Source organism: Psychrobacter phenylpyruvicus DSM 7000 = NBRC 102152, assembly GCF_000685805.1.
Taxonomy (GTDB): domain Bacteria; phylum Pseudomonadota; class Gammaproteobacteria; order Pseudomonadales; family Moraxellaceae; genus Psychrobacter; species Psychrobacter phenylpyruvicus.
The window spans coordinates 1-57,671 of the sequence record NZ_JMKP01000017.1; the positions used below are offsets into that span (position 1 = coordinate 1).

Sequence of the window (57,671 nt, forward strand, 5' to 3'; positions counted from 1 at the left end):
AAAAAATTCTGCCATAGCCCTTTTTTAGACCATCGATTAAAGCGGTTATAAGCGGTTTTCCATGAACCTAGTTCGGTAGGTATGTCTCGCCATGGAGCACCTGTTCTTAGTTTCCAAAGTATGGCTTCCATTACGGTGCGGTCATTCTTCCATTGATGGCAACCGTGAGCCTTCATTGTTGTTTGTAGTTGTTCCCATATGTTGTCAGTTATTACTGTTCTCGCCATGGCTTGAGTTTCCCTATATTTTGTTGATATATAGGATTAAAATAAGGCTTTACTGTATTTTTCAAATTAGGGACACGCCCTAGATTTATCGAACTATGTAGTTAGTATTTCAGATTCTAAAATCGCTGTCTCGCAGATTTTTGTTAAGAAATACAGAGGCTTGTAACGTGGTTAGAGGGAGAGTTAATTTTTGTTGCTCTGATGTTTGACGTGTTATTTATAAAGAGTTTTGGCTAGTCGTTAGGATTAGTTGAAAGGGCTTTTTTATAGACCTGTGTTAGTTGACTAAACTGTTCTGCCTGCTCAAGACTTGATAATGTAGTAAGGCTCATTGATGCCATAAATGAGTCTTTTGGTACACCTATGATGGGTGTTTTTAGAATTAAAGGTTTGTCAAGTTTAAATAGGTAGTATCGATCAGTCTTAGTGCTATTACTACCGGCTTGTTCATCAGAAATATCTTCTCTACGAACCAATGATACACTTATAATAGGCCAAAGCTTATTAATTTTCTTACTAGCCAATGACTGTTCGGAGCTAGAAGCTAGCGCTAAGTAGCGCAGCTCATTTACCACATGGCGTGCATATTTACGCAAGAAGGTTTTTTCTGGCAGGTGATACCATTGTGCTGTACCTTCCTCAAACTTGTTAAAATAAGAGTCCTTACGATCTGCTTTGTCACCTAAAGCAATGGTTAAAGTAAGGTCAGGGTATAATATTTGCTGCATACCATCGTACGGAATACGGGCAGGCTCTTGAATATAGAGACGCTCCGCTATCTCACTGGGACTATATTTAATATCCCTAGTAGCAGTACCAATTTGTTGAATCAAAAACTGGCTCAGCCAATAACTGCCCGAATTATAGTTATTAGTATTAAATAGAGGGTAATTATTATCGGCAGTGTCAGATTGCTGAGTACTGGGTAATAAAGCAAAAGCACCGATGCCCACTTCCTTAATTTCATGATGGTAAGGGTTTTCCATCTGAGTTTGATTGAAATAACCAGGGTATAAAGCAAACGCCCCAATTACTGGTCTACTCTTTGATAAGTTACTATTCTTTAATTGGAGTGCTGCTTTGTCTTCGGCAATACGAATTAGAGCATCTCGATAGCGGTGCATTTGGTTAATTGCATCGTCTGGGGCATAGTCTGTAATTTCGATATCAGATTCAAGGTCAGTACTATTACTGGCAGTCTTGATGCGATACTTGGCATCGAATACCCATATAAAGCGTTTTTCATTATTGCTTTCTTGAATAGGTAGAGTCACTTCTAGTACTATGTCAGGTTTTTGAGTTGTAAGATAAGAGCGTATTTTTGTTCCTTTCTTACCGAAAATGGGCTCGTGAGCCAATCTTGCAGTGATCCCGTCTGAACGTCTAAACTCTATTGCACCAGCAAAACCATCTTTCAGCCGATACTCGAAATAATCATTTAACTCAAGGGAAGGTCTATTAGTGGTGACTTGCTCAAATCCCAAGTCTTCAATCAAGATCTTTCTTAGTGCTAAAAAGCACCATATCTCATATATTTCTGCGACAGACTTCATTGAAATACTGGCTTGGTTATCAAACAAATCGAGATAGAACTTCAGTTCCTGCCATATACGGTAAACTAAACTATAGCCTACCTTTTGCTGAAGTACCAATGACTCATGACTAAGCCCACTAAATGCGCTTACTTCTTGCATAAAGCTTTGTTTCAGTATTTTTTGTAGTGGTTGTTGCCAACTGTGTAACTCATTTAAAAAAGCTTCAGAAAGACGTTGTTGGTCCGGTGCAGCATTGATGACTCTTAGTTTATTTTCAAAGCTAGTTAATCTTTTTAGCGTTGTACTCACTACCATCTTTATAAACTGGTTCTCAGGTGTGTTTACACTGAGTTGTTTTTTAGTAGTAGGATAGCGCCTATCAGATAAGCCGTTCTTGAAGTCTTCTTTAATCTTAGTGGCCAGTCGATGTGATACTCTACCTTTAAGTCGATTAGCTTTGTTATAAGCCGTATGAGATTGAAGACGACTATGAGGAGCTTGACTGATTACTTTAAGGCCATGCTCAAACTGCTGTCGTAATTCAGTAAAGCTTGCTAACCATAAGAGTGGGAAGAAGTTGCGCTGTTGACTGCTTGCAGCATCTTGTTCAGTGGGAGCAACAAGGCTAAATCGCCACAGTGGGAAAACCTCATCTATGGTCTGATACATCAGAGGTAAATCATCGTGTAAGCTCATTTTGGTGGGAAGAACTTCAAAAGCTAGCTTACTTTCAAAACTTTTTTCTGCTTTAACATACTGTAAAGGCAGTCGCATCCACCCTAAGTGATTAGACGTATTTATTGAACCTGTTAGCCTAGCAGGGATTGAGCGATTTGCAGGAGCAAATCTAAAGCTTTCATTAATTAAATGACTTCGATGGGCTAAGAAAGCATTATTTACCGGAATAACGGAATTAGATTCAGCGGTATTTGCCTCATTAGTTATGAATAACCATTCAAAATGATATTGTAAATTCTCAAAGAATATAGGATGTTCAATAGTAATTACAGTCTCTAAAGCACTATGGTTTAACTCTGTATCTAAATCTAGTTCATTCCCCATAAAAATAGCTTTGGTAACTGCTATCGCAGGGGATAAACGTATACTGATTGAGTTATCTTCCACAGAGGCTTTTCGTTTGGCTAGAGTATCTTTATAGGCAGACTGGCGCTTAGAGATGTCATTACACCATATATTTAATTCAAATTCCGGTGTTTGGATATATAGTAGTTCAGACATGACAATTTATTCCCTAAGCTGAATACAATTAAGTTTAAGGCCAAAAGCTCGTAAAGCCTGAGCGCTGTAAACGCAGTTGCATCCATTCAAGCTTATCTTTGCTACGACAATCAATATCTAGAGGGCTACCATCTATATTTTGACGATATAAATCAGGGCGAACTGGTTTTTTATCTGCTGATCCGACCCAAATTAGGTCAAGTTTTTCAGCCAAAACTTTTGATAGTTCATTTAATATGGTTTGCTCCGTAGTGCTATAGCTAGGACTTGAAGTGTCGTCTGAACTATTACCATTAATAAAAATTAATTTATCGTGGTCGCCATCAATACGAGGCAATACCTTACACATTAAGAAGTCGTCCCAAACGGCTTGTAACTCGATATCATTGTTTGGCCTAGAATTAATGACCGATAAAAGAAGCTCGTTGAGAGCTCGGAAAGCTAGTTTAAAAGGTGTATTGTCCAATATAGCGTTAATAGATTTCAAGAAAGCTATACTCTTTTGACCATCGCTATCTACTGTGGGTAAATATCTTTGCTCAGCTTGAGAGTAAAGAGGGTAGCTGAGGGCCTTATGATTTACTACTGGCTCAAAGAAATAATCGAAATCGTTGGGGAAGAAATCACCGAAGTCGAAGCTTAATGCTCTATCGATTACTTTACGTGAGAAGCCATGTGTTGTCTCATCCATATTAACAGTACCAGCAACTATGAGATTAAAGGGTAGGCTCATACCATAGTTACAAAATAAATCCCAAGCTTGATCGTATTGGCTACCACTTAAACCTAATTCTGTGCGGAACTGAGATTTATCAGCAACTTGAGTAAAAACAGATGGCTTTAATATAGCATCACAGCTATAGGAGAATTGATTTTCATCAGACCATCGCCATTCACGTGTTTCTAAAATAGATAAATAATCAGCAAAGTACTGTTCTACTGGTGCGAGATTCATCTCATCAAGACATAGCCAATAGGGAAGAATATTTTCTAAATCAGGTTTTTCACCGGTTACTTGTAACCTTCCATTTGTATCAGTTTGTATAACTAGGTTAGCGTCAATAATGGCGCGCCATGCTTTAGCGATAAACTGTAGTACATCAGTGGTGATATATTCAGCTTGTCCGCCCAAACGTGATATATAGCCTAAAAGGTCGCTAGGTTCATGCCAATCGGGACGAACAGATGTTAGGCAGTAGGTTTCACTAAGGCTGCCAGTTACTTTAGCTTGCTCACGAACAAAACGTGTTTTTCCTGTGCCGGATATGCCGGCTAGTAGTAGGAATGGTTTCGAAAGAGTGGTTAAGTCACTCACTTTTAATTTTTTAGGGTATCTTTCATTATCTTGCTTTTCAGCATGCAAGGACGATGCTTCCTGTTTAATTTCTTTCTCGCTTATTATTTTATAGTGGGTTTCTAATCTTCTATAAATATGAAGTAGTTCCAACAGATCGTTTTTTAACTGCTCATTATTAAGCTTAGAAGATGCATCGTAGTATTTTGCGACAATATTGTAAGTTTCATAAGATTTACCAAGATCCGTGCTAGCAAGCAAGTCTATTTCTGGCTTTCCCCAATTCATTAATTCAGGTAGCTGTTCTAGAATATAGCCCTTAATTGTTTCAGCTCTACTTTCTGCTTTGGTTTTTCCATATTTGTGAGTTGGTATAGTTGTACCTTGATTTAATGAAAGATAAAAGCCGGACCCATCCGCTTTAAATAAATAAACAGGATAAATCCCGTCTTGAGTGGTGGTAGTAATTTTGGGATTAAGAATAGACACCCAAGGAATGTTAGCCCAGTTACCAGAGCCTACACTTGCTTTAACGAGATAAGTGCTATCAAAACTATGAACTATTGACTTAACATTTGCTTCGACTTCATTCCTGAATAATTGTGCTAATGGATGTTCTTTAAAGGCCTCCTGCGTTGAGTTAACCCAGTTTGAGGTAAAGTATTCTAATTGTTGTGCGAGGTCATTCTTTTCCATCAATTATTTCCATTTAATATTCAATGATAAAGAGCTTATAATTGGGATGCATTATTACAGGCCTATTTAAGATATAACAGTCATCAACTAATGTACATGAGCATGACTTTAAAATATAGTGCAACGCTATTAAAGAAGTAATTTCACAGACACAAAAAAGCCGTAGGCATAACCCACGGCTTTTATAACAAATATAGCATCAAAAGTAACTGAAGCTATAAGCCTAAATCAGCTTAGGCATCAGCACCTTGCTTACCTGGACGACGCTCAGGGAGCATGCCTTTGTCTAAGATAAAGCTGATGATTTCTTCAACGCCGACACCATCATATAAGTTGGTGAAGATAAATGGACGCTCGCCGCGCATTTTTTTCGAATCACGCTCCATCACATCTAAAGAGGCATGCACTTGCTCTGCGATATCAATTTTGTTGATGATTAATAGATCTGATTTGGTGATACCAGGACCACCTTTACGAGGAATCTTATCACCAGCAGCCACGTCAATAACATATATAGTTAAATCAGACAGCTCTGGGCTAAAGGTTGCAGCTAAGTTATCACCGCCAGACTCAACCAATACCAGCTCTAAATCTGGATGACGGGTCTGTAAGTCATCAATAGCCGCTAAGTTCATTGATGCGTCTTCACGAATAGCAGTGTGTGGACAGCCGCCAGTTTCCACACCGATAATACGGTCGGCTGGCAGGGCATCATGCTTCAATAAGAAGTCGGCGTCTTCACGAGTGTAGATGTCATTAGTCACAACGGCAATGTTGTAATGGTCTTTTAAGGCGCTGCATAATTGGCGTAAAAGGGCAGTTTTACCTGATCCTACTGGGCCACCTACGCCAACTCGTAAACAATGTTTCATAAAATATTTTCCTTATTATTGTCACACATAGAAGTGCAAAATTAAAAAAAGTCACACAGGCTGTTTAAGCAAATATTAGCTTCTAAACAGTCGTGAGTATTGAGTCTCGTGCTGGGCACTGCCTAATGCCAGACCGGGCATAATAGGGCCCAAATCTTCATCAGCCAAGCTCAATGCAGTGTCTACGGCCGACACTAATTTGGGGCGTAGTTGCTCATTGAGACGCTGGGCTGCGGTATGTCCTAATGGCATGGCTTTACAGGCCGCCGCCAACTGGTTCTCAAGCCAAGCCCACGCAAAGCCAAGTAAGCTTTGACGTACCGGCACGTTACGGGTATGTGCAGTCCACGCAAAGACAGTCACATAACCAGGCTCTTCTGGCAGAGCGGCATCTCCTTGCTCAGGCTTGGGCTGAAGGTCTAAGCTGGTCAATAGCCGAGTGAGTGCAAGGCCTAAGCGAATATCTTCGTCGCTAAGCTCAGCACTTTCACGGTTGGCATGAATCCACTCGTTCCAGTAGGCCAAGCCTTGGCTGTCTTTATTGGCCCAGCAGTTCTGTAGCCTGGCAAGTACCGGCAACTCACAGCGGGTTAAACCATCATTTAACACGCCCTCAAGCCAGTGACACAGCTCTTGCTCAGTGGTTACCCAGCCCAATTCAAAGGCGCTTTCTAGGCCTTGCGACCAAGCAAAAGCACCAATGGGTAGGGCAGGGCTGATCAACTGCATCAGCCCAAGTAATGCCAAATCGCTAATGGCGCTGGTCGGCTCATTAGTGATCATGATGTCCACCGTGGTGTGAGTGGTCGTGTGAATGGTGGTCATGGCCATGATCGTGTGAGTGATGGTGACCGTGGCCGTGTCCATGACTGTGTGAATGGCTGTGGGCATGCTCACGGCCAGCTTGAGCATACGCTCCTGACTCAGGGTCAAATGGTGCTTTGTGATGAGTCAGCTCAGCGCCCAGCAGCTCTGCTAATTCTTCAAGCACATGGTCGGGCGGGAAGCGTACCCAGTAACGACCGTCTTCATCTGAGCCAATGGCCAGCGATACATGACGATTGCCCAAGTGATAGCATAGGCGTGCTAAAGGCAGGCCATTTTCAATATACGCAGTGGCCACCTCTTCATCAGCGGCCAATACTTGAATGATTTCACCGCTCTCGGCTTGTAGCAAGTCGCCATGACGTAATACAGGACCACGATCTAAAAATAGCCCTACCTCGCGGTCGTTATCAGTAGTCGCTTTTAGGCGACCCCGAATACGCAGCTCATAAGGCAAGGTTAGGGTGTCAAAAACTTCTGCAGTAGAGTTCTCACTGCTATCAAGTCTTTGGGTTAATTGCAACATGATATTATCCTTCAAAGTGGGTTAGAACAAGTGATAACGCTGAGCTAGAGGCACTTCGGCTAAAGGCTCACAAGTTAGCAGTTCACCATCTGAGCGCACTTCATAGGTTTCTGGATCTACCGTTAAGTACGGGCAGAAATCATTTAATTTCATGTCTTTTTTACGCATTTGGCGTACGTTTTTACAAGCAACTAATCGGCTTTTTAGCCCCAGTTTTTCTTCTATACCAGTATTCATAGCTGCTTGGCTAACGAAGGTCACACGGGTTGCAGAAACCGCACCGCCTAAGGCACCAAACATACGGCGATAGTGGACCGGCTGCGGTGTTGAAATAGCGGCGTTTGGATCACCCATAGCCGCGCCAGCAATCATGCCACCTTTTAGGATAATAGAAGGTTTAACCCCAAAGAATCCTGGTTTCCACAGCACTAAGTCTGCAAGTTTGCCCACTTCAATTGAGCCAATTTCATGAGATACACCATGGGTAATAGCGGGGTTGATGGTGTATTTGGCAATATAGCGCTTCACACGGAAGTTATCGGTACCACGCTCTTTATCTTCAGGAAGTAGACCACGCTGAACCCGCATCTTATGTGCAGTTTGCCAAGTACGACAGATTACCTCACCGATACGACCCATGGCTTGCGAGTCTGATGAAATCATCGAAATCGCACCGATATCGTGCAAGATATCTTCAGCAGCGATGGTTTCACGACGAATACGAGAGTCAGCGAAGGCCACATCTTCTGGAATGTTTGGATCTAAGTGGTGACATTCCATCAGCATGTCCAAATGCTCATCAACGGTGTTGATGGTGTAAGGACGAGTCGGGTTAGTTGAGGACGGCAATACGTTTGGCTCACCACAAGCGATGATAATATCAGGGGCGTGTCCACCGCCAGCACCTTCGGTGTGGTAGGAGTGAATACAGCGGTCCTTGAATGCCTCTAGGGTGTCTTTTACGAAGCCGGACTCGTTTAAGCTATCAGCATGTAGTGCAATTTGAATGTCATAACGGTCAGCGATATCTAGCGCGTTATTAATAGCAGCTGGGGTGGCTGCCCAGTCTTCATGAACCTTCAAGCTCATAGCCCCTGCTTTCACTTGCTCTTCAAGTGCTTCTGGGGAGCTACTACTTCCTTTACCCAGTAATCCGATGTTCATTGGTAACTGATCAACTGCTTGCATCATACGTGCGATATACCAAGGACCGGCAGTATTAGTGGTGGCAACCGATCCTGTAGCGGGTCCTGTACCTCCACCAATCATGGTGGTCATACCACTCATTAGAGCCTCATCAACCTGCTGAGGACAGATGTAGTGTACGTGAGTGTCAATAGCACCTGCTGTTAGGATTTGACCCTCACCAGCGATAATCTCGGTACCTGCACCAATATTCATGGTGACACCTGGCTGTGTGTCAGGGTTACCTGCTTTACCAATAGCTGCAATACGGCCATCTTTTAAGCCCACGTCAGCTTTTTCAATGCCCCACCAGTCAATAATGATGGCATTAGTAATGACAGTATCCATGACTTCATCAGAGCAAAGCTGACTTTGGCCCATACCATCACGAATCACTTTACCGCCGCCAAAGACAACTTCTTCACCATAATGAGTGTGATCTTTTTCAATCTCAATCCATAGCTCAGTGTCCCCTAGGCGGATGCGGTCACCGGTTGTCGGTCCATATAAGTTTGCATAAGCTTCGCGATTAATTTTCATTATTCTTCTCCTGAGCTTGATTCTGATCTATTGCACCCATCACCTCGCCTTTAAATCCATAGATACGGCGCAGTCCGCTATAAGGTATGAGAGATACCTCTCGTTTTTGACCAGGCTCAAAGCGTATAGCTGTGCCTGCAGGTATCGCCAAACGATGCCCATAAGCCTTCTTACGATCAAAGCTTAATGCACTATTTGTTTCGGCAAAATGATAATGAGAGCCCACTTGGATCGGGCGGTCGCCTAAATTTGCCACTTCAATTACGAAGCTTTCACGGCCGGCGCACAACTCAATGTCTTCGTCCTTTAACTGATATTCACCAGGAATCATGGCTTATCTCCTAAACAATCGGGTTGTGAACGGTAACCAACTTGGTGCCGTCCGGAAAAGTGGCTTCAACTTGGATGCTTTCAATCATCTCAGCCACACCGTCCATCACATCATCACGAGTCAGGATTTCGCGTCCTGCACCCATCATCTCAGCGACGGTACGACCTTCACGAGCGCCTTCCATAATGGCGCAGCTAATCAGTGCAATGGCTTCTGGGTAATTCAGCTTAAGCCCTTTTGCTTTGCGGCGTTCTGCTAATAATCCAGCCGTGAACAACATTAATTTATCTTTATCTCTTGGGGTAAGTTCCATTAGGTGCTCCGTTATTATGCTATTACTATTATTATTTAGGTCTTATACCGAGTAAGGTATAAGCAAATAGAGAGTTCATTGTTAACACAAAGTTTTTGCAATAAGTTTTATAAAAATCTAGCTTGTTAATTAGGTTAGCCAAATACGGGGGGTTACTGCATCAACGCCGATCAGTCTTGGGCGTAGAATCTCACGAGCTTGCTGCAATAAATCCCAAGCCTCGTTACGCTCCATACCCAAATAACGTAGTAGCAGTACACCGCGGCGATAGGTCACAGCCCAGTTATGATTGGGCGCAATCTTGTCGCGTAGTTCGCTGATGGTGGCTTCCGGGTCGCTTAGACCCACTGCCCATAAAGTGGCGTGCACTGTGGCGCCGCCTTGTCCCCATTTACCAGCAAATCTGGAATGAGTGGGGTCGATAACTTGGCGCTCTAGCCATAGCGGACGACCGTTTTGGGTTAATTGAAAGCGCTGTTCAATAATACCGCTGACATAGGGCAAGTCACTAGCTGGACGGCCCAAGCCGATGATCTCCCAACCGAGGCACTTGGCAGTCTCGGCTAAGTCAATAACAACCGTTTGTTGGCCCCGTGAGCCATCGAAAGCAAGGGTTTCTTGTGGCAACCATTCAAGTACCGCATCTTCGGCAACCTTCAAATGCGTATATTGAGTCCAAGCCACACCATTGCTGTCAGCTCGGTACAGCTTATTGGCTGCAGGGGTAGTAAGCAGAGTGTGGGCATTTTTATCGACAGTGACATCTATATTCAGTGAGTCACCACTGGCCAAACCGCCAGGCGGGTGCAATAAGTAGATATGGCAGCAGCCATCACGACCTTCAGGATAAAAGGCGCGCTGGACGCGAAGTGGGCCATAGTGACGGGCCACATTCATGCGAGTGATTGAAGTATCGCGCTCTGGATAAGCAGCAAACCCAAGAGTTAAAGAGGCTTCCCAGCGGCGATTGGCATCAAAGCGATGGCCATAATCGAGGGTTTCCTTTGGCGACAAAGGAGGTGTAGATAAAGTTGTCATGCTGTAAAAGACCCATTTATTATGAGCCTAGGTTAGTTTCAGCCTAAGCAAAAGTGTATAAAAAATAGACTTCAAAGGATTCAAAAATATTTACTTATAAGTTAAGCATGCAGCTTAGTATGGGTAATAGGACGTTACCAAATCAGAGAGGACAGTTCTTTTTTTGCCAAGACAGACAGTGGATACCAAGTATCAGCACAAGCTGGGCGCTAAAAAAGACGTGTGAAGTATATAAGTAAGAAAGCGATAAATAGCAGCGCTATTGCCACTATACCCTATCTGGCGCTTTTATACACCTTAACCTGATTTCAGTCAAGTCCTTTTTTCCATAAAAAACTTTCTTAAAAAACCTGTAAATTAACTTCAACAATAAATTGGAACAATATAGTTAAACAAGCGGTAAATCACTTTTTATTAAGGATCTCTTTAAAAGCCGGTGGCAGATAATTTTCTTTTTTGGCCTCAATTTTTGCTCTAATTTTATCTTCATTGGCCAATAGTTCTTTGGCATCCGCAACTTTTTGTTCAAAAGCTTTTAATTCTTCTTCAATTTCATCTAGCTTCTTTTGTACTATAGCAAAATACTCTGCGTCACTGGGCTCTAAATCAGACAAGCTAGCGTCTGAATTTTCTGCAGCTTGCTCTTGCTCGTCATGCTCTTCATGAGACTTGCGTAGGGCATCTAAGGTACCGGTATTAATGTTATGGTGCACCGCCAGCGCTTTTTTGGTCATGGTTAAGTTATAGCCTTGATCCAATAACTCATTAAATTGAGCAACGATTTTTTTTTCATCCTCTTTACTATACACACTCTTGCCGGACTCTGTAGTGCCTTGAGGGGTGAATTTGATGACATTTTTTAGCATGTCTTCGTTGGTTTTCGTGGCAGCCTTTGGGTTAATAGGTTCGACCTTAGCTGCTGAGTCAGCATTAGACGTTTCTGCTGCAGGGTTTGATACGTTTTTGGGATCAGTAGATATAGGGGATTTATTATTATTCATAAGAGATGTCCTTACTCTAAAAAAGAGAGTTTTTGCAGTAGTTTTCAAACAAGACTAGCTTGTAGCAGTGGGGTAGTCAATAAGGTTTACTAAAAGCAACCAAAAACAAAAAATCCCCTAAAATAATTTAGGAGATTAATCACATATGGCGCTACTCAAATAGAAAAATATATTTAATAATCAGGTGTTTATATTGAATATAGCTTCGTTTTCCTAATAGGTGAAAATATGTCGTAATGTTTCATTTGGTATCAAATAAGCAGCCAATACTTTGTGTCCAATAAATAAGCATAACTTATTTTTTTATATCAAGTTTAGGTCACATAGCTACCCTTAAAAACTACCCTGTAAAAAACAGTAGAAACCTTTTTAGGAAGTAAGAAATAGTAAGTATTGGCTTTATCTGCTCGAAGTTGTTGACAGGGAGAGCGGTTCTACTTCAGGATTAGAAATTGCCCGCCATAATATTTGAAACAGATCGTCGAAGTTATCGGTTAAAGGGGTAGTGGAGTTTCTAATCACCTGCATGGTGCCAATACGCATCACAAACCCCATAAACACATCAAATAACACGTATAGCGGTACCTTATTATTTAACACTCCGCGGCTTTGACCATCTGCTAGCACACTGGTAAATGCTGTAATGAGCTCTTCATTTTCATAAATGGATATTTTTCGAATGTCTGTCGCTGATACTGAGGTTAGCACTGTTACCGCATCAGGGTGGCTATCCACGAAATCAAACACCACCCACAATGTCTTTCTAAGTCTATCTTCTACGCTGTCGATGCCTTGCAAATGATCCATCATGCGCACTGCAAGCCTGCCGAGCACCCTGTCCATAATGGTATGAAACACCGTTTGTTTATTACCAAAGTATTTATATAAAGTTTGCAAAGACACGTTTGCAGTTTTTGCAATTTGAATCATGGTCACTTCTTGCGCATTTTCTCCAGCAAATAGTTGATGCACTGCCTTTTCGATATTGTCTAAAGTTGCTGGGCGCATGTTAGCTAAAGGGGCTAATCCCTCGTCATTAATAGCCTTAGCTTTAGATTTACTGCTCGTTAAGTGTTGACTCATAAACCCCTCATAATATTGGCAACCCACATAGTAACAACCTAGCTAATAGTAGCGGTAATAAATATTACCATTTATATTTAAATGATTGCTTAACAAAATCTACTTTTGTAGTATAAGTTCACCAATCAGCCAAAGACAAGGTTATATGACGGATTTTAAGTAGAATTTTGAGTTTAAGTATAGTTTTATCATGGATTTATAACGGTAATAATTATTACCGTATTTTATAAAAACACCCAACCACGTTAAGGAATGACGATATGAGTATTGATGCATTTAAAAGTAATTGGATGACTGAAGAGCATGAAATGGTGTATGAAAGCGCCTTAAAAATGTTCCAAAGTTGGGAAGATAAAGACGAGCAGTGGCGAAAAAACGGTAAGATTGACCGTGAGGCGTGGTTAGAGGCAGGCGAGATGGGTTTTTTGTGTGCTTCTATGCCTGAAGAATATGGTGGTGGTGGCGGTGATTTCGGTCACGAAGCCGCCATTCTTTTGGCGCAAGCACAAGCCAATCAGTCAGGCTTTGGCGGTATGGTTCACTCGGGTATCGTAGCGCCTTATATCTTAAAGCATGGTACAGAAGAGCAGAAAAAAGCCTGGATACCCAAGCTAGCAACTGGCGAATATGTGGGTGCCATTGCCATGACAGAACCTACCACAGGCTCTGACTTACAAGCCATTAAGACCTATGCGGTGAAAGACGGTGATGACTATATCATTAACGGCTCCAAAACTTTCATCACCAACGGTCAACATGCCAACCTAATCGTATTGGCTTGTAAAACTGACCGTGAAAAGGGCGCACAGGGCGTTTCATTAATCGTAGTTGAAACAGATGGTTTAGAAGGGTTTGAGCGTGGCCGCAACCTTGAGAAAACCGGTCTGTCCGCTCAAGATACCTCAGAATTATTCTTTAGTAATGTCCGTGTTCCGCAGTCGAATCTATTGGGCGGCGTTGAAGGGCTGGGCTTTATCCAAATGATGCAAGAGCTGCCTCAAGAGCGATTAATTATTGCGCTAAGTGGTTGTGGTGCTATAAAACTAGCATTAGAGCTTACCCTTGACTATGTCAAGCAGCGTGAAGCGTTTGGTCGTCCTATTTGGAAATTCCAAAACACCCGCTTTAAATTAGCAGAAGTACAAGCAGATTATTTAGCGGTACGTGCGCTATGTGACTCTGCCATTGAGGCCATGATTGAAGGTAAGCTTACTGCGCCACAAGCCTCATTAATCAAATACTGGGTCACTGAAAAGCAGTGTAAAGTAATCGATGAGTGCTTACAGCTATTCGGTGGTTATGGCTATATGAGCGAGTATCCAATCGCTCGTATGTACGCTGATGCCCGTGTACAGAAGATCTACGGTGGTACCAATGAGATTATGAAAGAGCTGGCTTCTCGCTTTATGTAGCCTCTCATCCTCTAATGCTTAGTTTACCTTATAGCGTCACCTTGACTTGCTTAAGGTGACTGCCAAACACTAAAGACAAAAGACAATTGCTAAGCATTCATACTGACCTCAGTGGCTTTAGCTTGGTTAATGAAATCGGGTCAGTGAGTGTCTGCTTAATATGCCATAATGAATCACAGAAAGTGCTGCTGTAAAAGCTAAGTAAGGCTTAACAGCAACAGCAGATTTTAAATCGATTGAAAACTATTTTAGGAAATTAAAAAAGGGATTTTTATGACTGAAGTTGCCTACATCTATGATGCCATTCGTACCCCCCGCGGCAAAGGGAAAAAGGACGGCTCTTTGCATCAAGCCTCTCCAATATGGCTAGTTCGCACGCTATTAAAAGAGATGCAACGACGTCACAACTTAGACACCAGTTTAGTAGATGATGTGGTCTTAGGCTGTGTCACCCCAGTGGGTGAGCAGGGCTCTGATATTGCACGAATCGCGGTTATTGACGCCGAGTGGCATCAGAGCGTGGCCGGGCTAACTCTGTCACGCTTTTGTGCCTCTGGATTAGAGTCAATCAATCTAGCCGCTACCAAAGTCATGTCGGGTATGGAAGACCTAGTGGTCGCCGGTGGTGTTGAGTCTATGAGCCGAGTGGCTATGGGCTCAGATGGTGGTGCGTGGTATATGGACCCGCGTGTCAATGATGCGGTTCAATTTGTGCCTCAAGGTGTCGGAGCGGATACTATCGCTACACTACGTGGCTTCAGTCGTGAAGATGTCGATGCTTTCGCTACTGAATCGCACCGAAGAGCTGCCGCCGCTTGGGAGAAAGGCTACTATGATAAATCTGTGGTGCCTGTTACCGACATTAATGGTCTTTTATTATTGGACAAAGATGAGACCATTCGCCCCAACACTTCGGTTGAAACTTTAGCCAAATTAAACCCTTCCTTTGCGATGCCCGGAAAAATGGGCTTCGATGGCGTTATCCTAGATAAATACACTACGATTGAAGAGGTCAATCACGTTCACCATGCAGGTAACTCATCAGGTATTGTTGATGGGTCTGCGCTGTGTCTCGTGGGCAGTAAGGCCGCTGGTGACAAAGCCGGCCTTAAGCCTCGCGCCAAGATTACCATGGCCTCTGTTATTGGTTCAGAGCCTACCATCATGTTAACCGGTCCAACCCCAGCTTGTCATAAAGCCCTAAACAAAGCAGGCATGAGTGCTGCTGATATTGATCTATGGGAGATTAACGAAGCCTTCGCTGCAGTGCCGATGAATACCGCTGCTGATTTGGGTATATCGCTAGATAAAGTGAATGTTAATGGGGGCGCTATTGCTATGGGTCATCCTTTAGGGGCGACAGGCGCTATGCTGGTGACTACTGTATTGGACGAGTTGGAACGCCGTGATTTGAATACCGCTATGATTACCCTGTGTGTGGGAGGGGGTATGGGGATTGCTACTATTATTGAGCGGGTTTAAGACGACTTGCCAATCATCTTAACCCTTTAAACTATATCCTCTCTGTTGCCTAGATACGGAAATAACATACGCCTACATTAAGTGTAGAAATAATAAGGACATAACATGAGCACCAATAGCGTAAATATCATTAACCAGTTGAACAATTTTTCTGCAGAAGCTGACAACGGCATCATCACCGTTACCATCGATCAAAGCGATCGTAAAATGAACGTCATTGGCGATGGTTTTAATGAATCATTTGCTACTTTAACCGACGCCTTTATCAATGATGATGCCGCTAAAGGGCTTATTCTAACCTCTGGTAAGTCAACCTTTGTGGTCGGTGCTGATATCGATCAATTGGCTAAGGTGGAAAGCGCAGAACAAGCATTTGAGTTAGTAGAAGATTTAAAAACAAGCTTACGTAAGCTAGAAACGTCAGGCAAACCAGTCGTAGCCGCCATTACCGGCACCGCTTTGGGTGGTGGATTAGAGCTGGCTTTGGCCTGTCATTACCGCATTGCTATTGATTCACCAAAGACCAAACTGGGTCTGCCAGAAGTGAAATTAGGTCTATTGCCAGGTGGTGGCGGTACTCAGCGTCTACCTCGTTTAGTAGGTATTCAAAAAGCACTTGAGTTAATGACTCAAGGCAAAGAGCTCCGTCCTCAGCAAGCTGTTGAAATTGGTGTTATTCATGATACCGCCAAAGACAATGAAGAGCTTATCAGCAAAGCTAAAGAATGGATTAATAACAATCCTAAAGCTAGCCAGCCTTGGGATGAAAGAGGTTTCAAAATTCCAGGAGGGGATAGTAAGCACCCTAAAGTGGTTCAGGTCTTCTCAATTGCCCCAGCCATGGCCAATCAAAAATCACATGGCAACTATCCTGCCATTACGCACATTCTATCGAGTGTGTTTGAGGGCTGTTTAACCGACATCGATAATGGCCTGAAAATTGAGTCGCGTTATTTCGTAGCCTGTGCCTTGTCTGATGTGTCGAAAAACATGATTAATACTCTTTGGACTCAGCTGAATAATATTAAGAAAGGTCAGTCACGTCCTGAAGGGTTTGAGCGCTCTAAAGTAAGCAAAGTGGGTATACTTGGTGCCGGCATGATGGGCGCTGGTATTGCTTATGTTTCTGCCAAAGCGGGCATGGAAGTTGTGCTGTTAGATACCTCTATCGAAGGCGCTGAAAAAGGTAAAAACTATTCTGCTAAATTGTTGGATAAGGCAATTAGTCGTGGTCGTTCAACGGCTGAGAAGAAACAAGCTTTACTGGATAAAATTAACACCACTACGGCTTATGAAGATTTAGAAGGCTGTGACTTAATTATCGAAGCCGTATTTGAGGACATCGACGTCAAAGCGGCTTGTACTCGCAATACTGAAGCGGTTATCCCAGAAACTGCGGTTTATGCTTCTAACACTTCGACGCTACCGATTACTGAATTGGCCAAAGCCAGCAAACGTCCGAATCAGTTTATTGGTCTACATTTCTTCTCTCCGGTAGATAAGATGCCGTTGGTTGAAATTATTGTTGGGGAGGAGACAGACGATGCCACCTTAGCCAAAGGCTTTGATTATGTGGGTCAAATCGCTAAGACTCCAATCGTAGTTAATGACAGTCGAGGCTTCTATACTTCTCGTGTGTTTGGTACGTATGTCTCAGAAGGTATTGCAATGTTGGCCGAAGGCGTCCACCCCCGTAGCATCGAAGTTGCCGGTCTAAAAGCGGGTATGCCAATGCCACCACTAGCGTTACAAGACGAAGTATCGTTAAGCCTATCACTGCATGTCATGCAGCAAACCAAGCGTGCTTTACAAGCTGAAGGCAAATCCTTTACCGCGCATCCAGCCATGCCAGTCGTTGAAAAAATGGTAAATGAGCTAGGACGTGAAGGTAAGAAGGTTGGCAAAGGTTTCTATGACTATCCAGGAAATGGTGAAAAACGCTTATGGCCTGAGCTGACCAATCTTTACCCAACTAAAGAGGAGCAGCCCTCACAACAAGACTTAGTTGACCGATTACTGTACGTTCAAGCCAATGAGACTGCCAAATGTTATGAGGAGAACGTGGTAAGAACAGTAGCCGATGCGAACATTGGCTCTATATTCGGTTGGGGCTTTGCACCAAACCAAGGCGGTACGCTGCAGTTTATCAACTCAGTAGGCGTTAAAAAGTTTGTTGAGCGTAGTCGTGAGCTTGCTGCTGCCTACGGTGAGCGTTTTGCACCGGCTAACATTCTAGTAGAAATGGCTGAAAAAGGTCAGGAGTTTAGCGATGAGTAGTGCATTACTGGATCAAATGGCGGACTGTCTTCAAGGCATTAAAGTAGTTGATTTAACCCGTAATCTGCCTGGTCCCTTTGCGACTAGGCTATTGGCAGACCTTGGCGCACAAGTTGTTAAGATTGAGCCGCCACAAGGCGATCCCGCTCGTGCGTTTGGTGAATTATTTACCGCTCTAAACCATGGTAAAGATACTCAAAAAGTAGATTTCCGTGATGAGGCTGGTATCGATGCCATTAAAGAGCAGATAAAAGATGCCGATGTTATGCTCGATAGCTTTCGCCCTGGGATATTGGAAGCTATGGGCTTAAGTTTCAGCGCACTCCAAGTGCTGAACCCTAAGTTGGTTATGGTGTCTATCACCGGCTATGGTCATGCTGATGGCGAGTCGATAACTCACCAATGGAGTCAAAAAGCCGGTCATGACATTAACTTTATGGCGATGAGTGGCGTACTCGATCAGTTAAAGACAGCGGATGGCGGGCAAGCCATGCCTAACATTCAGTTTGCTGATCTAGCAGGGGGTAGTGATACCGCCGTGATAGCACTATTGGCAGCAGTTATTGCTGCCAAATCCACGGGCAAAGGTCGTCATATTAATATCAGTATGACGCATAGCTTATACCATCATATGGTGATGCCGAAGTCTACCGGTAAGCTTATCGCGCAGATGACTGGTAATAAGCCACTACCTCAATATGACTTCTTAGGAGGACTGTTGCCTTGCTATCGTTTATACAAGACATCAGATGACCGTTACATGGCGGTAGGCTCGCTTGAGCTTAAGTTTTGGCAGGGGCTTTGTGAAACATTAGAGTTAGCAGATTTAAAAAATACGCATTGGCAACGTGGGGTGTTACCGAACATGCCAGACAGTCGTGCGGCCATGAAGGCCGTGGCTGAGAAATTTGCAAGCCAGCCCTTATCATATTGGCAACAAGTCTTTGCTGACACCGATGTTTGTGTGACCCCTGTGCTTACGCTTGCAGAAGCTCAAGCTCACCCTCTATTCTCACACCAAGATGAATATGGAGCAACCGCAGGCTGGCAAGTAGTCAGTTAATTGCCAAGTCAACTCTAAACAGCACATTAAGTATTTGTAGTGGTAAGTTACTGTGCTATTGTAGTTTATAGGGCCTAGGTTTTTGGCGACTGTCTACAGCTTGTTTTTACTTTCAAGCTATTGTTTTAAGTTAGTCAGATCATCTATGATGGCCCTAAAAATATATACTCCAAACTTTATCTTTTAAAAGATAATGTCTGATAAAAATTAGCTCGCTTTGCTAAGGATTGGGTTTAGCGGGTTAATTTGAACAAAGTTTGTAAGACAATTGTTTTTACAAAGCAGCAAAATCACTTCAAGGCCGAAGTGACATTTATAACTATGGAAGGTGACTATGAATAAGTTTTGGACCGAGTTTTACCCGGAAAGCGTGGCGAAAGACATCCCTTATCTTGATCAATCTCTTAATGACTACTTTGATACCACCCTTACTGAATTCGCCAACGAAAAGTTCATGACTAACATGGGGGTGTCGTACACTTATAAACAAGTCGATGACATGTCGACCGCTATTGCCGCTTGGATTCAAAGTCTGGGATTGCCCAAAGGCAGTACTGTTGGGGTAATGATGCCCAACGTCAATCAATACCTACCCACCATCATCGGTGCGTTGCGTGCAGGTATGGTACTGACCCTCATTAATCCGCTTTACACGCCACGAGAACTGAAACATCAACTTAATGACTCTGACGCCAAGTTATTGTTTATTTTAGAGCCATTTTGTACCACTTTAGAATCAATTATTGATAAGACACCTGTTGAAACAGTCGTGGTGAGCGCTATCGGTGATATGCTCGGTACAGCGAAAGGTACCCTTGTTAACTTTGCGGCTAAATATGTTAAGAAGGCAGTGCCGAAGTATGATTTATCTAGATGCTCTAAGTGTAAAGTTGTTAACTTTAAAAACGTCTTAAACAAAGGCCCAAGTTTAAAATATACCCGTCCTAATGTTGATCCAGATGACTTAGCGTTAATTCAATACACGGGAGGTACCACAGGGGTCGCTAAAGGTATCTTGATTAGTCATCATAATGTGGTCTATGGTACAAAACAGTATGACGAATGGTTCCAGCCATTAAACTATGATCGAGACAAAGAAGGGCAGTTGACCGCCGTAATTGCTTTACCGCTGTACCATATCTTTGCTTTTATCATCTCTTTGCTCGGCTTTCGGAGCGGACAACACTTCTTACTGGTTACCAACCCCCGTGATATTGACGCCTTTGTTAAGCTACTAAAAAAAGAACAATTTCATCTGCTGCCTGCAGTAAATACATTATTCCAAGCTCTGCTAAATCATAAAGACTTCAAAACTATTGATTTTTCAAATCTAAAACTATCATTGGCAGGCGGCATGGCAGCAACTCCTGAGATGGCTCGTAGATGGCTGGCAGCCACAGGTCTTCCTATTATTGAAGGTTGGGGGATGTCGGAAACCCTAGGGGTGGGCACTGCCAACCCATTAACCAACACCGAGTTCAATGGCACCATTGGTATGCCGGTTCCAGGTATAGATATTAAAATCTTTGATGATGAAGAAAATGAGTTGGGGGTTAATCAAGAAGGTGAAATTGGCATTAAAGGTATGAATGTTATCAAAGGCTATCACAACCTAGATAACAGCAAGTTCTTCACCAAAGATGGTTTCTTAAAGACCGGGGATGTGGGAATTCTCGATGAAAAAGGCTATGTAAAACTATTAGATAGAAAAAAAGACATGCTTATTGTGAGCGGCTTTAATGTCTATCCAAACGAGATTGAAAGCGTTATTGAAATGCACCCTAAGGTTAAAGAATGCTCAGTGGTAGGCGTTGATGATGAGCTGCAAGGTCAATCTGTAAAATTGTTTGTGGTATCCGATGATAAAAGCCTAACTAAAGAAGAGCTTATGGCATTTAGTAAGAAAAATCTTGCCGGCTATAAACGACCTCGTGAAATCGAATTTATTAATGAGCTGCCTAAGTCAACTGTTGGTAAGATATTGCGTCACAAGCTCAGAAAGTAAGCTGTTTAAGATTAATAGTACTTTCAATTGATAAGAAAAAACCCTTACAAGCTATCGTTTGTAAGGGTTTTAGTCTGTTTTAGGTATCTATTAATATCTTATAAGGTGCTTTTAGGTGGTTCTGCAAGGGTATATTGCTCCAGACGTGGATAGCATAATGGTGGAGCACGGAAAGCAGTATTTAGTTTAGTCGGTTTAATTAGCCTTACCACATCGTGTACGAGATCAGATAACTCAGGAGGGACTCTTATAATTAATAATAAAACATTTTCTGCTGTTTCGGATATCAACTTAATTTATAAGACTTCTAATAACACCTATGCTTCTAATATTATATTATCTAGCCAAACAAAGTCCAAAAAGTCATGAACCGCGCCGTTCCAGGTTATTCAGGAATGCCGCAAAACCTTCCTTGGCTCGAGCCTGCAACCGACTACTAGTAATGACACGCACCTTATTACTCCATAAAATATTACAACCTTGGGACTCAAACCTATTTACCAAGTCCACATCTTCATGACAAGGTAGGGGAGCGAACCCGCCGAGCTTAAGATAAACCTCACTGCTAAAGCTCAAATTTGCACCGTGGATATGGCGATGTCCCATCTTATCTTGATAATGAGCCAGATAGTCCTCTTTGGTTTTTGGGGTTAAATGGTCCCATTGATCGATACTCACCACCCCGCAAATCATATCTATCGACGGCTTAGCATCGATGTGTTGTAAAATATGGGTAACTTGCTGCACCAGCCAGTTTGTAGTTACGATAGAATCGGCATCGGTACAGGCAATCCATGTAGCCCCTTGATCAATCGCCTGACGAATACCGGCATCACGTACTCGGCCGACACAGCGATAGTCACAGTTAATAGGATCGATGCCTGCAGCTCTAACCTTATTGAGGGTGTCATCTGTACAGCTATCGAGTACCACGATTGCAAAGGCTTCGATAGAGTCAGGCAATTGCTTGATAGCGGTGTTAATCGACCCAAGACATTCTGCAATGGAGTCGCCTTCATTGTGAGCCGGAATGACAATGCCAATTTTAAAATCAGGATTCAGCTTACTGTTTATAGTGGACACCTCTCATCTCTTGCATTGCCTGTTATTTTAATCCTCTTCCTGACCTTATTATGCTATCGCTCTGCTCTCTATCTGAGGGTTAAACCCATTGACTACTAACTCGGTCATAAAGCTAGCCCTAGACCAAATTTTCGCTCATAGCGACTGTATTTGACGATTTTTGCCAAATATCTAGTAAAAAATCGCTATCGACAACTTTACTCTGATGGGTAAAAGTTAGAGCGTGAGTATTTGCTTGTTTTATTTGATTAAACGCTTGATATAAGCGCTGATGTACCTTCTCGCCATTCAGCTCAAAGCCCTCAATGTCATACCGCCAATGACAGCAGAGTACGGTGCCCCCAGTAGCAAGATTTTGTTCAATCCAAGCAATGACCGTATCTATATCGTCGGCTGCTAAATAATATAAAATCTCACTAATTACAATCAAATCAAAGGGTGCTTTTAAAGCAAGTGGGTTATCTGAGATAGGCTCATTGTCGATAGTGAGCAATACCTCTGGTATAACCCCTTGGATTACTCGTACATGAGGCAAGTCAGCCAAGCGTTGTTGGGCAAGTTGTACCGCTTGTTTATTGCCATCAATGCTCAATAAAGACTGACAGCGCTGAGCGAGTAGCTCGCTAAACACGCCATTCCCACACCCTAATTCAATAGCTCTGCCGTATTCGGCTTGGGGTAAGACCGCCAGACACATATCGCGTTTACGTCTTTCGTACCAACGGGTTTGATATTGCCAAGGGTCGGTATTGTCCTGATATAACGCATCAAAATAGGATTCTGAATAAGAATGACAGTCTGAATCAGTAGGGCTACTAGTCGGTAAACTGCCATTTGTAGGGTTAGTTTTATGCTTCATATAGGTATACCTCCCAAGGCTGACTAACTCGGGCAATAGTTTGGCTAGATAAAATAGGGGGATTGCCGGTACTGTCATCCGCGCTAACTTGACTCTTAAAACAATGAATGGCGTCCACTTTGCGCTGTAATTGCTCGGCAGTTAACTCAAGTCTGACCGCGTTTTGCCAAGGTATGCGATTATCAGCTGGTTTGGCCCAATGCCATGCCCATATTAGGGCTTGATAGCAAGCCAAATTATGCTGCTTAGCATAGGCAGTGATTACTTGGCCTGTGGCTTCGTGATCAGGATGTCCATCGTGCTCAAAAGGCGTGACTAGGATATCGTTTGGCTGAATAATAGCGTTAAGCTTTTGGTGTAATAGATGGCGGTGTTCAAATACTTGACCATCCTGCAAATTCAAAGCTACGCTTGCGACTTGATGCTTTATACCCAGTGCTTCTAAAGCGGCAAGACTTTCGTTAGGACGGATAACTGCCAGCTTATTGGGTGGATAAATTTCAGAGTCTGGATGACTTTGGGTGCCATTGGTGACATAGACCAATAATAAGGGATTGCCATTAGCAGCTAACTGTTGCAGTAATCCAGCACAGCCCAATATCTCATCGTCAGGGTGCGGCGCAAAGACACATACCCGAGGAGGCTGCCCCGCTGTTTTAGAGTTAGCAGAGGCTGAAGTGGCAGGGGAATCAGATGATACAGCGGATGGCTCAGATGAGGTCAGATCTGCAGCAAAATCTTTGCTAATATCTAGTCTGGGTAAGTCATGCAACCCTTGCCAATTCTGCCAAGCTTGTTGACTGGTTCCTTCCCCTTCAATGACACGGTCGCCAACGATAGGATGATTATGCTTTGTGTTTTTAGAGCCGTCTTTATTGTCTGAGTGACTAGATTGAGATTTTGGTACAGACATGTCAGTATCAGAGCTTATAGTTGCCATCTATTACTTCCTCCTTGCAGGCAGGTCAACTGCCCAATGCTTTGTAAATCAAAAGCGCCGTGACTTTGACGAATAAATACCGTTAGATCCGCTGACAAAGTAGCAAAATGCGCATTACCACAAAAAGGCGCAGCCCCTAAAGCTTGTCCAACAGTCTCTATCACTTGTCGTGCCAGCTGCTCAATATTTGTTCTTAACTGGCGAATGGCAAGCTCATGATTGTTTTCAGGTTGACTGTCTATCAAATAAGCAACTTGATGTAAATACTGGCGAGAGACGGCTAAATCACTACTTATTTGTCCCAAATACATGGCTTTATAGTCGTTAGGCTTTTGCTGATATGACTCGACCAGATACGATGCCAAGCTGGCACTGGCCCCATACCAACAAGCAGCCACTCCTGCGGCACCATGCCAAAAGCCGACACGGTCTAGATAAGCATTGGGCGTACCTACTTGTGTGGCTGAAACATTATCAAAGCTAACAGTTGCAGTGTCTGTGGCCTGCATGCCTACCGCTTGCCAAGCTCTATTATCAATGTCGATGCCTTTTTGTTGCATGTCAACGGTCACTAGCTGCGATTTACCCTCGTCATCACGGTAAGTCATTAGGGCATAATCCACGATATTGGCACCTGAGCACCAAGATTTACAGCCACTTATTTTGCCATCTTGATAACGAACCGGGTTCGGGTGTCCTTCAGCTGCCCATACCGCCCAAAGCCCTTGTTGCGTTTCACCATAACCTAACTCATATAAGATACTTAGGGCGTCTAGATGCGACTCAAACCACTTGGCAATGGTTAAGTCTATCCCTGAAACATAGGCCAATATTTGCCAGCGCAGTAAAGTAAGCGAGTCGTTATTGTTGCTTATACTGTCTATATTTATATTACTAGCTATACTGCCATTACTAACTATATTGCCATTACTAGTTGAGTTGGATTGAGCAGGATGAGGTATTTTGGCAGAAAAAGTTAGCAACACTTTTAACACCTTACGGCGGATGTCATCGGTCATATTAAAAGTATTACTAAGTTTCATGTCCTTATCGATAGGCAACAGGGCTTCAACACTGGCTTTAATATTGGACAATAAATCGTTTCTAGACTCTAAAATTAACATAGCAAATTCCTAAGCTGTCTATAATGGACAGATAATTATTAAACCACTTGATATAAGTCATCCAAAAAGTCTTGCTGCCAAGACTGTAAGTTATCTTGCTTTAACCCCTTTAATAGAGCTTGATGGCGCTCTTTTCGCTCATGCAGGGGCATGGTAAGTGAAGTACTTAGTCCTTCAATAATACTCTCCGGCTTCTGGGGATCAATAATAACCGCTGCCTGCATTTGTTCTGCAGCACCAGCATAGCGTGAGAGTAATAACACCCCAGGATTGTCTGGGTTTTGGGCCGCAATATATTCTTTAGCGACTAAATTCATACCATCTTTAAGCGAATTTACCCAGCCGATATCACTGTGCCAAAAAGTTTTCATCAAGGTTTCATGACTCAATACATTTTCACAATAGCTGATTGGCTGCCAATGATTTTCTAACGGCGCCTTATAAATTGCATTAACATAGGCTGCGGCTTTGTCATTGATCAAAAACTGTTGATTAATGTCATGTACCGATTGCCTGACAGTGTCATAAAATTTTTGGTATACCCCCAAATCTAAACGACTAGGACAGGCTATTTGTAATAGCTTTAATTGATTTTGATAGGTCGGATATTGCTGCAAAAATATACTATAGGCTGAAAAGCGTTCTAACAGACCTTTAGAATAGTCAATCCTATCTACGGCGATAATCTTCTGGTCAGCGGCTTTCCTATTGATAGTTGTAGAAGAGGTTGGGGCGTGCTCGGCATTTAGATTACTGACAAGCTTTTGGATTTTGACCACATTAACCCCAATCGGATAGGCGTCGATTGACAACCTATGAGGACCGCTGAAACCAAGATTAAGGGTCAGACGATACGAACTTTTATGCTGAATTATTGTGCTATGTTGTAAGTAATGACTAATGACCTGTAAGCAATTAGATTTATCTTGCTGGGTTTGAGTGCCGATGACATTATAATGAGCCAGATGCCTAATCAGCTCCGGGCTTCTATCAAGCTGTTGCCAAAAGCTTAGAGGAGCGAAGGGAATGTGCAAAAAAAAGCCAATACGGTTGGTTATACCTAATTGTCTACAGTAATAGGCGACACTCAAAAAATGATAATCATGCACCCAAATCACATCATCGGGCCGGATAAACCGCTTAAGTTGTTTAGCAAATAGCAGGTTAACCGATTGGTAGCTATCATAGTCTAACGGTGATTGATCAATGAGATCGGTTTGCTCATGCGCTAAAGGCCACAGCACATTATTGGCGAAGCCGCAATAGTAATGCTCGTACTGCTTAGGAGTTAACGAGGTAGTGATATAAGTAATTTTTGGTTTAGAGATAGCGGAGTCCGCAGTTAGTAACGTTGTTTTATTATTAGTACTAAACTCATTGTCGCTACTCTGATAATAGTTATAAGGTACAGAAGTATCGGTCACAATATTATGATCATCAATTTGTCCATTCCATCCCATCCAAACTCCTGAACTTTCAATTAATACGTCAGATAATGCAACAGCAAGTCCACCAGCCATTGGATTATTGTCAGGCATTTTCACTCGGTTTGAGAGGACGAGTAAGCGACTCATACGCTGTCACTCATCGCAATTTTTAGAAAGCTATGCAGTATGTCTCTGACTTCATCAATATCCTGTACATAATAGTTGGCGCAAGTAGCTTCATTACCTACTTTAATCCCCATCCCTGTTAACAGCTTTGCAGATTTGCAGTCAGAGTCTAATGCAATACTGACATTTTGAACTTCTGCAAATCCCGCTTCATCGGTAATATCATCGCCAATAAAAATAGGGCATAGTGGCTCGCTATGTGATATGTGCTGCAATAAATCTAATATTGCTGAGCCTTTATTTACCGATTTAGGTATAGCTTCCCAGACATATTTACCTTGCTTAAGACTCCAACTATCAAAATTTTCTATTGCTTTTGAGATTAGGTCATAGCTGATATCCGCTAAAGTAGGATTTTTACGATAATGTAAAGCACAGGAGTAGGGTTTATTTTCTATATATAAATCGGGGTGGGGGAGGCAATAGTGAGTAACTGTTTCTTTGATTTGGCTAAGTTGTGCCAGATTAATATCGACCATATTGCCGTTCAACCACGATAACTGTAAACCGTGAGTTGCGGCAATTGGAACCTCTAAGGGGGATAACATTTGCTTAGCTTCATTAAGACTGCGTCCGGTGACGACACCAACCTTAACCCCATAATCTTGGAGAGCTTGTATTAGATCTAAGGTAGACTTTGGGATAAAGCTGTCTTTGGGGTCAACTGTAAACTCAGCAAGGGTGCCATCTATATCCAAAAATAAGCAATAAGGCTTTTTGTCATATAAAAAGTTAGCAAGTTTGTCCGGATGGATATATGTAGCAGGGGTAATTAAATCAGAAGTATTTGCTGAATTCACGGTTTTTCCCTTTACCTATCAACAGAGTATTTATTGAAATATAATCTTGAAATAATGCACAGTTATTTATAGGTAACTTTCTAATAATTATACTTATAATAAAAATAACCACTTTAGTATCGTGGCATATAGTTAGGGATATTGCGATGACAATAATGTATCGTTTGGTATGTATTTTGGGTGAGGTTTTTTACAATAAAAAATAAAGAATCATAGTCACTGCGACTGATTCTTGATAAGTAATTCTGATTGTTGTTTAGACCTGCGCTCATATAAAAAGGCCAGTTTATCGTGAAGATAAATTGGCCTTTTATATAATAAACCGTCAAATTTAGAGGATAAGCTAGCACTTAGTAGGCGATTCATAGACAAAAGTGGGCAAGATAATCTTCTCTATCCCCCAGCTTTCAACGGCGTTAATATACTCGTCGTAATCCATGTGGGACACAGAGCGTTTTTCTTCTGGGTGTCTATTAATATTTTATAAGCTGTTTTTAAGCGGATCCATTAGGATATGCTACAAACAGTTCATTAGCTTGAAGCTCAAAATTATTTTTTTAAATCTATAGTGCCAATCTCCACTAGCATAGGGGTTAGACAACTTGCATCTCCTTGTTTTGCGTATTCTTCTATATCATTATCGGGATAATATTTTGAATATTGTCCATTAGTTCTAATGTAGTCACCCATTTTAAAAATATATCCATTCAAACTTAAGGTTTTATTATATTCATTCCACTTAACAGCATTTTCAGGATATTTAGGAAACATAGCTGTCATGTAACTACCACCTTTTTGTATTAGGTAGAGACAACCTTTCTGCCATTTGAAAACTCCTTCTACAGATGCCATAGCCTGTGCTTGTGTTGTGGGATCAGTATAATAGTGAAAAATGCTGGTCTTTTGCGCAGGTTCAATGACTTTTTGAATAGGATTTATTACTTCCGTATTTTCAGCTGGAGCAGTTACAGGGTTTGTCGTACAACCGACTGCTAATAAGCTTGCTAGTATTAAAAAAGATTTTCTCATCTTTATCCCCTAAATTCTTGGAGCATACTCAACATTCCATTTTGAAGGTTGCACTGCTATGTACACTGATTTTATATAAATAGATTCAGAGTACTAATAGCAATATCTCACAGCTAAAGATTCAAGTCCTCACTAGAGAACCGAATTAGTAAAAGCACCTGATTGATTTCGCTAGGACTCGATTAAAGAGCTTTAAGTCGACTGTCCTAGGCACCCCGAGGTGCCGCCTAAAAGTGACATTTTTTACAGACCTTCAGGCTTATCAGTGGTTGGTGGTACTGAGTAAGTTCCCATAACATGGGCAACTATTTCGTCAGATCCATCTGAGTATAAAGAAACCTCACCTACGATTAGGGTTCTTCCTACTTTTAGCAGTTTGCATTCAGCAATAATGCGTGATTTTGCAGTGGGCTTACGTAAAAAGTTGATAGTCAAACTCGTGGTTACTGCTAACGGTACTATACCAATTCTACCTAATATGGCCACATAAAGAGCCACATCCGCAATTCCCATCATTACAGGCCCTGATACAGTGCCGCCAGGCCTCAACTCATCTATACCAATGTCATGGGATAAAATTGAACCATTGCTATTTACCGCTTCAATCTTGTACTTTGCTTGAGGGAACTCAGACTTCATGAACTCAGCTATCTCTTCCTTGGTTGCTGACATAAGACTTCCTTAATCTAGCTGTTATTGTTAATTATATTCTATCCTAACTTTTCAGATCACCACGATAATAAGTTATAAAGCTGTTTACGTTGCTTTCGAATCCTTACTGTCCAAAGCCGCAACTTTATTAGCAAAAGCCGATATTTTCTGGAAAAGACTTTGTTTTTTGGTAAGGTACTGAGATAAGTGGAGATGGCGGGAGTTGAATCCGACATCTTGAGCTATAAAAACAGCAAAAACTGATTACTATTCGAATGCTTTTAAGTGTAGACATAAATAGTGTGCAAGAAAAACCCTTACAAGCTAATGTTTGTAAGGGTTTTAGTTTATTGTAGGTAGTCTATTAATATTTTATAAGCTGTTTTTAAATAGCTCCTCTAGGGTATACTCTATGAGTTTTGTACCATGGAAAAGATAAGAAAGAAGTTTTAATCTAAATCACAGTTACACGGGATTCGGGATGGGCTCGATGAATTTCATAATAGAGAATACATTTACGATTGAACCTGTCCAAAACTTAATTACTGCCTCTACTGCAGCACTAGGTTGTGGACTACTCATTGGTCTAGAAAGAGAGCGTAACAAACATCGTGAAAATCAACACAGCTTTGCAGGCATTAGATCTTTTGCAATTTGCTCTCTATTAGGGGTGATTTGTTTCTCTTTTGGTCCTTTTATGGGACTCATAGGGGCATTGATAATAGGGGGTATAAGTATCATCTCTATCCCTAAACAAATTGAAGATCTAGGGGTAACCACTGAACTTGCTTTTATACTCACCTATTTTATAGGCGGGCTATGTTTATGGCATATTCCTTATGCAGCTGCACTTACAGTAGTCCTTACCTTCCTTCTAGTGACAAAGGATTCAATGCATGGAGTAGCGGTTAAATGGCTTACTGAACGTGAATTCAAAGATGGGATCTTTTTACTTGCATTACTTTTAATTGCACTTCCTTTAACCCCCAATAGGGATCTTTGGGGTTCAGTACTCAATCCTTATATTATTTTAAAATTATTGATATTGATTTTAGCCATTCAAGCACTAGCCCATATGGCAAAGAGGCTTTTACCCTTACGCCACGCTAAGTTTTTATCTGCTTTGGCATCAGGATTTATATCCAGTACCGCCACGATTGCAAGCCTGGGGGTAGAAGTTCGTCAGGGCCGTGCAGCTGCAAAAGAAAATGCCGGAGCTGCGCTTATATCCTGTGTTGCAACATTGGTACAACTTCTTATTATTGTTGCAGGTGTCAGTGTTAGTTGGCTTAAAATTTTATTATTCCCCTCTATTATTGCCATGATGGTTTTAATTATTCCTGGCATATGGTTGATCAGAAAAACTCGATCTGAAGAGAAAGTTAAGTTAACTGATACCCCCATGTTTAGTTTAAAAGAGGCAGGTATCATTGCAGTGACACTTACTATTATTCAAGTACTTGTTTATGGGTTAGGTTTATGGCTAGGTGACGCTGGGCTTATTGCAGGAACCGTGGTTAGTTCTATGTTTGAGGTGCATGCAGCAATGGCTGCCGTGGTAATGCAAGGGAACCCAACTAACCCTATTTTATTGCTCGCCTTATTATTAGGTTTAGCGACACATGCAATTTCAAAATCAATTAATGCAGCAGTTACTGGTGGTTTTCAATACGCACTTGCTTTTGTTCCAATCCAGATTATTCACATGATAGTTTTAATTGTCTTGATATATGCCATGACGAATAATTAAAAGGTCTCTCTCATCATTGGATTTTAAATCCTTTTGATGATGAATATAGTTAGCTATTTAAGATTGGTCTATTTAATTGTTATCACTTGGCAGGCGTGCAATGACCTTTATTTCAAAATCAAATCCGGCAAGCCAATTCACACCAACGGCAGTCCAGGCTGGATATGGGGGCTCCTTAAAAATATTGTTCTTCACTTTCATCATTATATCAAGTTGATTTTCAGGGTCAGTATGGAAGGTGGTAACATCGATGATGTCTTCGAACGTACAGCCTGCCGCCTCTAGGGTGTTGCCTAGATTTTCAAACGCGAGTTCTACTTGTTTCTCATAGCCTATTTCTGGGCTACCGTTCTGAAGGCTTCCTACTTGACCGGAAACGAACAATAAATCTTTTGACTGAATGGCTGCAGAGTAACCATGTTTTTCATAAAGTGCGTGTCTACCAGCTGGGATGATTGCTTTTCTTTGAGTCATAAAGTACTCCAACATATTTGGATTCATTAAGGAATGAGGATAAAGAGTACTTCTAACTCTACTCGCTATCATATAATAAATACTACTTGTACTAACCTAACACATAAGCGGCGTATGTGAAGTAGTATAAATGCCGTATTTATTTTTCAGACATTAATATCATAGGTAATGTGCCGAAGCGTGCATTAATAGCGGCATAATTTGGTTTCCCAAGTTACAGTTAGGGCAAGCAGGACAAGATATAAGCTTAGTTAGAATGATGTTGGCGAATACTATTAATAGATGCTGTAATTAGCTTTTTGTTAACTCCAACAAGCGGGCAAGAAAAAACCCTTATAAGCCATAGCCTATAAGGGTTTTTCAGTATTGGTACCGGTGGTCGGACTTGAACCGACACGCTTTTAAAGGCAACGGATTTTGAATCCGTCGTGTCTACCAATTCCACCACACCGGCATGTAGGGTTAGCTTAGTCTTTATTAATCACTAAATATGATTAGTAAGACAGGTAGTCAAGCTAGGTGGCGTATTATAACAAACTCTCAAAACTGGTCAAGAAATTTTATTATTTATTTACACCAATCATTAAATTCTTAGTCTCTTTAGACAATTTATTAGCCTACGAAAGCACGCTCAACCACATAATCGGCTGGCACACCCATACGTGGAGAAACGGTTAAGCCATAGCCATCTAAAATTTCTGAAATGTCAGCGTTAAATGGCATACTACCGCAAATCATTACTCGATCGTCTTCTTTGTTCATAGGAGGTAGACCGATGTCTTCATATAGCTTGCCTGACTTCATAAGATCGGTAATGCGGCCAGTATTACGGAACTCTTCACGAGTAACGGTTGGGTAGTAGATGAATTTTTCACGATACCACTCACCAAATAGCTCATCGTTTGGTAGAGTTTCTTCAAACATTTCGCGATAAGCCAAATCTTCGACTTTACGAACGCCATGACAAAGAATGATTTTGTCAAACTTCTCATATACCTCAGGATCACGAGATAGGGCCAAGAAAGGTGCTAGTCCTGTGCCGGTAGCCAGCATATACAGGTTTTTGCCCGGTAATAGATCATCAACTACTAGGGTTCCGGTAGGTTTTTTACTGATAATTAGTTCATCACCTACTTTAATATGTTGTAGACGTGAGGTTAATGGACCGTCTTGAACCTTAATTGAGAAGAATTCTAAGTGATCCTCATAGTTTGGGCTGGCGATAGAGTAAGCACGCATTAAAGGCCTACCATCGACCATGATACCAATCATGGCAAACTCACCATTACGGAAACGTAAACCAGCATCACGAGTGGTTTTGATAGTAAATAGAGAGTCATTCCAGTGGTGTACATAAGTCACTGTTTCAGTGTGAAATTTTGACATAAAGGCCCCAATTAATAATGATGGCAAAGCGAATTATAAATCGTTAATAAAAATGATTTTGTTTGGACATAGGTCCATTACATAAATATGAGTAGTGATGACTATCCTGTTGCTATTTTCTTACAGAATTAATAGTTGCACATTATATATAGTATTAGCCGTATTAGTAAGGCTTAACTTAAGAGATATTTTTAAGGTGCATATCATAACAAATTCTTACTCATCATAGCGACAATATAGTCAAAATAGGCAGAAAGCATCATTATAAAATGGAATAACAGCTGTTCAAAAAGTTATAAGCGTTCAATTATGGATTAACTTTACGTGCAGGCAATCCCCATTGATTACCTTCAGGAGAGGTATCAAGACAGTTCCAATATAGGAGAACTAAAGACCCTATAAATGGAATAGCAGTGATTAAGTACCACCAACCTGATTTGCCAATATCATGTAAACGCCTGATGGTTACTGCAAGGGAGGGGAAAAATAAGATAAAACCTGATAAACCAGTCAGCATTTCTGGGGTATCCAGTATTTCATCAAGTACAAAAGCAATAAAAATAATAATTGAAGCAATTAAAGTAAAGTACCAAAATTCTTTACGGCGGGCACGGCCCTTATAATTAAAGGTATTTTTTATTGCTTTTTTAAACCAGTCAAAAGCATTATAGTTTTCCTCTATTTCCCAAATAGCCAGTCCTGAGTTTTGGACAATGTGCTCATGCGGTTTAGGTGTATTAGTCATAAAATATCCCTTCCAGTAGTTATAGTCTTGATAGCGGTTATCATAATATGGATAAGAGACTTTTTATTTATTAGTTAACTTATATGTGGAACAAAGACCGTAAATATGACAAAAATTAACCAAAAATCAATATAATGGATTGGCTTAATTATAAATGTATCCATTCACTCAATAAACTATAATAGGGTGTGCCAGCAATAATGAACCAACCTAGTGTATCAATCCCCATTATCGGCTATCATAAATCTGCGTTACCGCAAAAATTTGGCATTCCGCGACAGCCGAACTTGGTTCAATTACCGAGTACTATTGAGTTGATTGCGCCTTATGATAGTGCTGAGGCTTTTGAGGGAATTGAATCTTTTAGTCATCTTTGGATAACTTGGCATACTCATCACAACCATCTTGCTAAGACGCCTGGGAGCAAGCAGACGCTTAATGCAAATCAAGAAATGGGGGAGCCTACCCATAACTTAGCAGCTTTTAAGCCCAAAGTGCGACCACCCAGACTAGGGGGTAATACTAAGCTTGGGGTGTTTGCCACGCGCAGTACTTATCGTCCGTCGCAATTAGGTTTATCAGTAGTAAAGCTAATAAAAGTGGAAAGGGTAGGCGACTCAGTCACTTTACACATCTCTGGTGCCGATATGGTGGATGGTACACCCATTATTGATATTAAACCTTATATTGCCTACAGTGATGCCATTAGTGAGGCGATAAGTGGCTTTGCTTTGGATAAGCCGACTGTTAAACCGGTGCATATCACTGAGGCTGCGCGCCATCAATTTACCGCTTGTGTCGCTGACAACTTGGATCAAGGCTTACAGCCAGAGGATATGGCGCTTATTTGTCAGCTAATTAGCCAAGATCCTAGACCCGCTTATCGTCAGCAGCAGTCGGATAGGGTTTTTTATATGTGTTATAAAAATCATGACATTGGCTTTAGGCAGAAGAGCTTGCAGGACGATTCAAGTATTGTTGGCGATAGCTATAATAATGACCCTAATTTGCAGCAGCAAGCTTTAACCACAGGCGATGCTCAAGCCAATAACCAAGCTCTGGTTATAGTATCAGTTGAACAGGTAGCTGTAGACAAATAACTGTAACTCTTATTAGCTAAAAGCCTCTTATTTCAAGCTAATCAACTTAAGGCAATGGTTGCCCGTTGATTTTAAGATCTAATAAACCTTCATTAGTACTTACTGACTCTAACTTGAATTGTTGGCGTGAATATTGATAATAGTCGCATCAATCAAAAACACCTACTTTATTGAGAAGGTTACGGTATTTAGCCGCTATGCGGAAAGCTTTATAGCGTTTAAAATTTAAATCCGTATTCAATTCATTATAAATTAATTATAAAAAGAGAAACTATGTATACAGACAGTCATTGTCACTTAAACCGTTTGGATTTAACTAGCCATGATGGCAAGTTGGACGGCGTTATTGAAGCGATGAAACAAGCTAATGTAAGCCGTGCAATGGCCATTATGTGCGATTTTGCAGAATATGATGAAATTTATGACATAATCACCAAATTTGGCGATGAACAACTAAATCTGGGGATGAGTGTGGGCATTCATCCTTGTGAGGATTTAGAGGTACTAAAATCGGCTACTGTAGAGCGGTTGGTAGAAACAGCGTCTCCTGATCATGTTTGGGCGATTGGTGAAACCGGCTTAGATTATTATTGGAGTGAGGAAAATAAGCAGGAACAAAAAGCCAGCTTGGCTCGTCATACCCATGCCAGTCAACAGTTAAAAAAACCGCTTGTGGTGCACACTCGTGAGGCCAAGCACGATACCATTGATATACTAAAAGCTGAAAAAGCAGAGCATGGCATTATTCATTGTTTTACTGAAGATTGGGATACGGCAAAAAAAGCACTGGATATGGGCTTTTATATTTCATTTTCAGGCATCGTAAGCTTTAAAAATGCGCAAAGCCTACGTGATGCTGCCCTAAAGGTACCAAGAGACCGACTACTTATTGAGACCGATAGCCCTTATTTGGCCCCTGTCCCGAAGCGTGGCAAGCCAAACGAGCCGGCTTATGTGCCTTATGTAGCCACTTGTTTGGGTGACTTATTTGGCATCAGTAGTGAAGAGGTCGGCAGGCTTACCACAAAAAATTTCGAGGATTTACTGGCACAAGCGAAATAAAATGGGTATGCTATGTAGGTTATGACCAATCAGTCATTAACTTCCTATGGTTTCGGGTCCGTATTATAAGGCTTGCAAAGGGTAGGACCTGTTAAGCAGATATTATTTATCAAAGATTATATAAGGTTGGGCGTTTGCATGAGTAGGCAGCAGCAATTTAAGAACCGCGAAGAAAAGATTTTAGCCACCGCTGAGCAACTCTTACTTGAAGCAGGAAGTGGGGACATTACTTTAGACAGTTTGGCCGATCAGCTAGACCTAGCGAAGGGAACTTTATATAAGCACTTTTCTAGCAAAGATGAATTATATTTGCGTATTATTATCCGCTATGAAGAGCAATTGTTCGATATTAATAAGATTGATGACAGCGTATCGGCAGGGGTGTCTCGTATCATTCTGCAACAGCTAATGAGCCCACAGAAGGCCTTATTGTTTAACCAGATTGAAGAGCGTCTGGCGGCATCTGCGCAAGGTTTAAATAGAATGTTTGGGGAGTTGTATGAAATTAGACGCGCCCGTATGAAGCGTCTGATAGACCTTACTAGCCAGTATTTACAATCACAAAATAGTGGTTTGAGTACCCGAGACTATCTATCAACTATCTGGGCGATAGGGCAAGGCGGGGCAAGCCTTCTAAATTCAAGTTTCTATCAGCGTTATTTGGGACGCCGAGACACCCTTAGAGTGGCATTGGTGCAGCAGATGCTTGATTTGCCAAAGCAGTATCCTAGTGTTGATGAAACCGATGACGACATGATGGAACTGGTAAATCAAATTGATTCTGAAAGTGAAGCTCATTTACAAGCTCAAGACTCTTAAGGCATTCGAACACCCTTAAGACAACATAAATAAGCCTTCTAATTTTTGATTAGAGGGCTTTTTTGTGGTCCATTCTGACGTACCAATCGTTTTAACTCAATGTTAGGTTGCTTATTAAATCAACTGTCTACCCAATTAGTCATCTGCCAATAAGGTAGTCTCATTAGAACGCCAGTTTTCTGCACCATAAAACAGCATTTGTGCCTGCCTAGTACATTGTCTAAGCATTTGCTCTTTTTTATGCTCAGTATCTTTGGCATCTCCTTCCTCATCATGCGCCTGGGAGTAGGTCAGATCTAACCAATCAATGATCCAAGTCAAAAATAAGTTCAAGCCCGCTTCAGCAAGTAGGCGTCTGTCTTCGGCATTAATATGTTGGAAAGCGGGTTGAATGCCCAAGTCTTCGCCCATAATTTTGGCAAACAGTTTGATTTGAGCATCGATGGCATTACGAACCGACTCAGAGCCACCAAAGCGCTCACTGACCAAAAACTGCCAGTAACGAGGATGCTCATCAATTGAGGCAAAGAACAGCTGAATACTCTTAGCGATTTGGCGATCATAACTGCGTTTACGCCCCATCTGTAAACCGCTACGCAATGTAGACAGTGCTTCACCTAATTCCTCTTCTACCAGACAACGGCCTAGGGATTCCATATCATCGAAGTGGCGATAAAAAGCGGTTGGTACTACGCCTACCTCTCTGGTCACTTGACGTAAGCTGATAGACGCAAATGACTGGCCCATCATACAAAGATCTAGTACTGCGTTAAAGAAAGCTTGGCGGGTTTGGCGCTTTTTTTGTTCGCGGCTGTTTAAGGGGTTATTACTTGAGGGGCTATTACTGCTGTTAGTGCTGGTCATGATAAACAATCTCAGTCGAAAATAAACATTAATGTGGCTTGCAAAGCGTTGCAGCCCACATAGCTTGCTAATGAATGGGTGCTTATTATGGTACTAGTTGGAAGCATACCTGTTAGCATAACTTTAAGCTTACCACACTTTATCACCAATGCCATTTAAATCCTGAGCCAGTCGATAGGCCTCATGGTCATTCATACCAGTGAGGTAATCTAAGATATTTAACGCGTTTTCATAGACGTCCATACCCAGCTCTCGATTTAAAGTATGCAGGTGTTGATATAATAATTGAATCAGATGCTTTTGTTCAAAGTGAGGTGGCTGCTTAGTAATGGGCAGTAACGCTAACGGCATAAAAGCTTCCAATAAAGTCTGCAGACAACGATTGGCCATCAGCTCCATGCGTATCTTACTAGGATGCGCAAAGATTTGGCTCGACGCTAAGTTTTTGGCCCTATTGATCCCTTCGCTCACGCTGAGCTCACAGTGATCAAATAAGCTGCCATGCATTTCACCTGCCAGCATGGTATCAGCATGGGTAACGAAAGCTTCTGTGACTTTATCTACCAAGCGCATCATGGCCCGGCCTCGTAACGCGGCTAGTTTTTGGACAATGGGTGCATTGTTAGTTACTTCTGGGGGCACTCCTCGTGAGCCAATTAGCCCCATCATTAAAGGCTCTACCTCTTCATAGCTAATCATATTGAGGTGAATGCCATCTTCTAAGTCGATGAGGGCATAACAGATATCATCGGCAGCCTCTAACAAATAAGCTAGAGGATGACGGGCATACCCGTCGTGATCGAGGGCATAAGGTAAGTGCAGTTGGCCTGCTAATTTATCGAGTAAATTGGCGTCATTATTAAAGCAGCCGTATTTTTTGATATCTAAGGCTCGAATCGGAGTAGGCGAGCTAGATTCAGTATAGGCATCTGTCTCAATAACATTACTGTGTTCGGCCAACCATGGGTACTTCATAAAAGCCCCTAGGGTGGCACAGGTTAGGCGCATGCCGCCTCGGTCAGGGTGATGCTCATTGCGGGTCAGTAGCCTAAAGCCTTGCGCATTGCCTTCATAACCTTGTAAGTCTAAGCGCTGGGCAGGGGTCATGTAGCTTAAAAACGGCTGTTGACTCGGTTGATTGAACCAGTCTCTAATGGCATATTCACCAGCGTGACCAAAAGGAGGGTTGCCAATATCATGCGCTAGACAAGCGGCTTGTACTATTACCCCAACATCGCCCACACTGATGCCACGAGGTAAGCCTTCGGGTAGCTTATATTGCAGCTTTTCTGCGGCCATCATTCCTAGTGATCGACCAATACAGGACACTTCTAAAGAGTGGGTGAGCCGAGTGTGGATGCCCATCTGATTGGTAAGCGGGTGGACTTGAGTCTTTTGGTTGAGCTGTCGAAAAGATTGGGAGAAAATCAATCGGTCATAGTCTTTGTGAAAAGGGGTACGTGACTTCTCTTTTGAGATGTCTTTTTTTATACTGCCCAGACGGCGGTCAGTGAATAGATAGGACCAACGTTGGTGCGCAGATAGGCTCTTTAGGCTAGAGCTATTTAAATGAGCGTTTAAATTAAGGCTAGGCTGAGTCATAAATCACCAAATCAACAAAGTAGGGATAAGTTACGATTAGCATAACAGAAAAAGCCGATAAGTTAACTTATCGGCTTTTCAGTATTGATAATAAGATAGTCTCAGGCGGTTTGAGCCTGTTAATTTAAACTTATACGTTAAATCTAAAGTGCATCACATCGCCATCTTGAACAATATAAGTCTTACCTTCTAGACGAGATTTACCAGCAGCAGCAGCGCCTTTTTCACCACCATATTCGATGAAGTCTTCATAGGCGATAACTTCAGCACGAATAAAGCCACGTTCGAAGTCTGTGTGAATGACACCGGCTGCTTCGGGAGCTGTAGCGCCTACTTTTACGGTCCATGCACGCACTTCTTTTACCCCTGCGGTGAAGTAGGTCTGCATGTCCAATAGCTTATATCCCAAGCGAATTACTTGGTCTAGACCGGCTTCTTCCATGCCCATGCCTTCTAAGAAGTCGGCTTTATCGGCCTCATCTAATTGAGAGATTTCTGCCTCAATTTGGTTACACAGGGGCAGTACGATGGCGTCTTCTTTGGCCGCATATTCACGCACAGCATCTAGGTAAGGGTTGTTTTCAAAGCCATCTTCGCTGACGTTGGCAATATACATGGTCGGCTTTAAGGTAATTAGACCATAGCTTTTGATCAGTTTCTTTTCATCATTGTCTAAATTAGCCCCGCGTGCTGCTTTACCTTCTGCTAATAGCGGTTCAATTTTTTTGAACACCTCCAAGGTAGCTTGAGCGTCCTTGTCATTGCCCTTAGCTTTTTTGGTTAGGTTAGTGATCGCACGTTCAACTGCTTCAAGATCTGCCAGCGCCAACTCAGTATTGATGGTTTCGATATCATCAATAGGGCTGACACGACCATCTACGTGGATCACGTTGTCATCGTCAAAGCAGCGAACCACGTGAGCAATGGCGTCAGTCTCACGAATGTTTGCTAAGAATTGGTTACCCATGCCTTCACCTTGTGAAGCACCGGCTACTAGACCTGCAATGTCCACGAACTCCATCGTAGTCGGTAATACCCGCTCAGGTTTTACGATTTCAGCTAGCTTGTTTAAGCGAGGATCAGGTACAGGTACGATACCTACGTTAGGATCCTTGGTACAAAAAGGGAAGTTTTCGGCTGCAATACCGGCTTTGGTTAAAGCGTTGAATAAAGTTGATTTTCCAACGTTTGGTAAGCCCACGATGCCACAGTTAAAGCCCATGTTCTGTCTCTCTTAATCTGATTTGAAAATAAAATAAATGGAATACTTAATACGGATACTAAGGGTGATATAAATTTTAAAAAAAATAGCTGTTGAATAGGATAATTACTGTTGATACTGGTTGAATAAATTCAGTCTGAGTATCAATCTGAGTGTCAAACAATTGCTTAATAGAAGGCGGCTAAATAAATTAGCAGGTATTGTAGCAAAAATTGTCTGAAAGGGGGTGAGCTATTGCTTATTACTGCTGTGATCTTCGATTAGGCCTACCATGACCCCCATATTTTTATTGTCCTGATGGTCAATGTCTGGGGCGTATAATGCCGAGGCTATACCGCCGTCTAAAAATAGGGCATTGGCACAGTTTAAATCTTCTTTAAATAAGCTGGCAAATTGATAAAAGGTGACCGGCTCATTACTAGTGACAAACTTTATGTTGCCATCTTCACAGACGCCCACCCCATTACGAATTTTTTGTGAGGTGCTAGCAGGATTAAACTTGTGATGTAGCTTACCCTCGATAACCAACATTGGCCCTGACTGAGTAGCGTACCAAGGTTTGGCCACACCGCTTTGCAGCATTTCATTGAATTTATGGCTTTCGGTGATGCTCACTCGATTGTTTTTGTCCCACCACAGTACCCCGTTGGGCATCATATGAAAGTTACCCGCTCCCTCGTTTAGATTCAGCGATAAAATCTGCCGGCCTTGAAGTACGGTAAAACCGATGGGGGCGAATTCAGCGTTGTACATGCCTGCGTTCGCAGCGAACTTTAACTCGCTATTTTTTGGCAGGTCGGCGAGCAGGTTATTGAATTTATATAAGGGCTGGATAGATTGATCTTGATCCACTATACGGATACTACTGTCATCTTGCGCTGCATGCCATTGACCTGACTTCCAAAATAAATGCAAAGACAAAGGGGAGTTGGCTTCAAGTAGCTCATTTTGTGAAACCTGACACACAGCATGAGCAAAAGGGGCGGCCTTGGATTCACAAAACTGTTGCTGTTCAGCGGTCGCCTCTTTTACTGACTCTATTAGAGCATCAAGCTCTGCGTTTTTACAGCCTGACAGTAATACAGAGGCCCCTAAGCTGATGATAATGATAGACCAGTAGTTTTTTGGCTTAAAGCTAGAGAGAGAATTCATCATATAGGGGCCTTAACCATATTATATATCTGTTGGGAATTCTAAATGAACGGGCGTAGACTTAGTCACTTTTTTGGTGTCACGAGAGTCCTCGTTATAGGCTACATAAGCTTCGTTATCGGCTTTGAAGCTGTCAGGATCTGCCATAACCCACATTTGGTTATAGATGTCTGAACGGGCATCCATCGTCAACAACGCGCCTTCATCTATAAAGTAAAAACATCTTGATAGCAGTTTGATTGAGCCATCACTCATACGTCTTGCCACGTGATAAGGGTGCAAGTCGTAAGGATGAGACAGACCCACTGCGCCTACGAAGTTTGCCAAAGATTTTAGCGTATTTTTATGGAAGCTTGCCACACGTTCTGATTTACTTGGAACATCGAGCGCTTTTTCACGATAAGGGTCTTGCGTCGCCACCCCAGTAGGACAGGTGTTGGTATGACAAGAGCGAGATTGAATACAGCCCACAGCAAACATGAAGCCACGCGCTGAGTTACACCAGTCAGCGCCAAGAGCCAACATTTTGGCGATATCGAAAGCTGAGACAATTTTGCCACTGACACCGATTTTTATTTTATCACGAATGCCTGCGCCGACTAGAGTGTTATGCACAAATAAGAAGCCATCGATTAGTGGCATCCCAAAGCTGTCCATAAATTCTACAGGCGCAGCACCGGTACCACCTTCAGCGCCATCGACGACGATGAAGTCTGGATAGTTGTCTTCTTCAATCATAGCCTTTACGATGGCCATAAATTGCCAAGGCTGACCGATACACAGCTTAATGCCCACCGGCTTGCCACCTGATAATTCACGAAGCTGTTGCCAGAAGTGTACCAACTCACGTGGGGTATTAAATGCCGAGTGAGTAGAGGGTGAGATGCAGTCTTCAGCCATAGGAATACGGCGTGTTAAAGCAATTTCTTTGGTAATTTTTTCAGCAGGCAACACCCCACCTTTACCAGGCTTCGCCCCTTGAGACAGCTTAATCTCGATCATTTTTACCTGGTCGTCATTGGCGTTCTGGGCAAACAGCTCAGGGTCAAAGTTACCATGCTCGTCACGACAGCCGAAGTAACCCGTACCTAACTGCCAAATTAGATCGCCGCCATATTTACGGTGGTAGGGACTAATTGCCCCTTCGCCAGTATCATGAGCGAAGCCGCCCATTTTGGCGCCTTGGTTAAGGGCCATAATCGCTCGACCCGACAAGCTACCAAAGCTCATGGCTGAGATGTTAAACACAGACATAGAATAGGGCTGCTGACAGCGCTCATTACCCACAATAATGCGAAAATCTTCCACATCTAACGGGTGGCTGGTTTGTGATTGCAAAAACCACTCTTTATCTTGGGCGTATAAGTCATCAAGGGTACCAAAAGCGTTGGTATCACTGACGTTTTTTGCGCGCTGATAAACCAAAGCACGTTGCTGGCGTGAGAAAGGTACCTCTTCTTTATCATTTTCAATAAAGTACTGGCGAATCTCTGGACGATAACTTTCTAAAAAATAACGAATATGACCAGCAATAGGATAGTTATAAAGCACAGAGTGCTTTGATTGCAATAAGTCATAAATACCTACCGCTACCAGGGCGCCTGCAATTAAGGCCAACCACCAGGTTTGCAGTAAGATGGCAATCAAGGTCAGGATTACCATAGCAAAAAATAGACCATAACGTTTTACCACACCTACTTGGTATTGGCGTTCATTACGATCAGTACTTTCTGCTTTAGCAGGAATAGCAGTTCGTGATTTTGACATGAAAAATCCTTTGTCGCTTTTGTTAAGGGCAACTATTTATTAAATACAACCAATTGTTAAATACAATCCGTAAACTATTATTTGATAATGAGCGTTTTTTAACCTTGTATTAGCTTGTAAAACCGAATGTATTAGCTTGTAAAACTGAAAAGGTAAATATAGCAATTGGCGCAAACAGACGTTATCTGCGTGCATAAGTTTTATTTGATTATTATAAAAAGGACGTGAATTGCTCAGTTATTTACTGTGGTTTATAAGTTATAAACAAGCCTTCAGCTGGAGCTATAGCCAACCCAAAAGTCATCTTAAAAGAATCCAGAAAGTGCGTATGTTTTTTGGACAAAACATTGTGTTGTCTACAAAAATAAAAACGGTTGCCAAGGGGTATTGGTAACCGCTAACAGCTTAGGATTAAAGATGAATATAAATTAGTTAAAAAATGCCGAATATTTATCTCTATTATAGCTAATGTTTAACTTTTAACCTAATATTTGGCTCTGATTATTGGCAAGTTATAACAGATATATAACACTTAGTTAGCGACAACACAGACTGCAGATTTTATTTTAGCTGTGGTTATCGGCACTGCATCTTTAACTATCTATTAGTGATGTAGCGCCTTTATTAGTGAGATAATGCTCTTCATTAGTGAAATAGTGCCCTTAAATAGCAGTAATACTTAAGAGTTGGTATCAGAATGTTGCTATTTTGCGATAGATTTCGTTTTTTTCTGTTATTTAATCAATGAGTAGTTATAATAAGCGCAGTTTGAAGACAGCCTCTGTCTATAGAAGGTTGGTTTTCATACCCTATAAAAATATATTTTTTTCTTAACTTAATAAACTTTGAGGAGCTTAACATGGCTATCGAACGTACTTTATCTATCATCAAGCCTGACGCAGTTGGCGGCAACCACATTGGCGCTATCTACAGCCGTTTTGAAGAAGCGGGTCTGAAAATTGTTGGTGCTAAAATGCTTCATCTTGATGATGAAAAAGCAGGTGGATTCTACGCTGAGCATAAAGAGCGTCCTTTCTACAATGACCTAGTTTCATTCATGACTTCAGGCCCTGTGGTTGTGTCTGTACTAGAAGGCGAAAATGCTATCGCTAAGCATCGTGAAATTATGGGTGCTACTAACCCAGCTGAAGCTGCAGAAGGTACTATTCGTAAAGACTTCGCTTCAAGCATCGATGAAAACGCCGTACATGGTTCTGACTCAGCTGAATCAGCAAAACGTGAAATCGCTTATTTCTTTAACGAAGACGAAGTACTAGACCGCACTCGTTAATTTAAGCTTTTAGAGTTTAAGCTTTAGCCGGTTTTTAGATAGAAAACCAGGGTTATAAAAGAAACGGCTAGGCCTGCGGCTTGGCCGTTTTTCATTGTTAATTCACAGCCAAGACTTTTGTGGCTTGGTAATATGCAGATTCTGACAAAACTGATTAGAGTTGAAAATTTCAGTTATAATAGCCACATACTATTAGGCAGTCTTTTTATATATAACTATTTTATATTTATACAGCAAACTGCTTAGCTTTATATGCCTTTAGCTTGAAAAATTAAAAAAGCTATCTTTACGCTCCACTGTGATCGTATCTATCCAACCCACATATCCTATTAGGTTAGTTAGTCCTCATGACCAAAATTCCAATGCAGCCCGCTGATAGCGCGCCAGTCACATATAACCCTAACCAAGATACTCATACTAAGACCAATATTCTTGGCATGAGTCAGCAGCAGTTAGGCGAGTACTTCAAGCAGATAGGGGAGAAGCCGTTTCGGGCCACTCAGGTTATGAAATGGATCTATCAGCACGGGGTAACCGACTTTGAACAAATGACCAACTTATCTAAAGCTCTACGCGAGAAACTAAGTGCGCAGGCTTGTGTTGAAGCGCCAGAAGTGGTGCACAAAGAATTTAGTGAAGATGGGACTCGTAAATGGGTATTTAAGGTTGCCGGAGGCTCTTTGGTAGAAACGGTGTTGATCCCTGCTGACGACAGTAAGGTCAATGGCCGCAAAACTTTGTGTATCTCCTCTCAAGTGGGCTGTGCTTTGGACTGTAGCTTCTGTAGTACCGGTAAGCAAGGCTTTGAGCGTGATCTGACCCCCGCTGAAATTATCGGTCAGTTATGGGTAGCCAATGCTTCTTATATGGAGGGCGTGGACAGCTCGGAGTGGCAAAATAATGTCACAAACGTAGTGATGATGGGCATGGGTGAGCCTTTACTGAACTATAAGCCGGTAGTATCTGCGATGAGTCTGATGCTGTCTGATCATGCTTATGGGCTGTCCAAACGTCGAGTGACTTTATCTACTTCTGGCGTGGTGCCAAGAATGTATGATTTGTATAAAGACATAGACGTGGCCTTAGCCATTTCATTACATGCGCCAAATGATGAGCTGCGTAATGAGTTGGTGCCAATTAATAAAAAATATCCGTTAAGTGAGCTGATTGCTGCGGCCAAAGCTTATGTTCATGACAATAACCCTCGTCATAAAAAGCACGTTACCATTGAATATGTCATGCTGGCAGGGGTTAATGACAGTGATGAGCATGCGCATCAGTTGGTACAGCTGCTTGAAGGGTTGCCTAGCAAGATCAACTTAATTCCGTTTAACCCGTTCCCACATGCGCCTTATGATCGCTCAAGCAATAACCGCATTCATGCCTTTAGTAATATTTTGAATAATGCCGGCTTTGTTTGCACCATTCGTCAAACCCGTGGCGATGATATTGATGCGGCTTGTGGTCAATTAGTGGGACAAGTAGCAGACAGAACCCGTCGCTCTGCTAAGTGGCAACAAAGTATTAAGTCTCGTCAAGCTGAGCAAGAAGCAAACTAGAGCTTCTATTATTGTTTGCAGTAGCAGTAGCAGTAGCGGGTGTCTTAGCACAAAAAATTTAGAGGTTTTAGGTGCACAATCTGGGCTAGGTCGTTACAATACCATGAAGGTGGTGTTATATTTAGCAAAACAAAATCTATTTAGGGATAAAAATGACAAGCATTGCTCAGAACTATTTGACTGCTGAGCGTATAGGTTGGCTGACATTATCCCGAGATTTTGGCTTAGTTAAAGCGTATAGACGTTTTGCTATACTGCTGGCGGCCACAGGACTTATGTTGGGTTGCCAGTCAGTAACCTACCCAATTATGGAGCATGCTGCTAATAAAGCCTACTCTAGCGCACAAGCTAATGAGATTGCGGATATTAGAACTCAGATGGCGGCTCAATATTTACAGCATAATCAGCTAGATAATGCCAAGCGTCAGTTAGAAAAAGCGCTGGCTGCCAATGAACGTTATGCCCCTGCTTATGATATGATGGGGGTTTTGTTGCAAACAGAAGGTAGCCCATTAAATATCACTAAGGCGGAAAGCTATTTTCAAAAAGCTTTAATATTGCAGCCACAGTTGATGAAAGCACGCAATAATTACGGAGTTTATCTGGCGCAGTTGGGCCGATATGATGAAGCTCTCACTCAGTTTAAAATAGCTGGAGCAGCTTTAGGCTATGAAGGCCGAATCAAGGCTTTAGAGAACTTAGGCGTTACTGCTTTAAAAGTGGATAACAATGAGCTTGCCACTGAAACTTTTGTCAGAATCTTAGAGCGTGACCGCAACAACCTATTGGCACACTTAGAGCTGGTAGATTTATTGATTAAAAGTGAGCAGTGGCAACAAGCTAAGGCCCTATATGCTGAGATGTTAATTCTAGTAGAGTTTGATATAAATCATCCTAGAATACAGCAGCAAGGGGCTAAGTTGAGTCTTTAGCTTGACCTCAATATAATTACGTATAAAGAATTACGTATAAAGAATTAACCATAAAGTAAGTTATTCATGCATAGACATAATTCGCGACAGCTTTAGCTGACTTACCGCATAGTGAAGAAGCCAAAAAGCTAAAAATTTGGATTCGTAACCCAGAGGCATCATGGAAATCGATAGAAAAGACCCGTTGACCCCCACCTTAGATACATCAAATAAGAATGTCGGTTCGTTTGGTAATCGACTCAAACAAGCTCGTATTAGCAAAAACCTAACCTTAGATGATGTGGCGGCTGAATTATTTATCCTACGTCGCCATCTTGAGGCTATTGAAGCAGAGGATTTCAGGGCTTTGCCACAAGCTGCTTTTGCCCGAGGTTTCGTGATTAACTATGCTAAGTATGTTGGGCTAGACCCAGATGAGATCGCAGAGAGCTTTAATCGCAATTATCCTGATGAATTAAAAAAGAAAAGCGTTGATGATATTGAGTCTCCGCTAAAACCTATGGGTACTTTACAGCGAGAAGGTCGACGCTCTATTCGTATTAATCCGCTTTTGGTACTTGGCTTAATTGGTCTGATTATTTTAGCGGTATTTTTAATTCGTACTATCTCCAACGCTAAAGATGCTTCACAGGTTGAAACACAAGACAGGACTGTGCTAGATGACTTATCTGACAGTGAACAGTCAGCAGGTGCTGCCGTGACCACTACGGTGGTAAGTGGAGGTGACGATTTACAGAGCGCAGGTTCAGCCTTGAACCTAGATTCTGCAGCCAACTCTCAAGACGCAACATTAGACTTTCGAGTTACAGATACCACTCCATTAACGGTTGTCGATGCCACAGGCAAAACTTTATTAACAGGCGAGCAGGGCGCTGGTAGTTATAAGCTGTCTGGAAAAGCGCCCTTTAATGTGCAAATTGGCAAGGTGTCTAATGTGACTTTGAGTCTTAATGGAGAGTCGATTAAGTTAAATGACTTTGCCCAGAATGACCAAGCCAACTTTAGTTTAGCTCCTTAATAGCTAATTGATTTCGTTTTCTATCTTATTTATTCAGAGTTATGGGCTTATCTATGCAGCTTGAAGTTAGTTAAGCCCTGCATGATTAGATAATCGTTTTATAAATTTTCAGTCAACTGAGAAGTGCTATGTCTACTCCCTCTCCAATTAAACGTCGTCAAACCAAAAAAATATATGTCGGTGATGTGGCAGTCGGTGGTGATGCCCCAATCAGTGTGCAAAGTATGACCAACACTGACACCTGTGATGTAGAGGCTACGGTCGCTCAGATCCAGCGCTGTGTTGATGCTGGCGCTGATATGATGCGTGTTTCAACGCCTACCATGGATACCGTTGCTGCTTTTGCAGAAATCAAAAAGCGAGTCGATATTCCATTAATTGCAGACGTTCACTTTGACTATAAGATTGCCTTAGCGGTCGCAGCCGCAGGGGCAGACTGTTTACGTATTAACCCAGGTAATATTGGTAATGATGCCAAGGTTCGAGAAGTAGTAGCCTGTGCTCGTGATTATAATATTCCTATTCGTATTGGGGTTAATGCAGGCTCTTTAGAAAAAGAGATTCAGCGTAAATATACAGAGCCAACTGGTGAGGCTATGGTGGAATCTGCCATGCGCCATATCGATATTTTAGACCGCCTGAACTTTGATCAGTACAAAGTATCGGTGAAAGCTAGTAACGTGTTTTTAACTTTAGATGCCTACCGCCTGCTGTCGCAGCAAATCGATAATCCGCTGCACTTAGGAGTAACCGAAGCTGGGGTATATCGTACTGGTACGGTTAAGTCTGCCATTGCTTTAGGCGGCTTATTGTTAGATGGCATTGGCGATACCATTCGTATCTCATTAGCCGCTGAGCCTGAAGATGAAATTAAAATCGGTTTTGATATCTTAAAGTCACTCGGTATTCGTGCCAATGGCATTAACTTTATCGCCTGTCCAAGTTGCTCTCGCCAAGAGTTTGATGTGATCCGAGTGATGAATGAGTTAGAAGCACGTTTGGAAGATGTGCGAATTCCGATGGATGTTTCGGTCATTGGTTGTAAGGTTAACGGCCCAGGTGAGGCCAAAGAAGCCGATATTGGAGTGGTAGGGGCTTCTCCGAATTCATTGGTGTATTTGCAAGGTCAGAAGAGTCATTTAATCGATACTACTACCGTAGTTGATAATATCGAAAAAATGGTTAGAGAGCGTGTGGCAGAGGCAGAGCAGAAAGCCGCCAATGAAATTTTACGTGTGGATGGCAGCAAGTAGTCTGTTACAGTAATAACTGTCTTAGCTCCCCTATGTGTTACGGATTAAGCTGAATAAAAATTGGGCAAATAATATGATTAAGTCGATCAAAGGTTTTAATGACATTTTGCACGTGGCTACTTCGAGTAGCCAACCTAGCGGTCAATGGCGCTATTTAGAGAGCACGTTAAAGAACGTCCTAGATCAATTTGGCTATGATGAAATTCGTCTGCCAATAGTGGAAGAGACACAGTTATTTGCCCGCGCCATCGGCGATGCAACAGATATCGTCGAAAAAGAGATGTTTAGTTTCACCGATAAGTCCGATCCACCAACACCCATTACCCTGCGTCCGGAAGGTACAGCAGGCGCAGTACGAGCAGTTATTGAACATAACTTACTGCGTGGTGATAGTCCTAAGCTTTGGTATATAGGGCCTATGTTTCGTTATGAGCAGCCGCAAAAAGGTCGTTATCGCCAGTTCCATCAGCTAGGCGTAGAAGCTTTTGGTAGTGAGCTTGCTGATGTGGAAGCTGAACTGATTGCGATGACGCACACCATGTGGCAGCGTCTTGGCATTGACCATGAACTAACTTTAGAGATTAATAGTTTAGGTGAGCTAGATGAGCGTTTGGCTTATCGCGCGGCTTTAGTCGAGTTTTTAAATAACAAAAAAGACTTACTAGATGAAGACAGTCAGCGCCGTCTAACTACCAATCCTCTGCGTATTTTAGACAGTAAAGATAAAGAGACTCAAGCAATTTTAGAAAATGCACCTAAGCTTGCCGACTACTTAGGTGAAGACAGTAAAGCCCACTTTGAGCAATTAAAAACTTACTTAGCAGCGCTCGGTATCGATTACGTGGTCAACCCAAAATTGGTCCGTGGCTTGGATTACTATAACAAAACTGTCTTTGAGTGGGTAACCGATAAGCTGGGCTCACAAGCAACGGTTTGTGCCGGCGGCCGTTATGATGGTTTAGTGGGTCAATTGAAATCTATTGGCAAGCCTGCAGATAAAGCCAAAGCGGTTAAGTCAGATCCAGCAGTAGGGTTTGCTATGGGTCTTGAAAGACTGTTGCTATTGGTACAAGCGGTAAATCCAATGCCTGAGTTTGCTTCTTGCGACGTGTTTGTAGTGGTTCATCCTGATTTATACGCTGAAGGATTGCTATACGCCCAGTCATTGCGCGAAGCCCGTCAAGATTTACGCATTAAGATGTCTAGTGCCAATAGCATGAAAGCTCAAATGAAAAAAGCCGATAAGTCAGGCGCTAAAATAACTGTCATCTTAGCGCAAGATGAAATAGAGAATGGCAGTATCAGTATCAAAACGATGGAAACTGGGGAGCAGGTAAGCCAAGATAAGTTATGGCTACACAGTGCTGAAAACTTTAGTTTATAATTCAAAACTTATCTTTAAGCAATTGGCAATACAGTTCTGTTGCATATTCGGTAATTAACTTTTTAGGTAGATTTATGGCCAAGATTCCCTCTTCAAATTCACCACAAACGAATAACCCCAATGGTGAACCGCAGTCAATGGAGAAGCTTAAGCAGGCTTCTGGCTATATTATTGGCGCTATACTACTGGCACTGATAGGCTATTTTGGATGGAACTACCTGCAAAGCTCAGGTATGAAAGCCGACACGGTAGCAGCAGATAAATATGCGGCCATTGAAGCGGCTAATGATGAGTTACTGGGTCAACCAGAGGGCAATGCCGAAGCCAGCAAAAAGCTAAATGCGGATATCGATGCTTTAGTAGCAGAACATGGCAATACTGTTTATGCTTGGCAGGCGCTTATGATTAAGTCGCGTAATGCAGTGGATGCCAATGATATGAAGACCGCCTTAGCTGCTCTAAAAAGAGCATTAGAGATTGATCTAAAAGATGCAGGTCTGCATTCTATTACCCAGCTTCGTTATGCCACAGTGTTATTGGCCAGTGGTGATGTAGAGGCTGCATTAACTCAAGCTTCAATTGATGTGCCTGTTGCTTTTGAAGCCAGTCAGCAAGAACTGTTAGGCGATATTTATTTGGCCAAAAAAGACAACGAGAAAGCGGTACGTGCTTATGAAAATGCCTGGAGCTTATTGTCTAAGCGTCATGAAGAACGTCCTTTCTTGCGCTTGAAGCTTGAAAACTTAGGAGTAAGTCCTAAGCCTATTGAGCCTGCTGAGCAAGTTGTAGACGTTGAAGCCATGCAGCAAGCGCAATTGGTAGGAAGTAATGAGATTAATCCTGAGCTAGAAGCGGCTATCGCTGAGATTGAAGCAGCTGCTTCTGAAAAGGCAGCGCAATAAAGTTACAAGCTGCTATTTATCTAGCAGCTAATTTATGATTGCGACCTATGAGCTAAGCTGAGTTACAATAAGTAATTACAATAAATAGCCTTTTGACTTTTTGTTTATAACCGAATTTGTTATAACATACACAACCATAAGATTAGTTCCAAGAAGGCATCCAAGCTTTTTTTGGCACTATGATTTTTAACCTGATTGAGCTGATTCAACTATGTATAACAATAAACCGCTATCTACACCAGCAAGCCTTATTTCTAAAGCCTCAAAGATTACTGTTCTGTGTGCTTCCATAGCCTTGGTTGCTGCTTGTGGAAAGACCATTAAACCTGAAGAGCATAAGCCGACTAAATTAGTGCAACTTGAACAAGCTATCAATGTGGTTGAACCAGTATTTCAAACCTCAATTAGTGACCGCTCGAAGTTGGCGGATGTTAACCGTTTTGAAGTGGGCTTCGATGGCAAGCAACTGGTCGTCGCTTCAGGGGCTGGTAAAGTACAAAGTTATGGTCTAAATGGTCAAACTCTATGGAGTGTTGACTTAAAAGAGGACATCGTAGGGGCGGTTGCTTTTGACAGCACCAGTCAGACCGCTGTGGTAACCACTAAGTCAGCTCGTGTGGTTGCACTTGATACTAATAACGGTCAAGTTAAATGGGAAAATAAGATAAGTGGTACGGTACTGGCGCCTGCCTTAATCCATAATAACCGGGTGATACTGTCTGCCAATGACGGGATTATGCATGGATTATCGTTACAGTCGGGCCAGTCTATTTGGCAGTTTGCTACCCAAACCCCAAGCATTAGTGTCCGTGGTAGCGCTAAGCCAACTTTATTAGACAATCAAACTGCGCTTATGGGCGGCGCGGATGGTCGTTTGCATGCGGTTGAAATCGAGTCAGGTATTCCTAAATGGAACCGCCGCGTGGGTATCCCTTCAGGTGCCAGTGAAATTCAGCGCATGACAGATGTTGATGGTACTCCCACTGTGGATAAAGGTCAGCTTCTAGCCGTTAGCTATAGTGGTCAGTTAATGTCAGCTGATCTGGCCAGCGGTCAGATTACTTTCTTACAAGAAGCGGCCAGTAAAAACAGCTTAGCGGTTACCGATACTGCAGTAATTACCACCACGCTAGACGGTATAGTAAAAGCCTTTGACCGTCGTACAGGTGAACTATTATGGGAAAACGAAGCTCTGGCTTATCGTCAGTTAAGCAATCCTGAGCTTATTGGCAACTATATTGCTGTTGGTGATTTAGAAGGGGTAGTCCACTTCTTATCGCCACAAGATGGTCGTATTGTTAGCCGTACCCAAACCAAAGGCCCTATTGTCAAACTGACCTCTCAAGGTGGCTACTTACTGACTCAGACCAAATCTGGTCAAGTGAGCGTGTGGCGTTTAGTGCGTTAGTTATTCTAGGTTAATTGTTCTAGGTTAACTGCTCTGAGTTAATAGATGCTAGATACTACAAAACTAGACCAAAAAACCGCATTATAAAAATTAAAATATAAAAAAGAAGCCTAAGTCATTGGGCTTCTTTTTTTTGTAAGTGTTGAAGGATATTAATAACAACAAATTATTTTGAGCTACTTTATTTATCGCGAACCAATACCACAGGCTCACCCTGGTTAAAATATAAGTTGGTATCGATATCTTTAAGTTCAAGTGGCACATAAGGCCACTGCGACAAGCGGTAGCGACGTCGACGCAGCTCGTCTTTGTCTAAGTGTGGGTCTAAGTTGGTAACGTGGCTTTGAGCCAAAAAATCAGCATCATAAAATGGCCGATGGGTGAGCCACTCAATATAATGTGCTGGGCGTAACTCAGGCATCTGTAAAGCCTCAAAGTCGCTATGACTGTCAATATGGTACCAGCTATGCAGAGGGAAGGTATGGTTTAACCATTCAGGGCTCGGCTCATTACTGTTGCTGTCTTTGAAGAACCTGCCTTTCATTACCATATAGCGTTTATCAATTTTTATTTGGTTATAAAAATCCAAATCGATCCAGATACTTCGAAAGGGTTTGGTTTGCATATGCATTAATTTTCGTTGCAGAGTGTCGCGAGCATTAATACCAACCCAATTGTCGAATCTATCATAGGGAGCAGAGCCCAGATAAAACTTTATTGCCAGCTCCCAATGCTCAATCTCATCGCTTTCATGGTTCTTTAGGATAAAGTCTAATTCACCGGTGGTTTGCATGCCGCTGTATAGCTGTACATTGTGAGCCACGACTTCATAAGGGTGCACCCCCAACTGAAAGCCATCTTCTAGCCAAAAATGAATCAACCCCTCAAAGTGAAAGCCTAAACGATAAGGACTAGGGCGTGACATCAGATATCGAGTTAGCTCTTGATAAGCAGGACTGTCATCCAACTGCTCTAAACGCGGGGAATAATTTTGATATTGGGTCAGCCAAAACTGAGGCTCATGCACAAATATCTGCTGTGATATTAAATTAGGATCAGCCGAGATCCATTGTTTCAACACATCAGGGCAGGCAAGGGCAAAGGCTAAGTCTCGCACAAACGGACGTTTGTATTGTAGCCAAGGTTGTGACTTATCAAAGGGCATAGATTATTCAAAAATATAGTTTGTGGTTTGGGGATAGTAGCTTGACTAAGAGGTAGAGCCTACAAGTATATCGTTTATAGTCTGTAAGTATAGCAACAGTATATGCCTTAAAGTCTAGATGGCAACTTAAAAGCTGAGATGGCAACTTAAAACAAACTTAGCTTAACTTTAGTCTGACATCTAGCTGGCCTTCAGGCTGTATAATACTTACAGGTTATAAGTTCAAAATCATCAGTTCAAAACAGCTATAGGTTTAAATAGTTATGGTCTTCAATAACTATGAGCTTCAATAACTATGAGCTTATGGCCAAACCCTAACATTCAAATACTTCTTATTCTAAGAGCTAAAATTTAAAAAGCTAAATTCCAAATAACCAAGAATTGAAAGAGCCGATGCCAGATACTTTAGACGCCCCAACTGCCTTAGTCATTGATACAGAGACGGATCAAGGTCGAGATCCTAGACCGATTCAAGTGGCTACCATTGAGGTATCCACAGGCCATGAGTGGATGTCCTATTTTAATAGTGGCCGTCCTATCTCACCTTTTGTGACCAAAATCCATGGTATCACTGACGCTGATGTAGCAGGACTTGAGGCTTTTGATTTGACCAGATTTGAGCTAAGCGATTATCTCATCGGTCATAATGTGCGCTTTGATTGGGGGGTTATTGGCCGGCCTAAAGTTAAACTCATATGTACAGTGAGACTGGCTAGAGCTGCTTTCCCCGAATGGCATCGGTACTCTCAGTCCAAATGCATCGAACAGCTAATTGGTAAAGAACAAGCTGCCCATATGACGGCTGCAGCCCATGATGCGCTTGGTGATGCTAGAATGTGCTACTTATTATATAAAGCCTGCTGTGAGCGCCTAAATTTTGAACCTACCGATTTTGCCACTGCCCACAGAATTTCCAACATCGCTAAACCGGTGAAAAAGATGCCTTTTGGTAAATATAAAGGCCAGAGTATTGACGAGCTACCCATAGCCTATATTAAATGGATGTTAGCTAATATTCCTAATTTGACACCCTCTCTATACTCGGCATTACAACACCGTATAACCAGTGAATTAGAGACACCAGAGTAGCGATTTAGCTACCTAATAGAAAATCCTCAGCGGTTTTGATAAATGTAAACTAGCAGTAAGGGGCTGGTTGCGCTCCGTAATAATAGTTAAAGTGGTAGATTGATTATTATCATTAAGCGTTGGTGTACCTATTTTGATTTCCCTATAAATATGATTATAAAACTCGATAGGTTAAGGCATTGTTTTTAAACCAAAACGAACACAGTGACAAAGCTCGAGGCTGCCGACTATGTTATGATAGCAACATTGTGTCTTCACAACCTAGTTATAACTTTCTAATAGTTCAAGGTAGCATTTATTTATGACTCAAAAGTTAAAAGCTGAGACCAACTCAGCAGCACAAACAGTTCGTACAACCATTACCAGCAAAGATGTTGAGCATGTGAGTGACGTGGTAGACAAGTCGACTATCAAGCAGCCCTTGGTGGCCGTCTATTGTGGCTCACGTATGGGTAATAATCCAGTTTACGAAGCGGCAGCTAGGGAGTTGGGTGAGGCTTTGGCAAAGAATGACATGGGCCTAGTCTATGGCGGTGCCAGTATTGGCCTTATGGGAGCTGTGGCTGATACCGTCATATCAGGTGGCGCCCAGGCAGTAGGGGTTATTCCTACCTTTATGTTAGACCATGAGATTGCTCATGAAGGCTTAACCCGTCTGCATCTGACCGATACCATGCACACTCGTAAAGCAATCATGGCGGAGTACGCAGATGCCTTCATTACCTTACCGGGAGGTCTGGGTACTCTAGAAGAAATCATGGAGATTGCCACTTGGCGTCAGCTTTACCAACACGAAAAACCTATGGTCATTCTAAATATTAATGGTTTCTATGATCCTTTGATTGAGCACTTAAAGCACACTGCAGCAGAAGGCTTTATGAAGCAAGAAGACATAGAGAGATTGGTGGTGTGTGATGATATTGAATCAGCGGTAGCTTTACTGGATAAGCTGGTGCATATTGATGATCCAGTGGCCACGCATAAAATTTAAGGGAATGCTGGATTAGTATTCTTTGTAACCAAAAAGAGCTGCCTTATCAAAGGCAGCTCTTTTTTGATTCAATTAAATCGTCCGTTGTTATTTCAAAGGAGTAACCACTCCAGACATGGGTGCCGGGAAAGCACGTTCAGTGGCAAACTGTCGTGCCAACTCATCCACTTCCTGCTTACTGCTATTGCTTAAGTAACTCCATTTATGATGCTGGCGAGTCGAGTGTTGCTGCGCTGTTGATTGAATGAGTTTTTGTGATTCAAGCAGTGCCACAATATCATCAGAAGCCTCTAATGCCGAGGAGGCTTTAACGTTCTCAGCACGAGCATAATTCAGCCCAGGGTACAGGCTGACATCTGCCACTCGTAAGGTGTCATTATCCCCAGGTATTTGTTGACCACCGTATAAAGCATTCCCTGTGGGGGTCGCAGTAGCGAAAGTTGGCACAAACTCACTGACCTCATCAATGGCTCTTTGGCTGCGTTCATGCAATGTGTCCGGATTCCAACCCTCTTCAATGTAATCCAAGTATTTTGGCTTTAGCTTGGGCTGAGCATCGTCTTCTTTGGTGACCACTAAGCCATCTTTGAATAAAGTGACGGCTTTATTCATACTATGGATTTGATAGTAGCCGTCAGGATAAGGCGTGAGCTGAACCATGCCTTGGGGCGTGCCTCTTTTGCCGTGAATGATAATCTCCGGCATCCTAATAACAGGATGGACTAAATCTTCATTGACAGCGGTAGGAGACACTTTAGGTGCTCGGTTCCAATGCGTCACATACGAAGCCTTAAACTCAACCATACGCTGCACAGGGATTCCAACCATGTTGTCAATAATGCCAGTTTTAAAGCCGCAAGCATTGATTAGGTAGTCCACAGTAATGGTTTTAGCTTCAGTTTGACCAGACGCTTGAGCCTGCTGGTAATTGATTGCCCACTTTGGTCCTGTCTCTTTATTACTAACATTACTGGCATCAGTCTTGGTCACACTGCTAGCGCTATTGGCTTCGGTAACATCGATAACTTGGGTGTTGAGTAGCAGGTGAGCATTGGGATAACAACCAAGGGCAATCTGAGCCGAGGCAGCCAAACGGAAAATATTCCAGCCATATTCTTGTACTGCAACGATAGGGAATTTGAGCTTGTCTAAATTTAGATTCTTTGCTGCATTGACTACCCAGTGATCCAGCTCTTGGGGTATCTGCCCTTCAGGAAATAAAGAGGGGTCCGAATCATTGGCTTCAAGTAAGGCCTGTAACTGCGGTCTATCATAGAGACGATAGTAGTCCTCAGCTTCTCCCAATACCTTATTGGCAGGGTCAGCGGCGATCATGGCTTCATATTCACGAGTAAGCAGCTGTAGACGAGGCAAAAGGTCTTCAGGATTGCCATCATCTCGCTTAGGAATGGTGATAATAGTGGGTCTAACGTCAATACTGTGTGGATACATGCGTAACATGTCTATCGATTGTTTCAATAGCTCTACGCAGTCCTCATCTGGTATTTCACGATATAAGTTACCACCAGCATGAAGGTGGCACATAGGTGGACCATCGATTAAACTGGCTTTGGCTTCAAATAAATAAGTCTCAATGCCTAAAGCCGCTAGACGAATGGCAATGGTTGATCCTGCAACCCCGCCGCCTATAATACCTACCTTCAAGTGCCCTGCTTTGGGTAACTGGTTTAGA

At 42.2% G+C, this 57,671-nt stretch carries 49 protein-coding genes and 1 tRNA gene (1 of these 50 running past the window's edge); 19 read left to right on the plus strand and 31 right to left on the minus strand.

The features are described 5' to 3' along the window. The 12 genes from G561_RS0107785 to G561_RS14280 all read right to left on the minus strand — a co-directional run. Positions 1–227, minus strand: a 227-nt coding sequence (locus G561_RS0107785; protein ID WP_028859036.1) for an IS5 family transposase, incomplete at its 3' end; no start/stop codon positions are given. Positions 228–460: 233 nt separating this feature from the next. After that, on the minus strand, positions 461–3,001 hold the full coding sequence (locus tag G561_RS0107790) for a DUF2357 domain-containing protein (protein ID WP_028859037.1): 2,541 nt from the start codon (positions 2,999–3,001) through the stop codon (positions 461–463). A gap of 34 nt (positions 3,002–3,035) precedes the next feature. Beyond that, positions 3,036–4,991 (minus strand): MrcB family domain-containing protein, encoded by a 1,956-nt coding sequence (locus G561_RS0107795; RefSeq protein WP_037031984.1) that lies wholly within the window; start codon positions 4,989–4,991, stop codon positions 3,036–3,038. Between the two features lie 233 nt (positions 4,992–5,224). Then, positions 5,225–5,863 carry an urease accessory protein UreG gene (gene ureG, locus G561_RS0107800; RefSeq protein WP_028859039.1) on the minus strand — a complete coding sequence of 213 codons (639 nt, stop codon included), beginning with the start codon at positions 5,861–5,863 and terminating at the stop codon, positions 5,225–5,227. A gap of 75 nt (positions 5,864–5,938) precedes the next feature. After that, positions 5,939–6,754: an urease accessory protein UreF gene (locus G561_RS0107805; protein ID WP_228707612.1), complete on the minus strand. Its 816-nt coding sequence runs from the start codon at positions 6,752–6,754 to the stop codon at positions 5,939–5,941. Then, positions 6,636–7,214, minus strand: a complete 579-nt coding sequence (gene ureE, locus G561_RS0107810; RefSeq protein WP_028859041.1) for an urease accessory protein UreE — start codon at positions 7,212–7,214, stop codon at positions 6,636–6,638. The genes G561_RS0107805 and ureE overlap by 119 nt, the downstream gene beginning before the upstream one ends. Before the next feature lie 21 nt (positions 7,215–7,235). Then, positions 7,236–8,939 carry an urease subunit alpha gene (ureC, locus tag G561_RS0107815; RefSeq protein ID WP_028859042.1) on the minus strand — a complete coding sequence of 568 codons (1,704 nt, stop codon included), beginning with the start codon at positions 8,937–8,939 and terminating at the stop codon, positions 7,236–7,238. Next, complete coding sequence (locus G561_RS0107820) at positions 8,929–9,270, minus strand: urease subunit beta (protein ID WP_028859043.1); 342 nt, start codon at positions 9,268–9,270, stop codon at positions 8,929–8,931. The genes ureC and G561_RS0107820 overlap by 11 nt, the downstream gene beginning before the upstream one ends. Before the next feature lie 10 nt (positions 9,271–9,280). Next, a complete protein-coding gene (gene ureA, locus G561_RS0107825) occupies positions 9,281–9,583 on the minus strand; it encodes an urease subunit gamma (protein ID WP_028859044.1) in 303 nt (100 codons plus the stop codon). Between the two features lie 129 nt (positions 9,584–9,712). Further along, entirely contained in the window at positions 9,713–10,621 is a 909-nt protein-coding gene (locus tag G561_RS0107830; RefSeq protein ID WP_028859045.1) for an urease accessory protein UreD, read from the minus strand. A 404-nt stretch (positions 10,622–11,025) separates the two neighbouring features. Further along, the gene (locus G561_RS0107835; protein ID WP_028859046.1) at positions 11,026–11,622 is read right to left on the minus strand and encodes a MerR family transcriptional regulator; all 597 of its coding nucleotides are present in this window, start codon (positions 11,620–11,622) and stop codon (positions 11,026–11,028) included. Positions 11,623–12,021: 399 nt separating this feature from the next. Then, a complete protein-coding gene (locus G561_RS14280) occupies positions 12,022–12,705 on the minus strand; it encodes a TetR/AcrR family transcriptional regulator (protein WP_051584451.1) in 684 nt (227 codons plus the stop codon). Between the two features lie 260 nt (positions 12,706–12,965). On the opposite strand from G561_RS14280, the gene G561_RS0107845 reads away from it, so the two are divergent. From G561_RS0107845 to G561_RS0107865, 5 genes are all read left to right on the plus strand, one after another. Next, positions 12,966–14,117: an acyl-CoA dehydrogenase family protein gene (locus tag G561_RS0107845; RefSeq protein WP_028859047.1), complete on the plus strand. Its 1,152-nt coding sequence runs from the start codon at positions 12,966–12,968 to the stop codon at positions 14,115–14,117. 273 nt (positions 14,118–14,390) lie between these two features. After that, on the plus strand, positions 14,391–15,599 hold the full coding sequence (locus G561_RS0107850) for an acetyl-CoA C-acetyltransferase (RefSeq protein ID WP_028859048.1): 1,209 nt from the start codon (positions 14,391–14,393) through the stop codon (positions 15,597–15,599). A 105-nt stretch (positions 15,600–15,704) separates the two neighbouring features. Beyond that, positions 15,705–17,876: a 3-hydroxyacyl-CoA dehydrogenase NAD-binding domain-containing protein gene (locus G561_RS0107855; RefSeq protein WP_028859049.1), complete on the plus strand. Its 2,172-nt coding sequence runs from the start codon at positions 15,705–15,707 to the stop codon at positions 17,874–17,876. Further along, positions 17,869–18,939 carry a CaiB/BaiF CoA transferase family protein gene (locus G561_RS0107860; RefSeq protein WP_028859050.1) on the plus strand — a complete coding sequence of 357 codons (1,071 nt, stop codon included), beginning with the start codon at positions 17,869–17,871 and terminating at the stop codon, positions 18,937–18,939. The genes G561_RS0107855 and G561_RS0107860 overlap by 8 nt, the downstream gene beginning before the upstream one ends. A gap of 334 nt (positions 18,940–19,273) precedes the next feature. Continuing rightward, entirely contained in the window at positions 19,274–20,944 is a 1,671-nt protein-coding gene (locus G561_RS0107865; RefSeq protein ID WP_028859051.1) for an AMP-binding protein, read from the plus strand. A 363-nt stretch (positions 20,945–21,307) separates the two neighbouring features. On the opposite strand, the gene G561_RS0107870 is transcribed toward G561_RS0107865, so the two are convergent. From G561_RS0107870 to G561_RS0107905, 8 genes are all read right to left on the minus strand, one after another. Beyond that, on the minus strand, positions 21,308–22,027 hold the full coding sequence (locus tag G561_RS0107870; RefSeq protein WP_081794417.1) for a glycosyltransferase family 2 protein: 720 nt from the start codon (positions 22,025–22,027) through the stop codon (positions 21,308–21,310). A gap of 118 nt (positions 22,028–22,145) precedes the next feature. Continuing rightward, on the minus strand, positions 22,146–22,886 hold the full coding sequence (locus G561_RS14285; RefSeq protein ID WP_051584452.1) for a class I SAM-dependent DNA methyltransferase: 741 nt from the start codon (positions 22,884–22,886) through the stop codon (positions 22,146–22,148). After that, the gene (locus tag G561_RS0107880; protein WP_081794418.1) at positions 22,876–23,826 is read right to left on the minus strand and encodes a PIG-L deacetylase family protein; all 951 of its coding nucleotides are present in this window, start codon (positions 23,824–23,826) and stop codon (positions 22,876–22,878) included. The genes G561_RS14285 and G561_RS0107880 overlap by 11 nt, the downstream gene beginning before the upstream one ends. Further along, positions 23,814–24,950, minus strand: coding sequence for an acyl-CoA dehydrogenase family protein (locus tag G561_RS0107885; protein ID WP_028859054.1), 1,137 nt, complete (start codon positions 24,948–24,950; stop codon positions 23,814–23,816). Before G561_RS0107885 ends, G561_RS0107880 begins: the two co-directional genes overlap by 13 nt. Positions 24,951–24,988: 38 nt before the next feature. After that, positions 24,989–26,524 (minus strand): alpha,alpha-trehalose-phosphate synthase (UDP-forming), encoded by a 1,536-nt coding sequence (locus G561_RS0107890; RefSeq protein WP_028859055.1) that lies wholly within the window; start codon positions 26,522–26,524, stop codon positions 24,989–24,991. Continuing rightward, positions 26,521–27,363 (minus strand): trehalose-phosphatase, encoded by an 843-nt coding sequence (gene otsB, locus G561_RS0107895; RefSeq protein ID WP_051584453.1) that lies wholly within the window; start codon positions 27,361–27,363, stop codon positions 26,521–26,523. The genes G561_RS0107890 and otsB overlap by 4 nt, the downstream gene beginning before the upstream one ends. 549 nt (positions 27,364–27,912) lie before the next feature. Then, a complete protein-coding gene (locus tag G561_RS0107900; protein WP_028859057.1) occupies positions 27,913–28,392 on the minus strand; it encodes a hypothetical protein in 480 nt (159 codons plus the stop codon). Between the two features lie 243 nt (positions 28,393–28,635). Further along, positions 28,636–29,064 carry a PaaI family thioesterase gene (locus G561_RS0107905; protein WP_028859058.1) on the minus strand — a complete coding sequence of 143 codons (429 nt, stop codon included), beginning with the start codon at positions 29,062–29,064 and terminating at the stop codon, positions 28,636–28,638. Positions 29,065–29,533: 469 nt separating this feature from the next. Here G561_RS0107905 and G561_RS0107910 point away from each other — a divergent pair, with 469 nt between their 5' ends. Beyond that, positions 29,534–30,793 (plus strand): MgtC/SapB family protein, encoded by a 1,260-nt coding sequence (locus G561_RS0107910; protein ID WP_028859059.1) that lies wholly within the window; start codon positions 29,534–29,536, stop codon positions 30,791–30,793. Positions 30,794–30,865: 72 nt separating this feature from the next. Here G561_RS0107910 and G561_RS0107915 read toward each other — a convergent pair whose 3' ends face one another. The 4 genes from G561_RS0107915 to G561_RS14290 all read right to left on the minus strand — a co-directional run bounded on the left by G561_RS0107915 (position 30,866) and on the right by G561_RS14290 (position 33,398). After that, complete coding sequence (locus tag G561_RS0107915; protein ID WP_028859060.1) at positions 30,866–31,267, minus strand: RidA family protein; 402 nt, start codon at positions 31,265–31,267, stop codon at positions 30,866–30,868. 367 nt (positions 31,268–31,634) lie between these two features. Then, a tRNA-Leu gene (locus G561_RS0107920) sits at positions 31,635–31,721 on the minus strand. A gap of 158 nt (positions 31,722–31,879) precedes the next feature. Then, on the minus strand, positions 31,880–32,653 hold the full coding sequence (locus G561_RS0107925; protein ID WP_028859061.1) for a ferredoxin--NADP reductase: 774 nt from the start codon (positions 32,651–32,653) through the stop codon (positions 31,880–31,882). A 307-nt stretch (positions 32,654–32,960) separates the two neighbouring features. Further along, entirely contained in the window at positions 32,961–33,398 is a 438-nt protein-coding gene (locus G561_RS14290) for a DUF805 domain-containing protein (protein WP_051584454.1), read from the minus strand. Positions 33,399–33,598: 200 nt separating this feature from the next. Between G561_RS14290 and tsaA the strand changes: the two genes are divergently transcribed. The 3 genes from tsaA to G561_RS0107945 all read left to right on the plus strand — a co-directional run bounded on the left by tsaA (position 33,599) and on the right by G561_RS0107945 (position 36,379). Continuing rightward, on the plus strand, positions 33,599–34,498 hold the full coding sequence (gene tsaA / locus G561_RS14295) for a tRNA (N6-threonylcarbamoyladenosine(37)-N6)-methyltransferase TrmO (RefSeq protein WP_037031988.1): 900 nt from the start codon (positions 33,599–33,601) through the stop codon (positions 34,496–34,498). Between the two features lie 273 nt (positions 34,499–34,771). Next, on the plus strand, positions 34,772–35,560 hold the full coding sequence (locus G561_RS0107940) for a TatD family hydrolase (protein WP_028859062.1): 789 nt from the start codon (positions 34,772–34,774) through the stop codon (positions 35,558–35,560). 138 nt (positions 35,561–35,698) lie between these two features. After that, positions 35,699–36,379 carry a TetR/AcrR family transcriptional regulator gene (locus tag G561_RS0107945; protein ID WP_028859063.1) on the plus strand — a complete coding sequence of 227 codons (681 nt, stop codon included), beginning with the start codon at positions 35,699–35,701 and terminating at the stop codon, positions 36,377–36,379. A gap of 135 nt (positions 36,380–36,514) precedes the next feature. Here G561_RS0107945 and G561_RS0107950 read toward each other — a convergent pair whose 3' ends face one another. From G561_RS0107950 to G561_RS0107970, 5 genes are all read right to left on the minus strand, one after another. After that, the gene (locus G561_RS0107950; protein WP_028859064.1) at positions 36,515–37,243 is read right to left on the minus strand and encodes a TetR family transcriptional regulator; all 729 of its coding nucleotides are present in this window, start codon (positions 37,241–37,243) and stop codon (positions 36,515–36,517) included. Positions 37,244–37,372: 129 nt separating this feature from the next. Next, positions 37,373–38,845 (minus strand): deoxyguanosinetriphosphate triphosphohydrolase, encoded by a 1,473-nt coding sequence (locus tag G561_RS0107955; protein ID WP_028859065.1) that lies wholly within the window; start codon positions 38,843–38,845, stop codon positions 37,373–37,375. Between the two features lie 130 nt (positions 38,846–38,975). Beyond that, positions 38,976–40,067 (minus strand): redox-regulated ATPase YchF, encoded by a 1,092-nt coding sequence (gene ychF / locus G561_RS0107960; protein ID WP_028859066.1) that lies wholly within the window; start codon positions 40,065–40,067, stop codon positions 38,976–38,978. Positions 40,068–40,298: 231 nt separating this feature from the next. After that, positions 40,299–41,222, minus strand: coding sequence for a phosphodiester glycosidase family protein (locus G561_RS0107965; protein ID WP_028859067.1), 924 nt, complete (start codon positions 41,220–41,222; stop codon positions 40,299–40,301). Between the two features lie 18 nt (positions 41,223–41,240). Then, positions 41,241–42,986 (minus strand): FMN-binding glutamate synthase family protein, encoded by a 1,746-nt coding sequence (locus G561_RS0107970; protein WP_028859068.1) that lies wholly within the window; start codon positions 42,984–42,986, stop codon positions 41,241–41,243. Positions 42,987–43,845: 859 nt separating this feature from the next. Between G561_RS0107970 and ndk the strand changes: the two genes are divergently transcribed. The 8 genes from ndk to bamB all read left to right on the plus strand — a co-directional run bounded on the left by ndk (position 43,846) and on the right by bamB (position 52,733). Further along, a complete protein-coding gene (gene ndk, locus G561_RS0107975; RefSeq protein ID WP_028859069.1) occupies positions 43,846–44,277 on the plus strand; it encodes a nucleoside-diphosphate kinase in 432 nt (143 codons plus the stop codon). Positions 44,278–44,639: 362 nt separating this feature from the next. Then, complete coding sequence (gene rlmN / locus G561_RS0107980; protein ID WP_051584459.1) at positions 44,640–45,836, plus strand: dual-specificity RNA methyltransferase RlmN; 1,197 nt, start codon at positions 44,640–44,642, stop codon at positions 45,834–45,836. Positions 45,837–45,988: 152 nt separating this feature from the next. Beyond that, positions 45,989–46,768: a tetratricopeptide repeat protein gene (locus G561_RS0107985; protein WP_028859071.1), complete on the plus strand. Its 780-nt coding sequence runs from the start codon at positions 45,989–45,991 to the stop codon at positions 46,766–46,768. Between the two features lie 160 nt (positions 46,769–46,928). Continuing rightward, positions 46,929–47,786 carry a helix-turn-helix domain-containing protein gene (locus G561_RS0107990; RefSeq protein WP_028859072.1) on the plus strand — a complete coding sequence of 286 codons (858 nt, stop codon included), beginning with the start codon at positions 46,929–46,931 and terminating at the stop codon, positions 47,784–47,786. 128 nt (positions 47,787–47,914) lie between these two features. Continuing rightward, positions 47,915–49,039, plus strand: a complete 1,125-nt coding sequence (gene ispG, locus G561_RS0107995; protein WP_028859073.1) for a flavodoxin-dependent (E)-4-hydroxy-3-methylbut-2-enyl-diphosphate synthase — start codon at positions 47,915–47,917, stop codon at positions 49,037–49,039. 73 nt (positions 49,040–49,112) lie between these two features. Beyond that, positions 49,113–50,423: a histidine--tRNA ligase gene (gene hisS, locus G561_RS0108000; protein WP_028859074.1), complete on the plus strand. Its 1,311-nt coding sequence runs from the start codon at positions 49,113–49,115 to the stop codon at positions 50,421–50,423. A 74-nt stretch (positions 50,424–50,497) separates the two neighbouring features. Then, positions 50,498–51,325 carry a YfgM family protein gene (locus G561_RS0108005; RefSeq protein ID WP_028859075.1) on the plus strand — a complete coding sequence of 276 codons (828 nt, stop codon included), beginning with the start codon at positions 50,498–50,500 and terminating at the stop codon, positions 51,323–51,325. 211 nt (positions 51,326–51,536) lie between these two features. Then, entirely contained in the window at positions 51,537–52,733 is a 1,197-nt protein-coding gene (gene bamB / locus G561_RS0108010) for an outer membrane protein assembly factor BamB (protein WP_037031992.1), read from the plus strand. Between the two features lie 181 nt (positions 52,734–52,914). Here the strand turns inward: bamB and G561_RS14300 are convergent, their stop codons facing one another. Then, positions 52,915–53,898 carry a DUF1853 family protein gene (locus tag G561_RS14300; protein WP_037031993.1) on the minus strand — a complete coding sequence of 328 codons (984 nt, stop codon included), beginning with the start codon at positions 53,896–53,898 and terminating at the stop codon, positions 52,915–52,917. Positions 53,899–54,291: 393 nt separating this feature from the next. Between G561_RS14300 and G561_RS0108020 the strand changes: the two genes are divergently transcribed. Continuing rightward, complete coding sequence (locus G561_RS0108020) at positions 54,292–54,987, plus strand: putative quorum-sensing-regulated virulence factor (RefSeq protein WP_028859077.1); 696 nt, start codon at positions 54,292–54,294, stop codon at positions 54,985–54,987. 301 nt (positions 54,988–55,288) lie between these two features. Beyond that, positions 55,289–55,978: an LOG family protein gene (locus tag G561_RS14305; protein ID WP_051584455.1), complete on the plus strand. Its 690-nt coding sequence runs from the start codon at positions 55,289–55,291 to the stop codon at positions 55,976–55,978. An 87-nt stretch (positions 55,979–56,065) separates the two neighbouring features. On the opposite strand, the gene G561_RS14310 is transcribed toward G561_RS14305, so the two are convergent. Further along, positions 56,066–57,671 carry the 3' portion of an FAD-dependent oxidoreductase gene (locus G561_RS14310; protein ID WP_051584456.1) on the minus strand. The gene runs 35 nt beyond the window's last position, so 1,606 of the gene's 1,641 nt are visible here — the last part of the coding sequence; its start codon lies beyond the right edge, outside the window; its stop codon occupies positions 56,066–56,068.

What these genes read in the sequence shown, in the direction of transcription:
- G561_RS0107790 (WP_028859037.1), bottom strand. Translation starts at nt 3,001, where the DNA reads ATGTCTGAACTACTATATATCCAAACACCGGAATTTGAATTAAATATA.
- G561_RS0107795 (WP_037031984.1), bottom strand. Translation starts at nt 4,991, where the DNA reads ATGGAAAAGAATGACCTCGCACAACAATTAGAATACTTTACCTCAAAC.
- ureG (WP_028859039.1), bottom strand. Translation starts at nt 5,863, where the DNA reads ATGAAACATTGTTTACGAGTTGGCGTAGGTGGCCCAGTAGGATCAGGT.
- G561_RS0107805 (WP_228707612.1), bottom strand. Translation starts at nt 6,754, where the DNA reads ATGCCCACAGCCATTCACACAGTCATGGACACGGCCACGGTCACCATC.
- ureE (WP_028859041.1), bottom strand. Translation starts at nt 7,214, where the DNA reads ATGTTGCAATTAACCCAAAGACTTGATAGCAGTGAGAACTCTACTGCA.
- ureC (WP_028859042.1), bottom strand. Translation starts at nt 8,939, where the DNA reads ATGAAAATTAATCGCGAAGCTTATGCAAACTTATATGGACCGACAACC.
- G561_RS0107820 (WP_028859043.1), bottom strand. Translation starts at nt 9,270, where the DNA reads ATGATTCCTGGTGAATATCAGTTAAAGGACGAAGACATTGAGTTGTGC.
- ureA (WP_028859044.1), bottom strand. Translation starts at nt 9,583, where the DNA reads ATGGAACTTACCCCAAGAGATAAAGATAAATTAATGTTGTTCACGGCT.
- G561_RS0107830 (WP_028859045.1), bottom strand. Translation starts at nt 10,621, where the DNA reads ATGACAACTTTATCTACACCTCCTTTGTCGCCAAAGGAAACCCTCGAT.
- G561_RS0107835 (WP_028859046.1), bottom strand. Translation starts at nt 11,622, where the DNA reads ATGAATAATAATAAATCCCCTATATCTACTGATCCCAAAAACGTATCA.
- G561_RS14280 (WP_051584451.1), bottom strand. Translation starts at nt 12,705, where the DNA reads ATGAGTCAACACTTAACGAGCAGTAAATCTAAAGCTAAGGCTATTAAT.
- G561_RS0107845 (WP_028859047.1), top strand. Translation starts at nt 12,966, where the DNA reads ATGAGTATTGATGCATTTAAAAGTAATTGGATGACTGAAGAGCATGAA.
- G561_RS0107850 (WP_028859048.1), top strand. Translation starts at nt 14,391, where the DNA reads ATGACTGAAGTTGCCTACATCTATGATGCCATTCGTACCCCCCGCGGC.
- G561_RS0107855 (WP_028859049.1), top strand. Translation starts at nt 15,705, where the DNA reads ATGAGCACCAATAGCGTAAATATCATTAACCAGTTGAACAATTTTTCT.
- G561_RS0107860 (WP_028859050.1), top strand. Translation starts at nt 17,869, where the DNA reads ATGAGTAGTGCATTACTGGATCAAATGGCGGACTGTCTTCAAGGCATT.
- G561_RS0107865 (WP_028859051.1), top strand. Translation starts at nt 19,274, where the DNA reads ATGAATAAGTTTTGGACCGAGTTTTACCCGGAAAGCGTGGCGAAAGAC.
- G561_RS14285 (WP_051584452.1), bottom strand. Translation starts at nt 22,886, where the DNA reads ATGAAGCATAAAACTAACCCTACAAATGGCAGTTTACCGACTAGTAGC.
- G561_RS0107880 (WP_081794418.1), bottom strand. Translation starts at nt 23,826, where the DNA reads ATGGCAACTATAAGCTCTGATACTGACATGTCTGTACCAAAATCTCAA.
- G561_RS0107885 (WP_028859054.1), bottom strand. Translation starts at nt 24,950, where the DNA reads ATGTTAATTTTAGAGTCTAGAAACGATTTATTGTCCAATATTAAAGCC.
- G561_RS0107890 (WP_028859055.1), bottom strand. Translation starts at nt 26,524, where the DNA reads ATGAGTCGCTTACTCGTCCTCTCAAACCGAGTGAAAATGCCTGACAAT.
- G561_RS0107900 (WP_028859057.1), bottom strand. Translation starts at nt 28,392, where the DNA reads ATGAGAAAATCTTTTTTAATACTAGCAAGCTTATTAGCAGTCGGTTGT.
- G561_RS0107905 (WP_028859058.1), bottom strand. Translation starts at nt 29,064, where the DNA reads ATGTCAGCAACCAAGGAAGAGATAGCTGAGTTCATGAAGTCTGAGTTC.
- G561_RS0107910 (WP_028859059.1), top strand. Translation starts at nt 29,534, where the DNA reads ATGAATTTCATAATAGAGAATACATTTACGATTGAACCTGTCCAAAAC.
- G561_RS0107915 (WP_028859060.1), bottom strand. Translation starts at nt 31,267, where the DNA reads ATGACTCAAAGAAAAGCAATCATCCCAGCTGGTAGACACGCACTTTAT.
- G561_RS0107925 (WP_028859061.1), bottom strand. Translation starts at nt 32,653, where the DNA reads ATGTCAAAATTTCACACTGAAACAGTGACTTATGTACACCACTGGAAT.
- G561_RS14290 (WP_051584454.1), bottom strand. Translation starts at nt 33,398, where the DNA reads ATGACTAATACACCTAAACCGCATGAGCACATTGTCCAAAACTCAGGA.
- tsaA (WP_037031988.1), top strand. Translation starts at nt 33,599, where the DNA reads ATGAACCAACCTAGTGTATCAATCCCCATTATCGGCTATCATAAATCT.
- G561_RS0107940 (WP_028859062.1), top strand. Translation starts at nt 34,772, where the DNA reads ATGTATACAGACAGTCATTGTCACTTAAACCGTTTGGATTTAACTAGC.
- G561_RS0107945 (WP_028859063.1), top strand. Translation starts at nt 35,699, where the DNA reads ATGAGTAGGCAGCAGCAATTTAAGAACCGCGAAGAAAAGATTTTAGCC.
- G561_RS0107950 (WP_028859064.1), bottom strand. Translation starts at nt 37,243, where the DNA reads ATGACCAGCACTAACAGCAGTAATAGCCCCTCAAGTAATAACCCCTTA.
- G561_RS0107955 (WP_028859065.1), bottom strand. Translation starts at nt 38,845, where the DNA reads ATGACTCAGCCTAGCCTTAATTTAAACGCTCATTTAAATAGCTCTAGC.
- ychF (WP_028859066.1), bottom strand. Translation starts at nt 40,067, where the DNA reads ATGGGCTTTAACTGTGGCATCGTGGGCTTACCAAACGTTGGAAAATCA.
- G561_RS0107965 (WP_028859067.1), bottom strand. Translation starts at nt 41,222, where the DNA reads ATGATGAATTCTCTCTCTAGCTTTAAGCCAAAAAACTACTGGTCTATC.
- G561_RS0107970 (WP_028859068.1), bottom strand. Translation starts at nt 42,986, where the DNA reads ATGTCAAAATCACGAACTGCTATTCCTGCTAAAGCAGAAAGTACTGAT.
- ndk (WP_028859069.1), top strand. Translation starts at nt 43,846, where the DNA reads ATGGCTATCGAACGTACTTTATCTATCATCAAGCCTGACGCAGTTGGC.
- rlmN (WP_051584459.1), top strand. Translation starts at nt 44,640, where the DNA reads ATGCAGCCCGCTGATAGCGCGCCAGTCACATATAACCCTAACCAAGAT.
- G561_RS0107985 (WP_028859071.1), top strand. Translation starts at nt 45,989, where the DNA reads ATGACAAGCATTGCTCAGAACTATTTGACTGCTGAGCGTATAGGTTGG.
- G561_RS0107990 (WP_028859072.1), top strand. Translation starts at nt 46,929, where the DNA reads ATGGAAATCGATAGAAAAGACCCGTTGACCCCCACCTTAGATACATCA.
- ispG (WP_028859073.1), top strand. Translation starts at nt 47,915, where the DNA reads ATGTCTACTCCCTCTCCAATTAAACGTCGTCAAACCAAAAAAATATAT.
- hisS (WP_028859074.1), top strand. Translation starts at nt 49,113, where the DNA reads ATGATTAAGTCGATCAAAGGTTTTAATGACATTTTGCACGTGGCTACT.
- G561_RS0108005 (WP_028859075.1), top strand. Translation starts at nt 50,498, where the DNA reads ATGGCCAAGATTCCCTCTTCAAATTCACCACAAACGAATAACCCCAAT.
- bamB (WP_037031992.1), top strand. Translation starts at nt 51,537, where the DNA reads ATGTATAACAATAAACCGCTATCTACACCAGCAAGCCTTATTTCTAAA.
- G561_RS14300 (WP_037031993.1), bottom strand. Translation starts at nt 53,898, where the DNA reads ATGCCCTTTGATAAGTCACAACCTTGGCTACAATACAAACGTCCGTTT.
- G561_RS0108020 (WP_028859077.1), top strand. Translation starts at nt 54,292, where the DNA reads ATGCCAGATACTTTAGACGCCCCAACTGCCTTAGTCATTGATACAGAG.
- G561_RS14305 (WP_051584455.1), top strand. Translation starts at nt 55,289, where the DNA reads ATGACTCAAAAGTTAAAAGCTGAGACCAACTCAGCAGCACAAACAGTT.